Source organism: Herbidospora yilanensis (genome assembly GCF_001570565.1).
In the GTDB taxonomy this organism is placed as follows: Bacteria; Actinomycetota; Actinomycetes; order Streptosporangiales; family Streptosporangiaceae; genus Herbidospora; species Herbidospora yilanensis.
Map to the genome: position 1 here is coordinate 285135 of NZ_BBXE01000014.1, position 56722 is coordinate 341856.

Here is a 56722-nt window from a genome sequence, read left to right on the forward strand (position 1 = left end):
ACCTTGACCTCGGTGAAGTTGGTCCCGGTCGCGTTCACGGAGGCCTCGGTGAAGATCTCCGGTTCCGGAGCCGTCTCGGGCTGCGGGAAGTTGGCCAGCGGGGTGCCGCCGTACTCGCCGTAGAGGCGGGCCAGGGCGCTGGTGAAGCCGGCGTTGTAGTCGGTCGCGACCTCGTTCATCACGTAGTCGTCGCGCTTGTCGGTGTAGGCGTCGTTCGGGTCCGGGGGACCGCCGACCAGGGCGCCGTACAGGACGTGGCGGGTCTCGACCGGGTTGGTCATCTGGTCGGTCCACGAGCCGTGGGCCGTGCGGTGGTGCGGGTTCTTCGGGGGGTTCGCGCCGAAGCCGATCACGTACGAGGAGTTGCGCGGGTTGTCGCCGAGCGCGTAGTCGATCTGGCGCTTCGCGAAGTCGTGGTAGCGGGCCTTGCGCGTGGCGTCGGTGATCGAGTCGCTGTGGACGAGCGCCGCGAAGGAGGTGTTGGCGGCGTACCGGAGAGAACCCCAGCGGTCGAGGACGGCCTGGCCGCCCGGCGAGTAGGCCACCCGCTGGCCGTTGACCCCGACGGTCCAGTAGTCGAGCCAGCGGTTGGCGTCGTCGAGGTACTGCTGCTTGCCGGTCAGCTTCGCCAGCAGCACGTAGGCGCCGTAGGACTTGTCGTCCCAGGCGATCGTCCACTTGTAGGACTTGGTCGTCGACTGCGGCTCGGTGCCCAGGTTCGCGTACGCGGCCTCGGCCTTGGCCAGGTAGGAGGCCTCACCGGTGGCCCGGTGCAGCCAGATGGCGCCCCACACGAGCTCGTCGTTGAAGCCGCTCCACGAGCGGTAGTAGCCGGCCGCGTCGGTGATGCAGTCGCTGTAGGCGCGCTTCACGTTCTCGGCGAAGGTGTAGAGCTGCCGCGCGTGGGTCACCAGCGTGTTCGCGTACGTCGGGTCGGTCGGCCGGAACACGATCGAGGAGGCCGCCATCGCCGCGGCCGTCTCCCCGGCCAGGTCGGCGCCGCCGCAGCTCGCGTCGATCTTGTACGACGGCCGGTTCATCTGCATCGCCTCGGCCGGCCCCCACCAGGCGTGGTCGAGCCCGCCGTTGCCGACCTGCCCGTAGAGCACGTTGGCCGACGGGTGGGCCTTGATGAAGTAGTCGTTGACGAACCGCAGGTTGTTCATCAGGTGCGTGAGCTGGTTGCCGTACGACGAGCGGTATTCGACCGCCCCCCACGCCAGCATCGTGGTGGCCGCCGCCATCGGCAGGCCGAACTTGACGTGGTCGCCGGCGTCGTACCAGCCGCCGGTCAGGTCGAGCCCGACGTCGGAACCGTCGGTCAGCCCGGAGGGGCCGCGCCACGAGACACGGTTCCAGGAGGGCAGCGGGCCCGACTGCTGGGCCTCGTAGAACAGGATCGACTTCTGCAGCGCCTCGCCGTAGTTGAACACGGCTGCGGAGGCCTGTTGCGGTTGGAGGGTGACGGCGGCGACCAGTGCCACGGCCGCGATGCGGAGCGTACGGCGCATAGGAGCGTCCTTACGGAGGGGGGTGTCGGGGGCGCGGCAGCGGGTCAGGCGCTGTCGCGCCCCTCGCCATCTGGGGCGTGGGAGCGCTCCCAAAGCGAATTTCGTGGACGACGGTTGAGATGTCAATCAAGCGCCCCCAACCAGCCCGCTGACCTGCGCATTCGTGGTCTGAATGTTTCACTTCGGGGGTTCGCGCAAAAGGAAGGAGCCCCCCGAAGGGGGCTCCTCGTGGTCGTTCAGTAGGGGCGTGACGGCGGGTCCGGCACCGCCACGCCCCCGTCTTCGGGGATCAGCCGTTCGGGAAGAGGCGGCCGAACTCGCCCATGGCGACGGCTACGTCGACCTGGGCCCAGAAGCGGTGGTAGTTGAAGGTCGGGGCCGGGCCGGTCCCGTCCAGGTAGGCCTTGACCTTGGGCCAGTCGGGGTCGTCCTCGTAGAAGGAGCGGATCGACAGGAAGGTCGAGTTGGAGTTGATCGGGTCGCCGTTCGGCATGGTGCCGGTCCAGCCCGGGGGCACGTAGACCGGGTCGTCGATGCGGTTGTAGTCGGCCTTGGTCTCCGGCACCGAGACGCCCTTGGCGTCCTGGTTGAGCCAGACGCCGTCCAGCAGCGCCTTGGCCATGTTCTTCGCGCCCGTGTGGTTCGCGCGGGCGGCGTAGTACATGAGGACCTTCGCGTATGAGCCCGCCACGCCGACGTCGGTCGTGTGGTCGGCCACGGTCACGTGCAGGCCGGGGTTGGCCGGGGGCATGCCGGTGGTGGAGCTCCAGTTACCGACGGGGGCGCCCGACCAGCGGAGGGTCGACGGGATCTGGTAGGTCCCGTTGGCGTTGATGGTGGTGTTGGCCATCGCCCAGGCGACCCACTTGTCGAGGATCGTCTTGGCGTCGGCGTTGCCGCTGGCGTAGTAGAGCGAGGCCACGCGCTCCATCGACCACGCCTGGAAGCCGAACCACTGGTTCGACGGCGGGTCGTGGTAGACGGGCTGCCAGTCGTAGGTCATGCCGTGGAATTTGGGCAGGTTCGACGGCGGGCTGGCGTAGTGACCCTGCCACGAGTTGGTCGCGCCGCCGGCGATGGCGCCCTCGTCCGACTGGAGCCACTTGTAGAACTGGAGCTGGCGGGTGAGCGACGTCGCCCAGTCCGCGGCGCCCGTCGAGCTGCGCGGGCGCAGGTCCGTCTGGGTCGACAGGGCCCAGGCCGCGAGCGGGTTCTGGTAGCCGCCGTGGTTGTGCGACGAACCGATGCGCCAGGCCCAGCCGGCGGAGGAGTCGGTCGCGCCGCCCCACGCGTAGTACCAGCTCAGCAGGTAGGTGGCGCTGTTCTTGCCGTTTCCGGCCGGGCACGACGTGCTGGTGCAGCCGGGCTGCTTGAAGTACTTGTCGTACATCGCGTAGCGCAGGTAGTCGCCCATCTTCGCGGCCTTGGCCACGGTCGAGGCGATCTGCGACTGCTTGCCCTGGGCCTTGGCCCACTCGTTGGCGTAGTAGGCCACCTGCACGGCGCGGGCGTCGGCGTCGGGGGCGTTGGTGTACTTCCACTGGCGGGCGTAGTTGCTGTCCTTGATGAACAGGTCGAGGAAGCCGTTGCGGCCACCGTGCGCGAAGGTGTCGCACGACGGCTGCGGGATGGTCTCGAAGACCGACTCCTCGGGGCCGCGCTGGTAGGTGTTGATGTAGGCGGGCTTGGTCGTGCCGTCGCCGCACCGGCCGAAGCCGTAGGTGTTGTCGACGTCCAGCAGCCAGTGCATGCCGTAGATGTCGCTGGTGTTGTACGCCGTGCGCAGCTCGGCCGCGATCGGGTCGGTGCCCACGGAGACGCCCGAGTTGATCTGCGACGGGTAGGAGCTGATGTCGTCGAACTCACCGGCGTAGGTGGCCGGGGAGCTGGCGTTGTAGAACGAGTTGGTCGGCTGGTCCTGCGTGGAGGGGATGATGTACCTCTCCATCGACGCCCACGCGTTGTTGAACTTGGTCCAGTCGCCGGTCACCTGGCCGTAGACCGCTTCCAGCCACAGGTAGTAGCTGTAGGCCTCCGACGTGGTCTCGTGCCCGTGGTCGGGCGCCTCGACCATGAAGGTCTCGACCGAGTGGTAGGGCACGCCCTCGGGCGAGAAGTAGCCGTTCGCCGGGTCGTGGATCTTGTTGTAGAGGCTGGTGAACCGCTGGATGTACTCGTTGCCCGGCGTGGTGCCGTCGTCGTCGGCCTCGGTGGCGTCCAGGGTCGAGGAGAAGTAGAAGACCCCGCCCCCGCTCGTCGACAGGTTGAACCGCGCGGTGCCGCCGGTCGTGTCGGCGTCCTGCGCCGCGCTCACCGTGACGTTCTGCGTGACGTTCCAGTTGGCCGGCGTGAAGGTCAGCGTCGTGGGCGCCGCGGTCAGGTCGGCGTCACCGCCGCTCTGCTTCGACACGGTGACCGTGACGTTCGAGGTCGGCTGCAGCGACAACGACACCGCCGCCGTGGCCGAGCCGCCCTCGGGAACCAGCACCGACGTCGGCGCGACGCGGACGAACCCGTCCGGCTGCGGCGACGGGCTCGGCGACGGGCTCGGCGACGGGCTCGGCGAAGGAGACGGCGACGGAGACGGCGACGGGCTGGGCGAGGGCGACGGAGAGGGCGACGGGCTGCCGCCGCAGACCACGTTGTTCACCCGGAAGCTCGTCGGCTTGGGGTTGCTCCCGCTCCAGGTCCCGTTGAAGCCCAGGGAGAGGGTCGCGCCGCTCGCCAGGGAGCCGTTCCACGGCATGTTGGTGGCCGTGACGTTGGCGCCCGACTGGGTCCAGTTCGCCGACCAGCCCTGCTGGACGCGCTGGCCGGAGTTGGGGAAGGTGAAGCCCAGGTTCCAGCTGCTCAGGGCGTCGCCGGTGTTCCGCACCGTGATGTTCGCGGTGAAGCCGCCGTTGCCGGGGCTGGTCGTCCAGTCGTTCGTCGTGTAGGTCACATCGCACGTCACGGCGGCGGACGCCGGTTGCGCGACCAAGGTCACGGCGGCCGTGCAGACGGCCAGCGCGGCCGCCCACAGGGCGCGTTTGCGATAAGCGCGTATCGCCATTGTCGGGGGGTCTCCAAGCTCTCAGGGACACAGGGGGGATGGGAGCGCTCCCACCATTAGCATGCCCGGATCGCCCGAATCCCTGTCAATCGACGTCCGGATTCGCCGCCCTTTCACCTGCGCGAAGGTGAAACTTTCACCTCTTCGCACACCACGTGTGAGGCCGTCACCTGCGGGTAGTCGCGCGCCCATGGCCAACGACAGAGTGAACGAGATGACCGACGCCGCGAAGACGGCCGCCGCCAAGATCGAGGGCGCGTTCCACGAGACCGCCGCCAAGGTCGCCGCGACCGTGGAGGACAGGATGCCCGAGGTCCGCGACGCCGCCCAGAAAGCGGTGGCCACCGTTGAACAGCACATCCCCGACACCGTGAAGGACAAGGTCAGGGGCGCCACCGAGACCGTGTCGGCCAAGGCGGCCGAGGTCACGCCCACCCAGCTCAAGGACGCCACCGACCGGCTGAGCGCCGAAGCGAGGAAGCGCCCGATGCTGGCGGTCGCCGCCGGGGTCGCCGCGCTGCTCGTCTTCCGCCGGATGCTGCGCCGCAAGAGGTGATCAGGGTCCCGTGTTCGCCGGGCGCAGCACCCTGGTGCCGCCCGCGATGAGCGCGGTGGCCAGGATCCAGCCCGATGCGATGAGCGCGTTGGCCACCCAGATCGTCCAGCCGGTGGGCTCCCAGGCGGCCCGCTGCTCGAACAGGCTCACCGGCACCAGATGGTCGAGGGTGTAGACGAAGGGGTTGAAGTGGCGGGGACGTTCGTCCAGTCCGATCTGGACCGGGGGGACCAGGGAGAAGACGACCGTCCCCGCCGTGAGCACGGCCGACAACCAGGCCGCGGCCAGCCAGGGGCGGAAGCCGTAGCCGACGACGGCGTCCAGTAACACGCCCCAGGCCTGTCCGGCCACGGTCAGGGTGCGCCGCCGGGCGCGCTGTTTGGCCAGCAGGACCCGCCGGGAGTCGTGTTCGTGCCCGATCCGGCGGTAGTAGGCGGCCAGTTGCTCGTAGGGTTGCGGGCGGTAGCCGTCGGGGTGCCTGGTCAGCCACGACAGGCGGTCGCGCAGCGTCGCGGGGCTGCGGAGGGATTCGTACACGAGCCCGTCGAGCCGCGCCGCGCCCGGGTAGCTCTCCGGACGGTCGGCGAGCAGCCCGACCCGGGTGTATCCGAGGTCGACCCCGCCCTCGATCGACTCGGGGGTGAGCAGGAGCTCGCCGACGTCGAGGTGGCGGGTGTGCACCGCCAGCTTCCCGGATTTCAGCCTCGCGCCGTCGAACGAGAGGGTGCCGCTGATCCGGGCGCCGCGCACACTGATCTCACCCTCGGCGCAGAACCCCGCACCCATGTTCACGACCGTCGCCTGCAGGTAGTCGCCGTGGACGGCGTAACGGCCCGTCGCCGTGATCGTGGTGTGCTGCAACCACAACCCGCCGTTGAACCGGGCGCCGTGCAGCCGCAGCCCGCCGGTCACCGTCATCCCGCGCAGGAACGCGCCGCCCTCCACCACCAGGCCGCCCGCCCACAACGCGGTGTGCTGCTGCTCCTGCTCGCGGGCGTCGCCGGTGTAGCGGGCGCCGGCCCACCCGGCCTCCTTCAGCGTCCAGTGGGCGGGGCTGCCGATCTCGCAGCCCGACATCCGCAACTGCCCGCTGACGTGGGCGTTGTCGAGCCGGATGCCGTCGTGGACGACGCAGCCGCCGATGTCGAGCACCCCGTCGACCCGCACCCGCCCGGCCCGTAATCGCAGCAGGTCGCAGTCGCGGAACCGCAGCGCCCTGGTCTGCGCCTCGACCAGGTCGATCACCCCGCCGACCTGGCAGTCGATCAGGTGGAGCGTCGTGGTCAGCTCGGCCCCCGCGAGGTCGAGATCACCCACCACCCGGGCGCCGATGAGCCGGATCGCGGCCACCTGGCCGGGCAGCCCCGGCCGCGCGCCCAGCAGCAGCGCCCGGATCACCTCGGCCCGGACGACCCGATCGCGATCGGCCGGGCCGTTCCGGTTCACGTAGGCCCAGGCGTCCCGGACCCGGTTGGCCGGCCTCTCGTCGTCTCGATCGGCCGAGCCGGTCTGGTTCAACCGGGCCCACGCGTCTCGGACCCGGTTGGGCGGCCTTTCGTGGTCCCGATTGGCCGAGCCGGTCTGGTTCAACCGGGCCCACGCGTCTCGGACCCGGTTGGCCGGCCTCTCGTCGTCTCGATCGGCCGGGCCGTTCCGGACCCGGTGGACAGGCCTTTCCTCGTCCCGATCGGCTGAGCCGGTCTGGTTCGACCCCGCCCAGGCGCTCCGGACCCGGTCGGCCCGCCCGGTCGGGGGCTGGTCGTCGTCGGGCGGGGCAGAGCCTTCCGGGCGGGTGGTGCGGTCGCCCTCGGGGCGGACGTCGACCCATTCCCCCGTCGGATAGGCGGCGACGAGTCGCTTCTCCGCCGGAGTGAGGCGCCGGAAGGGGAGTGATCTTCGCATGCCCCGACTGTAGTCACCGCTTCATCGCGCCGTCGGCGATGGCGTCGGCGGCCTCGCCGATCGCGGTGCCCACGATCTCCAGGCGGCGGACCAGCTCGCGTTCGCGCAGCGCCTCGGCGGTGATGTCGGAGGAGAGGATGCGGGCGATCTCGTACTGGTACATCCGCCGGATCGTGCCGCCGGCCTTCTTGGCCTCCAGGGCGTCGTGGCCGACCGCCGAGGAGCGGGCGGCCAGGTCGCGGACCGACTTCTCCAGCGCGTCGACGCCCACGATGACCTGGTCGAGCATGGGGGCGAACCGCTGGCGTCCGCGCACCCGGTAGAGGTGGGACTCGCGGACGAAGTCGCGCAGCGAGTCGAGGATGTCGTCGATCGACCGCGACAGCCGGAACAGGTCCTCCCGGTCGATCGGGGTGACCAGGGCGCCGGCCAGTTCGGCGACCAGGCGGGCCCGGCAGGTGTCGCCGCGGTGCTCGATCTCGCGCATCGCCTGGTGGGCCTTGGTGCGGCCGATCTCGCCGCCGCTCATCGCGATGGCCAGCCACGCGCCCTCCCGGGTCGCGTCGAGCTGGCCGATGAGCGCGTCGGCCAGGGTGGTGTCCATGCGGCCCCGCATCATGCCGAACATCCGCCGGAGCCGTCTCACCCGCCCACCTCCTTGATCATCAGCCCGGCCGCCAGTCCCAGCAGGCCGCTGACCGGGAGGGTCAGCGTCCAGGCGAGCACGATCTTGGACGTCGCGGCCCACCGCACCCGCCGCACGCTGTCGGCCACCCCCGCGCCGACGAAGCCGCCCGCGATGGCCTGCGTCATGCTCACCGGCGCCCCGGCCGCCGCGCAGCCGATCACCGACAGGCCGCTGCCGAGCCCGGCGGCCACGGCGTGCAGCGGACGGGCGGCCAGCAACTGCCGGCTGAGGGTCCGCCCGGCGCGCGGCAACCCGTAGACGGCCCCGACCGCGAACAGCGCCGCGACCAGCAGGCAGACCAGGGGAGGGGCGCCGCCCACCCCGAGCCCGACGAGGAAGACGGCCAGCATCTTCTGGCCGTCGTTGGCGGCGTACGCGAGACACTGCACCGCGAACCCGCCCCAGTGCAGCCGCGGCAGCGACTGCGCCCGGCTCAGCCCCGACACCACGCGGCTGGCCAGCACCGCCACCGTGGCCCCGACGAAGGGGGCGGCGATGCCCGCGACCAGGACCAGGCCCACTCCGCCCGCCGAGACGGGCAGCCCGAGCCCGGCGGCCGCGCCGGTCAGGCCTCCCACGATGGCCAGGGTCAGGCTGGTCGGCCACCCCCGGCTGCTCAGGGCCAGCACGACGACGAGCGCGCAGACCACCGCGACGGTCATCGCGACCTGCCCCGCGGAGCCCGGCAGCGACGCCAGCCGGGTCGTGAAGGTCGCGGCCACCCGCGACGTCACCATCGGGACCGCCGCGACGGCGGCGACCAGGACGAACAGCGCCAGCAGCGGGCGCACCCCCGGGACCCGGAGCCCGGCGCCGAGCAGGGCGCCTCCGTCGTTGACCCCCGAGACCACCGCGAACACTCCGGCGAGAACAGCCAGTGAGGCGGACAACAATCTCCCTTCGTTTGCCTTTTGTTCACCATTTGTTTACCGAGACATTCCCGGCCGGCGGGGTGATCACTCCGGAGGCGATCTGGGGACGATAGGGGAGTGACCGTACACGCAGCCCATCTCGGCCGTTACTACGAGGATTTCGTCGTCGGCGACGTCTTCCAGCACCCCCTCGGCCGCACGATTTCCGAGGCGGACAACACCTGGTTCACCCTGCTGACGATGAACACCAACCAGAACCACTTCAACGCCCACTTCGCCGCGCGGGCCCCGGTCGGGAGGATCATCGTGAACTCGGGGTTGTCGGTCGCGATCGTGCTCGGCCTGTCGGTCGTCGACGTCAGCCAGAACGCCTCGATGAACCTCGGCTGGGACGAGATCCGGCTCACCCATCCGGTCTTCATCGGCGACACCCTCTACGCCGAGTCGCTGGTCGAGGCCGTGCGCGAGTCGAGGTCGCGCCCCTACGCCGGCATCGTCACCTGCCGCACCCGCGGCCTGAACCAGGACGGCGACGAGGTCATGTCGTGGCGGCGCTCCGTCATGGTCTACAAACGCGACGCCCCCCACGACAAGGGCTTCTTCCCCGTCGCGAAGAACGGCCCGCTGGCATGAACTTCGACCTCACCGACGACCAGCGGCTGTTCCAGCAGACGCTGCGCGCGTTCGTCGACGCCGAGATCGTCCCGGTCGCGGCCGAATGGGAACGCTCGGGCCGCTACCCGGCCGAGATCGTCGACGCGTTCGCGTCGCTGGGCCTGTTCGGCATGACGGTTCCGGAGGTGTACGGGGGTCTCGACCTCGACCGGGTGTCCTTCGCCCTCGTCTTCGAGGAGATCGCGCGGGGCTGGATGGGCGTGGCCGGCATCCTCGGCTCCCATTCGCTCGCGACCTGGATGGTGGCCCAGTATGGGACCGCCGCCCAGAAGGAGGAGTTCCTGCCGGGGTGGGCGTCGGGTGAGCGGCGTACCGGCATCGCCCTGACCGAACCCGGAGCCGGGACCGACCTCCAGGGCATCGCCACCCGCGCCGTCAGGGACGGCGATCACTACGTGGTCACCGGCACCAAGACGTGGATCACCAACGCCCGGCACGCCGATCCGCTGCCCGTGCTGGTGAAGACGTCGGTGCGGACCCCGGCGCACCGGGGCATGTCGGTCCTGCTGATCGACCAGGACGATCTGCAGGTCAGCCGCGACCTGCCGAAACTCGGCTACAAGGGGACCGAGACGTGCGAGGTCGTCCTCGACGCGGTGCGGGTTCCGGCCGATCGGCTGCTCGGCGGGGTCGAGGGCCGGGGCATGCAGCAGGTGCTCGCGGCGCTCGAACTCGGGCGCGTCAACATCGCGGCCCGCGCGGTCGGCGTGGCCCAGTGCGCCTACGACGCCGCCCTGGCCTACTCCAGGGAGCGCACGGCCTTCGGGCAGCCCATCTCCGACTTCCAGGCGATCCAGCTCAAGCTCGCCGACATGGCGACCGAGATCCAGGCCGCCCGGCTGATGACCTACTGGGCGGCGACCCGGTCGGAGCGGGGCGCGGTGACCGGGGAGGCGGCCATGGCGAAGTACTTCGCCTCCGAGATGGCGCTGACCACGACGATGGAGGCCATGCGGGTGCACGGCGGCTACGGGTATTCGCAGGAGTTCGTGCTCGAACGGCTCTACCGCGACGCGCCGCTGATGGCGATCGGCGAGGGCACGAACGACGTCCAGCGAATGGTCATCGCCCGTGCCCTCCTCAAGGGTGCGCTGAAGGTCGGCTGGTAGCCGCGGTCAGGCGATCCGGAAGCTCCGCGCGTCGAACCTGACGAAGCTGTGGATGTCGTTGGCGGGGAAGTAGAGGGCGGAGCCGGTGCAGTCGGCGGTGGCGTAGACCTGGATGGCGACGTCGGAGTCGTTCCACTCCGCGTGGGCGACCGAGGGCAGGGCGTGGCAGCCCGTGCCCAGGGTGGCGGCGTCGTAGGCCGCGATCTGGGTGGTGAACCACGCGTCGGCGTAGAAGTTCACCGTGCCCGACGGCCCGGTCGCGGCGGAGGCCGGAGCCGCCGCCGTGGCCACCGCCGCCGCCGCGAACGCCGCGGCGGCCAGGCGTGTTACGGATTGCTTCGTGAACGTGAGCATCTTCTGCCTTCCGGTTCAACAAGATCTCCGAGTGACCGGATCATAAGCCAAAGATGATTGAATCTTCAATGGAAAGTTGTCGGCCGATCCTGACCGCCGGTCAACTAGGGTCGCGAAGGTGAGTGACTGCCTGTTCTGCGCGATGGTGGCCGGCCAGACCGACACCCTCGGGGTCTTCGAGGACGACGTCGTGTTCGCCTTCCTCGACCACCGGCCCGTCTTCAAGGGCCACGTCCTGGTCGTGCCGAAGACCCACGTCGTCACCCTGCTCGATCTCGCCGACGTCGGGCCCTACTTCGAGCGGGTCCAGGCCCTCACCCGGGCCGTCATGACGGGGCTCGGCGCGAAGGGCAGCTTCGTGGCCCTCAACAACGTCGTCTCGCAGTCGGTCGCCCACCTCCACACCCACGTCGTGCCGCGCAACCCGAAGGACGGGCTGCGGGGCTTCTTCTGGCCGCGCACCAAATACGCCTCCGACGAGGAGGCGCGCGACTACGCCGCGAAGATCCGCGCTCAGATGAGCTGATAGACCAGCTCGGGCCGGCCGATCCCGCCGTACTGGGGGAGACGGCGGGTGACCCCGCTGTCGGTCAGGTGCTCCAGATAGCGGCGGGCGGTCACCCGGGAGACCCCGACCGAGGCCGCGACCGCCGTCGCCGACAGGCCCTCGGACGCGCCCCGCAGCTCGGCCACCACGGCCTCCAGCGTCGGCTGGGTCAGGCCCTTCGGCAGGTGGGAGCGGGCCGGGCCGCGCAGGGCGGCGAGCATGTCGTCGACCTCGCCCTGGCCGCTGGCCTCGCCGGGGGCGTCGACCGTCGAGCGGAACTTCGCGTACTGCCGCAGCTTCTCGTTCAGCGCGGCGAAGGTGAACGGCTTCAGGACGTACTGGGCCACGCCCGCCGACACCGCCGACCGGACCATCGACAGGTCGCGGGCCGAGGTGATGACGATGACGTCGCACAGGATGCCCGCGCCCCTAATCGCCCGGCACACCTCCAGGCCGTGCATGTCGGGCAGGTAGAGGTCGAGCAGCACCAGGTCGACGCTCCGCCGCCGCAGGAAGCGCAGCGCCTCGCCACCCGACCGGACGACCCCGGCGACCTCGAACCCGGGGACGCGGTCGACGTAGACGCGGTTGGCCTCGGCGGTGATCTCCTCGTCTTCGACCACGAGCACCGAGATCACGACATCGTCCTCTCGGGCAGGGGCAGGCGGACCGTGAACACCGCGCCCGCGCCGGTGGAGACGTCGATCGTGCCGCCCAGCCGCCGCACCGCCTGCACCGCCAGCGGCAGGCCCAGCCCCCGGCCGTCGCCCTTGGTCGTCCAGCCGCGCTGGTAGGCCTCCGCCACGCGGGCCGGGTCGAGGCCGGGGCCGCTGTCGGCGACGCGGATCTCGCACGAGTCGCCGGACGTCCCCACGTGCACCTCCACCCGGGCCGGCGGCACGCCCGACATGGCGGCGTCGACGGCGTTGTCGATCAGGTTCCCGAGGACGGCCACCAGGTCGTGGGGGTCGAGGCCGATGTCGTCGAGGTCGCTCTCCTGACTGATCGACAGTTCCACGCCGCGCTCGGCGGCCTGGGCCGACTTGCCCAGCAGCAGCGCCGCCAGGACCGGTTCGCGGACCGCCGCCACCACGCGGTCGGTGAGCTCCTGCGCGGCGCGGAGCTCCTCGGTCGCGAAGGCCACCGCCTGTTCCGGGCGGCCCAGCTCCACCAGGGAGATCACCGTGTGGAGGCGGTTGGCCGACTCGTGCGCGGCCGAGCGGAGGGCGTCGGCGAAGCCGCGTTCGGCGTCGAGCTGGCCCGTCACGTCCTGGAGCTCGGTGTGGTCGCGCAGCGTGACGACCGTGCCGAGGGAGCGGGCGCCCGAGCGTACGGCGGCGACGCTGACCAGCAGGACCCGGTCGCCGGTCAGGTGGATCTCGTCGGTCCGGTCTCCGCCGGAGGACAGCAGCTCGGTGAGGGAGGGCGGCAGGCCCAGCTCGGTGATGCCCAGGCCTTCGGCGTCGAGGGGCAGGCCGAGCAGCTCGCGGGCGCCGTCGTTGCACAGCGTGAGGACGCCGCGGCCGTCGACCAGCAGCAGGCCCTCGCGGACGGCGTGCAGGATCGCCTCGTGGTACTCGTACATGCGGGTCAGTTCGTGGGTTCCGAGATCGTGGGTGTGGCGGCGGAGGCGGCGGCCGGCCAGGTAGGTGCCCGCGGTGCCGGCGGCCAGGCCGAGCAGGCCCGCGAGCACGCCGGCCTCCACCTGCTCCCGCAGCCGCCCGCCGATGTTCTCCACCGTTATACCGGCGCTCACCAGCGCCCTGACCCGCCCCGAGGCGTCCTCGACGGGGGTGATGGTACGGATCGAGGGGCCCAGCGTCCCGGTGTAGGTCTCGCTGTAGGGCCGGCCGGCCAGGGCGGGGGCGATGCTGCCCAGGTAGGGCTTGCCTATCTCCTCGCGGGTCGGATGGGTGTGGCGGATGCCCGTCGGCGTCATGATCGTGATGAAGTTGACCCCGGTCTCGGCCCGCACCTTCTCGGCGTAGGGCTGGAGCAGGGCCGTCGGGTCGGGCTCGTCCAGCGCCGCCAGCACCGACGGCGCCGACGCCACGCTCACCGCGACCGCGCGGGTCACCGCCGTCGCGTCCTCCGCGACCAGCTCACGGGTCTGGAGCACGGCCATCACGGTGCCCGCCGCCACGGTCGCCACCACGACGACGATCTGCAGCGCGAGCATCTGCCGCGCGAGGCTCCACCGCCGCATCGGCCTCACCTCTTCTGACTCGTTCTAACTCGGTCCGGTGAACGAAATGTACGCAATAGTGACCCAGGTCACTCCCTGGGCAGATAGTCGCCCCACCGACACCCCCCAGGGAGAGTGAACTCAATGTCCGAACCCCAGGTGAGGCGCGACAAGACCCGCTACCTCTACCTCGCCGTCATCGTCGCGGCCGTCGCCGGTGTCGCCGTCGGCTTCCTCGCCCCCGGCCTCGGGGTGGCGCTGAAGCCGCTGGGCACCGCCTTCGTGGCGCTGATCAAGATGATGATCAGCCCGATCATCTTCTGCACCATCGTGCTCGGCATCGGCTCGGTGGCCAAGGCGGCCAAGGTCGGCCGGGTCGGCGGGCTCGCCCTCGGTTACTTCCTGGTCATGTCGACCGTGGCGCTCGCGATCGGCCTGGTCGTGGGGAACCTGGTCGACCCCGGTCAGGGGCTGCAGCTCACCGACTCCGCGCGGGAGGCCGCCGCGGCCGAGGCCGCCAAGGGCGGGGAGAGCGACACCACGGCGTTCCTGCTCGGCATCATCCCGGCCACGCTCGTCTCGGCGTTCACCGAGGGCTCGGTGCTCCAGACGCTGCTGGTCGCGCTGCTCGCCGGGTTCGCCCTGCAGGCGATGGGGCCGCGCGCCACGCCCATCCTCACCGGCGTCGAGCACATCCAGCGGCTCGTCTTCCGCATCCTCGCCATGATCATGTGGGCCGCGCCGGTCGGCGCGTTCGGCGCGATGGCGGCGGTGGTCGGCGCCACCGGCGTCGACGCCCTCACCAGCCTCGGCGTCATCATGCTCAGCTTCTACGCGACCTGCCTGCTGTTCGTGTTCGTCATCCTCGGCCCGCTGCTGCACGTGGTGGCCCGCGTCAACGTGCTCTCGCTGTTCTCCTACCTGCGGCGCGAGTTCCTGCTGATCCTGTCGACCTCGTCGTCGGAGTCGGCGCTGCCGCGGCTGATCGCCAAGATGGAGCACCTCGGCGTGAGCCGCCCGGTCGTCGGCATCACCGTGCCGACCGGCTACTCGTTCAACCTCGACGGGACCGCGATCTACCTCACGATGGCGACCCTCTTCGTGGCCAGCGCGACCGGGGCCCCGTTGTCGTTCGGCGAGCAGGTGTCGCTGCTGGTCTTCATGATGATCGCGTCCAAGGGCGCGGCCGGGGTCACCGGCGCCGGTCTGGCCACCCTCGCCTCCGGCCTCCAGTCGCACCGGCCCGAGCTCGTCGACGGCGTCGGCCTCATCGTCGGCATCGACCGCTTCATGTCCGAGGCCCGCGCGCTGACCAACTTCGCCGGCAACGCGGTGGCGACCGTCGTCATCGGGAGCTGGACCGGCGAGTTCGACCGGGAGCGCGCCCAGGAGGTGCTGTCGGGCCGCGACCCGTTCGACGAGACCACGCTGCTGGACGAGGAGCACGAAAGCGCATCGGAGGCCGCATCGAAGGACGCTGTTCCCGAATCGGTCCGGTAGGCTCCGCGACGTGGAGCCCCTGGTCGCCGTCCTGGTGGTCGCAGCCCTGGTCGGCGTACCGGCGGTGGTGTTGTGGCGTGTGCTGAGCGGACGCCGCGAACTCGGCAGCGGCCCGGCCGAACGGGCCACGTTCGAGACCCTGCACACCGCCAGCCTCGCCGCGCCCCCGCTCCGCGCCGGGCTCACCCAGGCGGGCGTCCTGAAGGCCTCACGTCACCTGCGGCAACTCCTCGGCTCACCGGCGATAGCGATCACCAACGCCGAGGAGTTGCTCGTCTACGACGGGACCGGCGACCACCACGCCCGCGAGGCCTTCGACCACGCGAGGAGCACCCTCAAGGACGGCCGCATCCAGGTCCTCCAGCTCTCCTGCACGCTGCCGGAATGCCCGATCAGGCACGCCGTCGTCGTCCCGCTCACCACCGACGACCGGGTGGTCGGCTCGCTGGCCGCCTACGGCGACCACACCTCCGCCGGTCTGGTGCGGGCCGTGCAGGAGGTCGCGCGGTGGGTCGACTCCCAGCTCGAACTCGCCGAACTCGACCGGTCGCGCACCCTGCTCATGGAGGCGGAGGTACGGGCCCTGCGGGCGCAGATCTCCCCCCACTTCATCTACAACTCCCTCACGACGATCGCCTCGTTCGTGCGGACCGACCCCGAACGGGCCAGGGAGCTCCTCATCGACTTCGCCGACTTCACCCGCTACTCCTTCCGGCGGCACGGCGACTACACGACCCTGGCCGAGGAACTGCGCTCGATCGACCGCTACCTCACCCTGGAGCGGGCCCGGTTCGGCGACCAGCTCCAGGTCACCCTGCGTATCGCACCCGAAGTGCTGGCCGTGGCCGTGCCGTTCCTGTGCATCCAGCCGCTCGTCGAGAACGCGGTCAGGCACGGGCTGGAGAGCAAACCCGGCGTGGGCCGGATCTCGATCGTCGCCGAGGACGCCGGGTCGGAGTGCTCGATCACCGTCGAGGACGACGGGCTCGGGATGGACCCCGAGCACCTCCGGCGGGTGCTCGCGGGGGAGGAGCGCGCGACCGGAGTGGGCCTGGCCAACGTCGACGAGCGGCTCCGCCAGGTCTACGGCGACGAGTTCGGGCTGGTCGTCGAGACCGGCAAGGGGGCGGGGACGAAGGTCAGCATGCGGATGCCCAAGTACCGGCCGGGGGTGACGGTCCGGTGAGCGGGCCGGCCGCCCGGCACGGCCACACCTGCTCGTGGCCGGGCGAGCGGGCGCGGCCGGTCGGCGCCGGGTGCGGTGCGGGCCACGGGCGGCGGTCGGCGCCGGGGTGGGCGGAGCCGTAACGGAAGAGCTTCGTAGTTAACGATTCCGAACGAGCGTTGACTTCCAAATGGCGATTTATCACGCTCTAGGGACTCATCCAGAGAAGGGGTAGGACGTGAGCGGGTTGCGGGTGCTGGCTGTGGACGACGAACAGCCCGCGCTCGAAGACCTCGCCTATCTTCTGCGTGCCGACCCCCGCATCGGCGAGGTGCAGACCGCCCGCGACGGCGCCGCCGCGCTGAAGCTGCTCGACCGGGCCATGGCCGACGGGCGGCCCATCGACGCCGTCTTCCTCGACATCCGCATGCGCGGCCTCGACGGGGTCGTGCTCGGGCGGCTGCTCACCCAGTTCTCGCGCCCGCCGAAGGTCGTCTTCGTCACCGCCTACGAGGACCACGCCGTCGACGCCTTCGAGCTGAAGGCCGAGGACTACCTGCTCAAGCCGGTCCGCCCCGACCGCCTGGCCGAGGCGATCCGCCGGGTCTGCGCCGGCAGCGAGTCCTACACCGAGCCCGAGACCAGCGACACCATCCCGGTCGAACTCGGCGGCGTCACCCGGTTCGTCGCCTCGACCGAGGTGCGTTACGTGGAGGCCCGCGGCGACTACGCCCGCCTCCACACCGCGACCGGCAGCCACCTGGTCCGCATCCCGCTCGCCGCCCTGGAGGAGCGCTGGGCCTCGGCGGGCTTCCTGCGGGTGCACCGCAGCCACCTGGTCGCGGTCAAGCACATCGACGAGCTGCACATCGACTCGGGCCGCTGCGTCGTGCGCATCGGCGACACCGAGATCCCGGTCAGCCGCCGCCACACGCGTGAACTCCGTGACCTGCTGGTCCGCCGCGCCCGCAGAGCCAAACCGGACCAATGACCGGCCCGACATGACCAAGCCCCGTCGCGAGACCGTCACCAGTCCCCGGGCCGCCGCCGCGCGCCGTCCCCGGTATCCCGTCACGCGGGAGATCGACGAGCAGACGCGGCTCGGCGAGGTCTACATGCGGTCGCTGATCCGCACCCAGCTCCGCCTGGCCCTGTTCGTCTGCACGCTGCTGGCCTGCGTGATAGGCGGGCTGCCCTTACTGTTCATGCTGGTCCCGTCGATGCGTGAGGTGGTCGTCCTCGGGTTGCCGCTGCCGTGGCTGGTGCTCGCCGGGCTCATCTATCCGGCGTTCGTCGTCGGGGCCTGGCTCTACGTCCGGGCGGCCGAGCGCAACGAACGGCGGTTCGCCGAACTGGTGGAGGGCGATTGAGCTCGCTCGTCGCGATCGTGCTGGTGGTGCTCGCGGCGGTCCTCATCGGGGCGTTCGGGGTGCGGGTGTCGCGGACCACCTCCGACTTCTACGTCGCCTCGCGCACCGTCACCCCGCTGTGGAACGCCTCGGCGATCGGCGGGGAGTACCTGTCGGCGGCCTCGTTCCTGGGCATCGCCGGGCTCATCCTCACCTACGGCGCCGACATGTTGTGGCTGCCCGTCGGGTGGACCGGCGGCTACCTCGTGCTGCTGGTGCTGGTGTCGGCGCCGCTGCGCAGGTCGGGGGCGTACACGCTGCCCGACTTCGCCGAGGCGCGGCTGGAGTCGATGGTCGTGCGGCGGGTGTCGAGCGTGCTCGTCGTGCTCATCGGGTGGCTCTACCTGATGCCGCAGTTCCAGAGCGCGGGCATGGTGTTCCGGGCGATCACCGGGGCGCCCGCGTGGGCGGGCGGGCTGCTGGTCGCCGGGGTCGTGGCGGTGAACGTGTTGTCGGGCGGGATGAAGTCGATCACGTTCGTGCAGGCGTTCCAGTACTGGCTGAAGCTGACCGCGCTGGCCGTGCCGCTGGTGTTCATGCTGCTGGCCTGGCGGGCCGACGGCGCTCCCGGCCTCCAGGCCGGCGACCCGTGGGCGCTGCCGCTGCACGGGCGCGAGCATCCGGTCTACGCGACGTACTCGCTGATCCTGGCCACGTTCCTGGGCACCATGGGGCTGCCGCACGTGCTCGTGCGGTTCTACACCAACCCCGACGGGCGGGCCGCGCGGCGCACCACCCTGGTCGTGTTGTCGCTGCTGGGCGCCTTCTACCTGCTGCCGTCGATCTACGGCTACCTCGGCCGGGTCTACTCGTTGTCGCTGGACGGGCCCGACTCGGTCGTGCTGGCCCTGCCGGGGCACCTCGTCGGCGGGATCGCCGGGGAGCTGCTGACCGCGCTGGTCACCGGCGGGGCGTTCGCGGCGTTCCTGTCGACGTCGTCGGGGCTGGCGGTGTCGGTGGCGGGCGTGCTCGGGCAGGACATCCTGCGCTTCACCGACGGCGTGCGGTCGTTCCGGGTCGCCACGGTGATCGGGGTGGCGGTGCCGTTCGGGCTGGCCGTCGTCGCGCGGGCGCTGCCGGTCGCCGACGTCGTCGGGCTGGCGTTCGCCGTCGCCGCCTCGTCGTTCTGCCCGCTGCTCGTGCTGGGTATCTGGTGGCGGCGGCTCACCACGTCGGGGGCCATCGCCGGGCTGCTCGCCGGTGGCGGCCTCGCCGCCGTGGCCGGGCTGGTCACCGTCGTCGGCGGGCCGCACGGCGGCTGGGCCGGGGCGCTGCTGGCCCAGCCGGCCGCCTGGACGGTGCCGATCTCCTTCTCCGTCATGGTCGTGGTCTCGCTGCTCACCCCCGGCCGGACGCCGCCGAACGTGGCGCGCACGATGGTACGTCTCCACACACCCGAGACACTTGACGTGGACCGGGGCGATTGGCGTCCACGGTCGTCATAACGGACGGTTGAGGTCGGCCGAAAAGGGTGCCGTTCGTCGTGGATAGCGGACCATTCGGCGCAAGCCGTACAACACTGAGCGCCTTTGCCCGTCTGCTCGGCGAAGGACGGGTCTCCGTATCTCCTCCCGGGGTAGCGTCCACTCCTACCGTGTGGGTGATCCAGATCACAGCGTGGGAGGTCTCGTGACGACGGAGCAACATGACTCGTCGGTATATGAGCAGATAAGAGCGACGGACCGGTTCCAGGAGCTGCGCCGCCGCTACCGCTCGTGGGCGTTCCCGATGACGGTCGCCTTCTTGGTCTGGTACCTCCTGTACGTCGTGTTGTCGGCCTTCGCGCGCGACTTCATGGCCATCAAGGTGCTGGGCAACATCAACGTCGCGTTGATCTTCGGACTGCTCCAGTTCGTGTCCACTTTCTACATTTCGTGGGCCTACTCGCGGCACTCGGCGGCCAAGCTCGACCCCCTGGCCGACGAGCTGCGCGGTGAGATCGAGAAGGTGGACAAGTAAATGAGCCACACGACACTCGCCACCGTCCTGTTCCTGCTGTTCGTCGTCGGGACGCTGGCGATCACCTTCTGGGCCAGCCGGCAGAACAAGACCGCCGCCGACTACTACGCCGGCGGCCGCGCCTTCAGCGCGGCGCAGAACGGCCTGGCCATCGGCGGCGACTACATGTCGGCCGCCTCGTTCCTGGGCATCGCCGGCCTCATCGCCCTCTACGGCTACGACGGCTTCCTCTACTCCATCGGCTTCCTGGTGGCGTGGCTGGTCGCGCTGCTGCTGGTCGCCGAGCTGATGCGGAACTCCGGCAAGTACACGATGGCCGACGTGCTCGCCTTCCGGATGAGCCCGCGCCCGGTCCGCACCGCGGCCGGCGTCTCGACGATCGTGGTCTCGATCTTCTACCTGCTGGCGCAGATGGTCGGCGCGGGCGCGCTGGTCGGCCTGCTGCTCGGCATCACCTCCGACTCGGGCAAGGCGCTCACCATCGTCGGGGTCGGCATCCTGATGATCGTGTACGTCGTGGTCGGCGGCATGAAGGGCACCACCTGGGTCCAGATCGTCAAGGCCGTGCTGCTGATGGGCGGCGCGACCCTGGTGACGCTGCTGGTCCTCGGCAAGTACGGCTTCAACCTCTCGGGCCTGATGGGCGAGGCGGCCGCGCAGAGCGGTAAGGGTGACGCCTTCAACCAGCCGGGTCTGCGCTACGGCACCGAGGCCCAGGGCATCTGGGGCAAGTTCGACCTGATCAGCCTGGGCCTGGCCCTGGTTCTGGGCACCGCCGGTCTGCCGCACATCCTGATCCGGTTCTACACCGTGCCCACCGCCAAGGACGCCCGCAAGTCGGTCCTGTGGGGCATCGGCATCATCGGCACCTTCTACCTGCTCACCCTGGTCCTGGGCTTCGGCGCGGCGGCCATGGTCGGCAGCGAGGCGATCCGGACCGAGAACGCGGCCGGCAACACGGCGGCGCCGCAACTCGCGCTGGCCATCGGCGAGGCCATCTTCGGCGAGGTCGGCGGCACGATCCTGCTGGCCGTCATCGCGGCCGTCGCCTTCGCCACGATCCTCGCGGTCGTCGCCGGTCTGACCCTGGCCAGTTCCTCCAGCTTCGCCCACGACCTCTACGCGCACGTCTTCAAGCGCGGCAACGTCACGGAGAAGCAGGAGATCCTGGTCGCCCGCGTCTCGGCCTTCGTCATCGGCGCGGTCGCGATCGGGCTGGGCATCCTGGCCCAGGCGCAGAACGTGGCGTTCCTGGTCGCCCTGGCCTTCGCCATCGCGGCCTCGGGCAACCTGCCCGCGATCCTCTACAGCCTGTTCTGGAAGAGGTTCAACACGGCCGGCGCGGTCGCCTCGATCTACGGCGGTCTGATCTCCGCCCTGGTCCTGGTGATCTTCTCACCGGTCGTGTCGGGCCGCCCGACCTCGCTGATCAAGGACATGGACTTCCACTGGTTCCCGATGGAGAACCCGGGCCTGTTCTCGATCCCGATCGGCTTCCTGTGCGGCTACCTGGCCACGCGGATGAGCAAGGAGTACAACGAGTCGAAGTACGCCGAGATGGAGGTCCGCTCCCTCACCGGCGTCGGCGCCGAGAAGGCGTCCACTCACTAGAAGCGCCACCCAGTAACCCCTCCAGGAGAGAAGCCCCCGGGACCCGCCCCCGGGGGCTTCTCGCCTGTAAGGCTGGTGTGCCTTTTCCGGCATGTCGGGCCGGTGTGGACAGCGGTTATGGTCGGCGCGTGGACAGCCCATCGGACGCCCGCAGCCGGATCCTCGACGCCGCCGAGGAACTGTTCGCGGGCGGCGGCTACGACGCCACCCCGACCGCGCGCATCGCCGCCGTCGCCGGCGTCCCCAAGGGGCTCGTGTTCCACTACTTCCCCCGCAAGATCGACGTGCTGGTGTCCCTGGTCGACGAACGCACCCTCGTGACCGAGGAGGATCCCGAGCCCGCGCCCGGCGACGCGGCCCGCGCCCTGTCGAAGCTGGCGCGGCGGTTGCCGCTGACGGCCTCGCCGTCGATGCGGCGCATCCTGTTCCGCGAGGCCGACACGCACCGGTCGGTGAAAGACCGCATCCACGGGCTCAACTCCGAGATCATCCGCCGGGCGCGGTTCGCCCTGGAACTCGCGCTGCCGGGCGGGCGCGGCGACGCGGCACGGCTGGAGGCGGCGGCGGCCACCTTCGCGGCGGTGCTGCTCTACCAGGAGAGCATCGCCCATCTGACCGGGCACACGATCGACGCCGACGTGGTGGCCGACCTGATGGCGACGGCCTTGCGGCAGTTCGGGTGAAATGAGCATTCGGCCGTGCACTTCGCCTGCGGCGCGGTCGGCTTCCCCGCCGTCACGGTCGCGGCCCTCGTCGTGGCCAGGCGGTGCCACGCCGAGGGCTCGACCGGATGGGCGGCCGGCTCGGCCCTCAGCGGGGTCTTCTTCTTCGCGAGCTTCGCCGCGATGGCCTCGTCCGGCGGAGCGGCCTGGGGCCTGCTGCTCTTCACCGCCGGGGTCGTCGTGATCTCGGCCTGGTTCAGCGTGCTCTGCCTGCGGCTCCTGAGATCAGCGGCCGCCGGCCGGCACGCGCGCCCGCGAATCCGGCTCTCGTAGAGCCCGCTCAGTCGGCGTCGACCGCGTCGGCCAGTTTCACCAGTTCCGCCATCGCCTCGCGCAGATGGTCCATGATCCGCCAGACGTCCGGCACCCTGGCCGGGCACGCGACGACGCCGAAGTCGAGGCTGCCGTCGTAGGAGAGGCAGGTGATGGACAGGCCGCCCGTCAGGTCGCTGAGCACCGACATCGGGTAGTAGGCCAGCAGCCGGGCCCCGCACAGGTAGAGCGGCAACTGCGGGCCCGGGACGTTCGACACGATCAGGTTCACCCCGGGCGTCACCTTGCCGGCCAGGCGGAACAGGTGGGGCGTCGCGAGGTTGGCGATCGGGGCGGGCAACACCGAGCAGAGGTCGTTCAGCCAGTTCGTGCGCGAGACCGCGAAGCGGCGTTTGGCGGTGGCCATCAGGCCCCTGACCGCCGACAGGCGCTGCTCGGGGTCGGCGACGTCGGTGGCCAGCGGGGTGATCATCGCCGAGATCTGGTTGCCGATGGTCTCGTGCCCCTTGGTCGTGCGCACCGCCACCGGCACCGCCGCCACCAGCGGCTGGCCCGGCAGCGCGGCGTGCTCCTCCAGCCACGACCGCAGCGCGCCCGACACGACCGTCATCACGACGTCGTTGACGCTCATGCCGAACGACCGGCCGACGTGCTTCACGTCGCCGAGCGCGATCGACCCGTAGGCGAAGGTGCGCATGCGGGTGATCGGGCCGTTGAACGGGGTGCGCGGCGCGGCCAGCGAGGGCAGCGGCGGGAGCGGCTTCTCGCCGAGCAGGCGGCGGGCGGCGCTGGCCACCCGGTGGGCGCCGGGCAGGCCGCCGGAGACCGGCATCGCGTCGAGGTCGGCGACCGCGCGCGTCAGCGACCGCACCGCGTCGCCGGGCTGGGCCAGCATCCGGCCGAACGCTCCGGCGAGCATCTCGGCCGGGTTGGGCGCCTTGGCGCGCGGCATGTCGGCCGACGGCGGGTCGACCTGCCGCTGCTCGGGCGTGAGGTCGAGGAAGGCGCCGAGGATCTCCGAGCCCGACACGCCGTCGATGGCGGCGTGGTGGACCTTGGTGTAGACGGCGACGCGGCCCTCGCCGAGGCCGTGGATCAGGTGCATCTCCCAGAGCGGGCGGCTCCGGTCGAGCTTGCGGGCGTGCAGGCGGGCGACGTGGACGGCGAGTTCGTCTTCGTGGCGCAGGGTCGACTCGTGGACGTGGTCGTCGACGTCGAAGTCGTCGTCTTCGGTCCAGTAGGGCCGGTCGAGCCCGAAGGGCACGTCGGCGAGGCGCATCCGCAGCGGCGGCGCGAGATGGACCCGGTCGCGCAACAGCGCGACCAGGCGTTCCCGGGTGACGCTGCCGTCAAGGACGGCGACGCCGGCGACGTGGGTGACCGTCGTGTCGGACTCGGTGCTGAGGAACTGCGCGTCGAGTGCCGTGAGCTGGCCCATGGGCAACCTCCCCCTGTCGTTCTCCGCCGGGTTCCGCCCCCATCCTCCTGAGGAGCGGTTACCGGGGCGTTACCAAGACGTCTCCAAGGAGCGATTCTGACAGCGCGGAATCGTCTCCCCGTACTTCCCCCATAGGCGGCCAGCCCCCCGCGAACCCCCGCGAGCTGCACGAAAACCAGCGAACCTTCCGCAAAGGTAACACTTCGCTACTCGATGATCACCGGTTGCGGCACGATGGCGTGGAACAAATACCCCATCTTGTCGTAAGCAGTGATTTCCGGCTGCCTGTACCCATTGTGATCTACCGCTCGCGCGAGCGGCACGCCGGGGCCCTCTTCCTGCGAGTCCGGCACGCAGGCCGCACCTGCCCGTGACGGTGGGGACCGGGAGCGGTGCGGGGCGCCGGGTGCGGTGCGGGCCGGGGGCGGTGGGCGGTGCCGGCCGGGCGGGAGCCGTAACGGAGGAAGGGGAACTAACGGCCGAGGAACCGGAGGAGCCGGTCGAGCGGCCAGGTGTTGATCACGTCGTCGGGGGTCAGCCAGCCGCGCTGGGCGATGCCGACGCCGAACTTCTGGTTGTCGAGGTGGGGGATGGCGTGGGAGTCGCTGTCGATGGAGAACTTGACGCCGTGGTGACGGGCCAGGCGGACCAGGTCGGAGGGCAGGTCGGCGCGGTCGGGGTAGGCGTCGATCTCCAGCGCGGTGCCGGTGCGGGCGGCGGCGCGGAAGACCGCGTCCCAGTCGGCGTCGACGCCCGGACGCCTGCCGATCTTGCGGGTGGTGGGATGGCCGATGATGTCGACCTCCGGGTTCTCGCACGCGGCGATGAAACGGCGGGTCATCTCGTCGCGCGACTGGTTGAAGTGGGAGTGGACGCTGGCCACGCAGACGTCGAAGCCCGCGAGGATCTCCTCGGGCCAGTCGACGCTCCCGTCGGGCCCGATGTTGAGCTCGCTGCCGTGCAGCAGCCGCATGTCCGGGTAGCTCTTCTGGAGCTCGTCGAGCCGGGCCCGCTGCGCGAGGGCCTTCTCCAGCGTCATACGCTGCATGACCAGGTCGGGGGCGTGGTCGGTGACGGCGTAGTAGGCGTAGCCGCGCCCGGCGGCGGCGGCCAGCATGTCCTCCAGCGTGGCGATGCCGTCGGTCAGGTCGGTGTGGGTGTGCAGGTCGCCCTTCAGGTCGTCGAGGGTGACCAGCCGGGGCAGCTCGTGCCGGAGCGCGGCCTGGATCTCGCCGCCGTCTTCGCGCAGCGTCGGGGGGATCCACTCCATCCCGAGCGCGGCGTAGATGTCCTCTTCGGTCGCGGCGGCGATGACGTTGTCGTCGGCGTCGAACAACCCGTATTCGGAGAGCTTCCACCCCTTCTTCACGCACATCTCGCGAAGGTGGACGTTGTGCTCCTTCGACCCGGTGAAGTAGATGAGCGCGGCCCCCCACGACTCCTGCGGCACCAGCCGCAGGTCGACCTGGAGCCCCCGGTCGGTGCGAACCGACGTCTTCTTGTCGCCCCGCGCGATGACCTCGGTGACATAGGGCTGCCCGGCGAACCGCTCCATCAGCTCCGGCGAGCCCACGGCCAGGATGTCGATGTCGCCGACCGTGTCGCGCATGCGCCGGAGCGACCCGGCGAAGGTCATCTGCTCGGCGTCGAGCGAGGCCATGACCCGGTCGGCCAGCTCGGCCGCGACGCCCAGGTGCACGCGGGTCTCGGCCATCTGCGCGATGCCCTTGAGGATGTTCTCCTCGGTCTTCGGCCCGAACCCCTTCAGCCCCTTGAGCCGCCCCTCGCCGATCGCCGCCGCCAGGGCGTCGGGGGAGTCGATCCCGAGCTCCTGGAACAGGAACAGCGCCTTCTTCGGCCCGAGGGTCGGGATCCTCGTCAGTCTCCGCACGCCGTCGGGCACCTTCGACCGCAGGTCGTCGAGCTGGCGGAAGCTGCCCCGTTCGAGGAACTCCTCCATCTTCTTCGCGATCGCCTCGCCGACGCCCGGGATCTGGCGGACCGGGATCTCGCGCAGGTCGTCGGGGTAACCGGCGATCGACTTGGCCGCCTTCTGGTAGCTGCGCACGCGGAAGGCGTCGCCGCCGTTCAGCGCGAACAGTTCGGCGTACTCTTCCAGGGCCGCAGCGGCCTCGTCATTCGCCCGTGCCATGTCGATCAGCGTACATAGCGGTGCTTCACGCCGGGCGGGAAGTCTCCGGGGTCGGCGTAGGGCCGCAGCGTGATCAGCGGGAGCTGCTTCCGCTCCGGCACGTAATGGGTGAACTCGCTGTTCAGCCGCCTGAGATGGGTGACGATCCGGGCCGCGACCTCCTCGGCCAGGTCGTCGGACGGATCCTGGCCGGGAGCCAGTTCGACGGTGACGTGCAGCCCGTCGGCGCCCTCCGGGGCCGCCAGCACGAACTTGCCCGTCACCGCCCGGTTGACCTCGGGCTGCTCCAGGCCCACCGAGATGTTCTCGGCGTAGACGTTGGCGCCGTAGAAGGACACGGCGAAGCGGCTGCGGCCGAAGACGTAGACGAACGGCAACTCCGGCCCCTGCTGCGCCGGCTCGAAGCCGATCCGGTCGAGCATCTCGCGATAGGGGATCAGGCCGCCCTCGTCGGCGATGTGGTAGCGGATCAGCGGGATGCCGTTGTCGCCGCTGAACAGCAGGGTGCCGCCCGACTCCTCGAAGTAGCGGACAGCCGGGTCGTACTGGACGAGGGTCGGCAGCCGGTCGGCCCCGAAGATCTCCCTGGCCTTGTCGGGCCGGGCCGCCAGATGCCGCCTGATCTCGATGGACAGCGGCGTCTCGTTGCCCAGGACGCCGGCGTCGGCGGTGCCGTACAGGGACGCGAACGACCGGACCGGGTCGGCGATCCCGGCCCGCTCGGCGACCAGCGTGCGCCACTCCTCGGAGAAGACCTCACCCGCGGTCACGATCTTGATGTGGTACGACGCCCAGGGCAGGTCGAGGGTGTCGATGACGTCCTTGACGAAGGGCGGATAGCCGAACAGGACCGTCTGCTCGGCCAGCGGGGCGAGTTGCGGCAGGACCCGGGCGATCTCCGCCGGGTTGTTGCCCGGGGCGACGACGGTGATCGGATAGCCGCGGTCCTGGAGGTGCCTGACGCAGGCGAGGGTGAACAGCCCGCCCACCCAGGTGCCGAGGGAGAAACAGACGACCGCCAGCGTCGGCCTGCGGCCGAAACCATCCATGACCTGGGCGAACCGGTCGGCGATGACCTTCTCGTCGTCGGCGGTCCGCGCCCAGAACGACGGCTCGCCGGTCGACCCGGAGGAGACGGCGATCATGCCTCTCAGGACGCCGTCGCGGCAGAGGTCGTTGAGCGGATGGCGCCGGGTGTAGTTGTCCTTCGTCGTGAAGGGCAGCGTCGCGAAGTCCGCCTCGGTCCTGATGGAGGCGGCGTCGACGCCGTGCTCCCGGAGGAACGCGGCATAGGCCGGGACGGTGGCCGCGACACGCTGGAACAACTCGATGGGCGCCATGGCCGCGACTGTATCGTCCGGATATGGGGGTTCGAGGGGTCGTACGGGAGTGGCACGCCGACGAGGGCTGGGGAGTCGTCGACTCCCCGGAGACCCCCGGCGGCTGCTGGACCCACTTCAGCCACATCCAGGCCGAGGGCTACCGCGTGCTGACCGCCGGCCAGCCGGTGGACCTGGAATGGGAGGCGCCCGGCCAGGACGGCTATCCGTACCGCGCGGTGTCCGTGACGGCCTGACCCCGCTTCAGAAGTGGGCGGACCTGGGCTGGTAGGGCTCCTGAAGGGCGGCCAGCTCCTTGTCCGACAGGTCGAGCCCGACGGCGGCCAGGGCGTCGCCGATGTGCCCGTCCTTGGTCGCGCCGATGATGGGCGCGACCATGCCGGGCTGGTGGAGCAGCCAGGCCTCCGGCGGTAGGTAGAGCACGTCTCCCGCGAGCGGCCGAACGCAAGAGCCGAGCAATCGACTGGCCAGTAAGTCGAGCGAATGGAACAGACGTTTGCAATGATGGCCGAGACGGATCGGCTCAGGGGAGGTGAAGCAGGTGTCTTACAGCCCGAAGCTAGCGGCGGCGTTGTCAGGTGCCACGCTTCAGCAACTCGCTCACTGGCGTAGGGCCACCAGCAGGGGCGCCGTGCTGGTGCCGGAGATCTCCGCCATCAGGCCGGTTCTCTACTCGTTCCGCGATCTGGTCGCTCTGCGAGCCTGTGTAAAACTCCGGAACGACACGTCCCTCCAGAAGATCCGGCGTGCACTGGACACGCTGCGGGACGATCTAGGGGAACGCGAACATCTGTCGGCGTACCAGTTCGTGGCCGATGAATCGACGATCTACCTAGTAGAACCGGAGCGGGCCACCGATTTGGTTCGCAACAAGACCAATCTTGTCATTTATCAGATGGTGGACGTCCTAAAGCCGTTCTACCGGGATGGGCGGCACATCCCCGACCTCCTCCGTCCGCGTGAACATGTGGCCGTCGATCCGGCGGTCAGAGGCGGAATCCCCGTGATCGAGGGCACTCGCGTCCCCTACGACGATGTCGCTGCCTTGCTGCGAGACGGTGTGTCGGCCGAGGGGATTTCCGACTACTACCCCAGCGTTTCGGCGACGGCCGCGCGAGACGCAGGAGACTTCGCTGATTACGTAGACAGCTACGAACCACTCAAGGAGCAGCGTGAGGCTGCTGCTGGATGAGAATGTCCCCCGTCCTCTGCACCGGGTACTGACCACCTTCATCCAGGGGCACGAAATTGTGCACCTGCTAGATATGCTCGGCTGGTCGGGAACTCGGGATGAGATGCTCTATCTCCGTGCTGCGGCAGAGGGGTTCCACGTCATACTCACCAATGACGGCCGGCAGATGGAGCGTCCGCGTGAGGTGGCCGCCATCGCCGCATCGCGACTCCACCGGATCGAGTACCCCCACAAACATTCCGGTCTCATCGGCATGGGCATTGCGATCGCCACGGTAGCCGCAGCCCTCCCCGCCGCCTTGGCGCTACTCGAAACCGTGGACCGCCAGCAGTTGATCACCTTGAGAGCTGTCGATCCGACCGCATCGGCTCGTTTACGGGTGGTCGATCCATCGAGTGTTCCGCCGAAGCATTGGCCGGACGCATCGCAGCCCTCAGCGGACTGCTGATGCGTCGGCAGCGTCGCTGATTCCCGACGAAGCTGGTTAGAGGGAGATTTCGCGCGGCTGATAGGGCTTGGTCAGCGCCTTCAACTCCTCCTTCGACAACTCAAGGTCCACCGCTGCAACCGCGTCGGGGACGTGGCCGTCCTTGGTCGCGCCGATGATGGGCGCGACCATGCCGGGCTGGTGGAGCAGCCAGGCCAGTGCGAGCGTCGCGGGGGCGACACCTCTTTCGCCGGCGAGTTCGGCCACCTTCGCCAGGACGTCTCCGTCTCCCGGTCCGCCGTACAGGAAGCGCTGGCGGTCGCCGTCGCCCTCTTGGCGGGTGGTGTGCTGCTCCTGCCCGGCACGGGCCAGCAGGCCCCTCGCCAGCGGGGACCACGGGATGAGGCCCACGCCCTGGTCGGCGCAGAGCGGGATCATCTCGCGCTCCTCCTCGCGGTAGAGGAGGTTGTAGTTGTGCAACTCATGCATGATGAGACGTATGCAGAAGCTTCCGGTAGCGCTGACCAGCGGGACGATCCCCGTCGTGTCCTACGCTCGCGCCTCCGCCGACCTTCGGCGGGATGAGCACAGCGTGGAGGACCAGCACCGCATTAACCACGAGACGGCCAGGCGGAACGGCTGGGTAGTGGTGGCGGAGTTCACCGACAACGACAAGTCGGCCGCCAAGATGGACGTGGTCCGCGATGACTTCGAGCTTCTGTTGAAGGTCCTCAAGGCCGGCAGGCTCTCGGACGGCACGACGGTTTCCGGCCTGGTCGTCGTTGCCGATGACCGACTAGTGCGGCGTCCCGGTGACTATGAACGGGTTGTGGACGCCTTCACGCACCGCGACGGACGGGTGTACGCCGACAAGCGGCAGATCAAGGACCTGTACAGCGAAGACGTGGAGAGCATGGGCCTGTTCGGGGCGGTGATCTCCAAGATGGAGGTCCGCAAGATGCAGCGCCGGATGCGGACGTCTCACCAGTCGCGGGCACAGCGCGGCGTACCGAGTGGCGGGCCTCGACCGTTCGGGTGGAAGGACGACCGGCGCACTCTCGACCCGGCTGAGGCCGACCTGGTGCGCAAGGCGGCACGGGACTTCATCGGTGGCCGGTCTGTGTATTCGATCGTCATGGAGTGGCAGCGCCTCGGCGTGAAGACCAGCCTCGGCAACGACTGGATCTCGCGGTCCCTCAAGGTGGTGCTGACCAACCCGCGTCTGTGCGGGTGGCGGGAGATCGGCGGGGAACTCGTCCGTGGTCCTGATGGCAACCCGGTGGAAGGCGTCTGGGAGACGATCATCTCTCCGGAGGAGTGGCAGACCATTCGCGACATGTTCGACGGGCGAAAGGGGCACTTCGTCCGCCGGAACGGCGAACTTGGACCGGCTCACTCGCCGGACTATCGGGACGCGCGTTATCTGCTGGTCGGCATTCTGCGGTGCGGGAAGACGGGGCCGGACGGCGTTCTGTGTAACACCAAGCTGCGGGTGACCGGGCAGACGGACGTCAGGCAGCATGCGTACGCCTGCCCGTCCAAGTCGGAGGGCGGCTGCGGGGGTGTCTCGCGGCGGGGCGACCTCGTGGACGAGTTCATCTCTGAGGCGCTCCTGGCGAGTCTGGAAGACAAGGAGATGGCTCGGCGACAGGGAGTCCGGCCTCAGGAGTGGGCAGGCGCGAAAGAACTGAACGACGCGCAAGAGCGTCTGAAGGCGCTCTCTGTTCAGTGGAATTCCGGCGGCATGTCCAATGACCTGTTCTTCCAATTGGCCGGGGACCTGGAGAAGACGATCGCGCGTCTTCGTGGCGAGTCGAAGAAGCACACGGCGACGGTGGAGAGGGATGCGGCCCGGCAGGTCATCGACGTGGAGGACTTCCGTCGACGCTGGTATCTGCCGGAGGAGGAAGGCGGTATGCCGCTGTCCACGAAGCGTGCCTATCTGCGCGAGGCGTTTCGAGCGGTGATCGTTTATCCGGGAATCAAGGGGAGCAAGGTGTTCAATCCTGACCTACTGGACCCCATTTGGTCTGAAGGCTGAATCACATTCGGGAACTGTCGGTGTGGCCTGGTAGTTGTAGATGGCACGGAGACACGCGAGTGGCTCTCAGGCAACACGAGTCGCATGCCAGGGTGGCGCCTGGCGCGGGGTAGCTCCCCAGCGGTTTGTTCGACCGCGAATCGCTGACCTAAGCCAACAAACAAAAATAAAAGATGAGGCTGGGGTGGGCTCTCGGCCGCCGGGTGGCGCCAGTGGAGAACGTTTCCACGTCAAATAGCCAATACATGATTGCCTCCAAATAACTCTCGATGAAGCGACTCGTCGGGGCTTGTCGTCAGCGCGGGCACTGCTGCGCGCGGCGACGGCTCCACCTGTGAGCTTGCTTTCTGGCGTGCCTCCACTCCTTCGAGAGTTAGGAGGTCACCGCTTGACTTTGCGCCCTGCAACCTCAGCTCGTGAGTGGGGCAGGAAGAAAGCCGCCGAACGCCCCCGGTGGTCAGATCAGAAGTGGCAGCGAATCGGCTGCATCCTCGGTGTCGAGATCAGTGGCGACGTTGACGAACCTGCATCCCCGTCTGCCGGCGGGGAGGCGATGGCCTCATGACCAGTCCGTTCACTGCCGACATGTACGCCGTTGCCGAACGGGCGGCGCTGCCGGACTTTCCGCGCTGGCGGCAGATGGTCAAGGCCACTGGTGGGTGTGCCCAACCGATCCGGCTGCATGGTGAGCGGTACGTGGCCGACGCGCGTACCGGTGAGATCGTCGAGACGTATCGGACGGCTGACGAGCCCACCGGCTACCTGCTGACCGCGTGTGGGAACCGGCGGGCCTCCCGGTGTCCGGCCTGCTCAGAGGTGTACCGGGATGACACCTTCCACCTGATCATCTCCGGGTTGCAGGGAGGCAAGGGCGTACCGGAGGAAGTCAGCGGGCATCCCCGCGTGTTCGCCACCTTCACCGCTCCGTCCTTCGGGCCGGTGCACTCCCGACGTGATCGGGCGGGCAAGGCTATGTCGTGCCGTCCTCGGCGCGGCGATCCCCTTTGTGTGCACGGGCGGCCAGAAGGGTGCCGAGTGCGTCACAGCGAGGATGACACTCGGCTGGGGCAGCCCATCTGCCCGGACTGCTTCGACTACTCGGGCGCGGTCCTGTGGAACGCCCATGCCGGGGAACTGTGGCGGTGTTTCACGCGGGACGTGCTGACCACGCTTGCGCATCAGCGCGGAGTTTCCCGAGCCGAACTGCGGCGGAACCTACGGGTGTCCTACGCCAAGGTTGCCGAATACCAGACGCGCGGCCTGGTGCACTTCCATGCCGTGATCCGGGTCGACGGCCCGGATGGTCCCGGTGATCCTCCACCGACCTGGGCGACCGTTCCACTGCTGGATGAGGCGATCAGGCGAACTGCCGAACGGGTGAAGGTGACCGCCTCGACAGGAGTACGGGGAGACGAGGGGCGTCGTGTCGTCCTCCGCTGGGGTCGGCAACTCGACGTGCAGCCTGTCTACCTCGGTGCGGAGCTGGGCGGCATGACAGACGGTCGGGTGGCGGCCTACATCGCCAAGTACGCGACCAAAGGCGCAGAGTCTGCCGGGACCGTCGATCGCCGGGTGAGGCGGCCCGAACAGATCGAGAACCTCAAGGTGAGTGAGCACGCTCGGAGGATGATCTACACCTGCTGGGCGCTATCGATGATGCCGGGTTTCGAGCACCTGCAACTCAAACAGTGGGCGCACATGCTCGGCTTCCGGGGCCACTTCTCGACCAAGTCACGCCAGTACTCGACGACCCTGGGTGCTCTTCGCCAGGTCCGCGCCGACTACCGGGCGTCGATGGCTCGGGCGTCCTTGGGGCTGGTGGATGACGACCGGGAGACGGTGACCATGTCTCAGTGGCGGTACGCGGGAAGCGGTCACGGCAAGGGCGAACACTTCTGGGCTGAGATCGCTCGGCAACAGGTGTCGACGGCTCGACGCATCAAGCGAGAGAACGAACGGCGGGAGTGGCGGGCCGGCGAAGCCCCCTATCCTGGCCAAACTTCTTCCCACTGACACATGGATCACCGGTAAAATACCCCATGCGCTTTCAAATTGAAGTCGACTACGACATCGTTCTAATGTTTGAGCCGACCGCGCGGGAGTATTCACTCCGCGCTGGCGAGATAATCACGGTTGAATGGTTCGACGGGACCGAACAAGGTATGGTTCGACTGACTGAAGGAGTTATAGAAGTCAGCGCCACGGTGGGCGGATATACGCGCGCTTGGGATTCGCAAGGAGTCGAAATATACGTCGGGCCGGAGTCGGGAGATGAGTCCCGTATTTAGCTGACAGAGCCGGCGCACCACGGTCCTACCGGGAGACAGACCACGCTCGGGCGCGGCAGATCTCCTCCGACAGATCGAGCAGGCTCCCTGATGGCCCCCCTTGAGGACTTGCCGAGAAGACGAGCCTGACGGCCGTCTTCAACATCACCTCACTGCGAGCCGACACCACTTCGCGGGTGAACTCGGTGACGGTCGCGGCGATCGGTTCGGCATCCGACCACGCCTTGGCCATCGCCAGCGCCAGGAAGAGATGAATCAGGTCGTTGTACGCCGCGCGGCCCCATTCCTCGCCGTGCGCTGTGATGCTCGTGCCATTCGCCGGGGCGTAGGGGTCGCGGCGTATCCGGCCGTGCGCGGCGTCGTTGAGGTGGGGCATCGCCGCCGAGTATTCGCCCAACTCCAGATAGAGCAGGCCTCTTTGCACGGCCATTTCTGAGGAGTCCAGCCACCACGTCCAGTGAGGATCACGCGGATGCACCGAGTCGAGCAACGCGCTCTCGGCCTGGGCGAGAGTTTCGAGTGATCGGCGTCGGTCTCCCGATTGGGCCAGCGCGCGTGCTGCGCGGATCTTGAAGAGAGCTCCCAGTCGGGGGGCGACAACTCCGGGATCCATGACGCTCTCGGCGATGCGCAAGGCTTCGCGAGAGTGTCGCTGATGCAGGTCGACCAGGGCCAGATGGGAGAGCGAGAAGAGTTCCATCGCCCGGTCACCCGCGAGCCTGGACATGAACATCGCCTCGTGGGTGACGGCGCGTGACTCGTCCAGCCGGTCTCCGTCGTACAGGCACCATGCGGCGATCTCGCCGGTCTCGCCTGCGGCGGCCTGGAGGTCGGTCTCGTTGGCGTTGTGTGCCCCGGTCGCGATCGTGCGCCTGGCGGAACGGAACGCCTGAAGCGCGACGTCCGCGATTCCGGTTCCTCCGTACCGTGAGTCGAGGGCGATCAGGTGGAGGTTCGTGTCTCGGATCTCTGAGACGTAGTCGGCCGTTCGCGGCGGCTCTGCGGGCACTTGGTAATGCGGTGCAGCGGAGAGCGATCGGGAGAAGAGTGAGAGTAACTCGCCGTTGGCGGAAAGCGCCTTGTCGAGAGCTGCGGCTACTTGAGCGCTGGGAGCGCGCCGGCCGGTCTCCAAATCAGAAATGTGGCTCTTGGACACGGTGGCGCGGCGGGCGAGTTCGCGAGTTGTGAAATCACCACGCAGACGGCGTAATGCTGCGCCGAATGTCTCCAAGATCGGCTCCTCGATCAGTGGTGGATTTGTTTGTCCGCAGTGTGCGGACGCCATGCGGACAAGAACCCGTGGTCATCCAACTACGAGTCTAGACATGCTTGCCGCAGATCCCGAGGAAGTGGCAGACGATCATTGCCGCCGCAATTGCCGGAAAAGTCGGACCCGCCCAAGTGCGAGCACACAAGGGCGGATCCTTGATCGCACATCTGGAGGTGCGCGACCCGTGCAACATGCTAGAGGCGTACGGTACCGGGACATAAACGGTCCACCGGGAGTAGCGACAGATCTCGGGGAACCCGACTGGGATGCGGCGATGAGGGCGACGGCTGCGGGTCTCGACCTCGTCGAACCGGCCTGGGTGGTCTTCTATGGCGTCGCCAGTCGCCGGTTCTGGGCGTTCGCGGCCTGGCCCGCCGCATGCCCTGTGATCGTCGACTCGGTCAACGTCGATGATCTCCGTAACCGGATGCGCGCGGCCGAAATGGCTGGAGGCAACCTCACGGGCGGCTCGGTGGTGGGTCGGTGAACGCCCACGCTGCTGGAGAGCGCCTCGTTGCTGAGCTGGCCAGACGTAACGTGCCCAGTTACCTCGTCGAACTCAACGGCGGCTTGGTGGCGGTGTGCATCTGGCATGGCCTGATCGCGCGTTCCGATGGGGCGATGATCTGGTGGCAGGCTCCTCGCCTCAGCCGTCGAGGTCACCTGCTTGCCACTTATGCGCACAGTGTCACTGGGGCCGCTCATCGTCTCAGCGACCAGTACGTCAAGGCACGTGAGAGCCACACCGTTCCGCCGATCTATGGGGACTCCCGTGCGTTCTGGGGGCCGCTGAACACGGCTACCGATCAGGCCAACACCGGATGATCGTCGGCGATCGTCTCGGTTATCCCGATGGCAAGTGGACCCGTACCGCAGGGAGCGCAAGCGACTGAGGAACGGAAGCCGCGCGGCAGCCAATCTCCAATGACTCCTCCGGATCGGCACGGCTCCTCGTGGTGCGGACGGGGAGCGCCGGGTGATAGCCCCCGCTTGCTCGGTCCGATTCGGAGGTTCAGAGGGTGGGTCGCATTGAGCACTGGTCCGGTAAGTGTTGTCCGGCCCACCCTCGACTCAGAGCGGCAGTGCTCCGGGGTGCGGCGGGTGCGCGCGGTGTGGCGGCCGGCCGGTGCGGCGAAGCGGCCCAGAGCTGCCGCCGCCGGGACCGGCCCCCAGGCCGCAGCCCGGCGAGTGGCAGAGCGGAGGGCCGCCTTACGGCGGCGCGGAGCACTGCCGCTACCCGGGCTGAATCGTCAGTGCCCGACAAGCTTCATATGAGCTTCGGAATATCGGTCACCGGCCACGCCTACTCGGGCGGCCAATGTGTCGAGGTCAGCTCGTTCGTCGGCGGACAGACCGACCTCGGTTGCGCCTGCATTCTCCTTGAGCCGGGACAACGAGCGGGTTCCGGGGATCGGGACGATCCATGGCGCCTGGGCCAGGAGCCAGGCCAGAGCGACTTGGGCCGCAGTGACGTTCTTGGCTTCGGCCAGGGCGCGGATGTGGTTGACGAGTGCCTGGTTGGCCGACATGTTATCGGCCTCAAAACGCGGGATCGTGGCTCGCATGTCGCCCTGCGGGAAGGACACGCTCGGGTCGATAGTCCCAGTAAGGAAGCCGCGGCCGAGGGGACTGAACGGGACGAAGCCGATGCCCAGTTCCGCGCAGGTGGGCAGGATCTCGGGCTCGGGGTCTCGCGTCCACAGTGAGTATTCCGACTGCACTGCGGTGACGGGGTAGATCGCGTGTGCCTTGCGGAGAGTGTCGGCTCTCACCTCAGACAGACCGAAGTGCTTGACCTTGCCCGCCTGAACCAACTCACCGATCGTTCCGGCGACATCTTCGATCGGGACGTTGGGGTCAATCCGATGCTGATAGAACAGGTCGATCGTCTCGACTCCCAGACGCTGCAAGCACGCGTCGGCGACCTTTTTGATGTGGTCCGGGCGTGAGTTCAGACCGACAGACTTGCCGCCCCGGATATCCCAGCCGAACTTCGTTGCCAACTGGACCCGATCACGGATAGGGGCGATGGCCTCGCCGACGAGTTCTTCGTTGACAAAGGGACCGTAGACCTCAGCAGTGTCAAGGAACGTCACACCGACGTCCACGGCGGCCCGGATCATATCCACCATGTCCCTGCGGGAGCCAGGGTTTGGGCCGTAGCCCTGCGACATGCCCATACAGCCCAGGCCGATGGCTGAGACCCGCATGTCCTGTCCGAGACTCCTGATGTGCACCGCTACCTCCATGCTCTGTGAGTGACGCTGACCAGAGTCGGAAGAGGATGGCTCTATTCCATCCGACCTCATCATTCTTTCACAAGCATGATCTCATCACTCAGTTGGGTGCCCGGCCGAGGGGTAGTTTGGATCCTATTCGTTCATCTCTATTCTCGCATTGCCACTAAAAGCCCATCTTGCTCTCGATGTATTTCTGAAGCAGGCTCAAGGAAGCGTCGCCGATCTTATCGCCGAACTTGAAGAGAAAACCCTTTAGCTTCTGTGCTGCGGTCAAGCGATCTTCTTCTTCTGCGTCTGAATCTTCGATCTCATGAACGGCGGATTCTAGAAGCATGGAATCTGCTTCTGCGTGTTTGGCAACCAACTCCAAGAGCTTGACGGCATCGGGCGAGAGATTCGCATTGCCGCTGACCTCTTGGGCGACGATGCCTTGTACGGAATTGAAGAATTGCTGATTAACTACAATGCTGGGCCCTGTAGCAGGCTGAGTGGTCTTGGAAAGCTCGAGTGCTAGAGGGGCGGTGAATCGAGATGGCAGCGGAATTAATTGATCGACAATATTCGAGTCTGGGGCGCCTGAACCGCACTCTTCAAGTTCAGACTCCAGCCGATGTCGTATGGCAAGGACTCTCGTTTCTCGTTCATGGCGTAGGTCTCTGTTAAGTCGCCTAGCTTCTCGAGCGTAGCGCGCTATGATTCCTGCGACTGTTGCGCGTTGTACATTATTCTCTTCGAGAAGCTGCTCAGCCTTTTCTGGGTTCTCTATACACATCTCAAGAAAGTCCGAGAAATTTCGAAGTTCTTCGGCTAGGCCTTCTCCTCGAAGAGAGTCGTCTCCATAGAACTCGTGAACTTCTCCGTTGCTGGTCGTATATCCGCCAAGGCGAACTCGCTGTCCCTTTATTTGGGCAAGCCAGTTGCGGAAGAGTTCGAGTAGCTTGCTCGCTTCTCCTGCCCATAGTCTTCCTGACGGAATATAGATACGGAACAGCAGTCGTTTATCGTGTTGTTCAACAAACTTGGCTACTAGAACGGAAAGCTCAGCATTTGTTTTGTATGGAACTATGGTGAGGTCATACTCGCGGAGCAGGGACCGAACCTTTTCTCTCACATCGGCCGATACGGCGCGGAGGACTTGTTCATCCTGCCAGAGTATTATTCTCTCCTCCTCCCCAAAGATGTTTGTTATATTGTGTGGAACTCCCAATCTTGTCGTGATGTTAGACTCGTCCGAGAATACCCCGTCATGAATGTAGATGGCATGGCTTATGGTTTGCAGAGATCTTAGTATTTTCAGTGCAGGGATGGAGTAGTTCTCGCGCACGAGTAGTTCGCATGTGGATGCCGTGAGCTTTACGAGCGCGCCAAGGAGTCCGGGCTTTGTGAGCTGCTCATCAATTGTTAGCCAGTTTTCTGGGCTTGACTCGAGCATCTTCTTTACGTACTTAACTCCGGTACTTTTTAGCTTCCCGGTCGCAGATTCTCGGTCAACATTTCCAATAAATATGAAAAATGGATCGACGTCGGAATGTTCAGTAGTCATTCAAGTGCTCCTTTATTTGAGTGAATTACGGTACCGGGAAGTGGTGAATGGGAGTTCGTTCTCATCACTCGACGGGTCGGCCTGGATGGGAATTATAAGGGATAAGGGTCGGCCGTGCTCTAGATGTGGACATATCGCACACTTTCGCGAATATAAAGATGCATATGAGTGCTTTAGTCTTCAGATTGACTTTGGTCCCGTTTGTCAAGGTGCTGTTTAGTATGGCTCGCTGATAGTCCGGTCCAGGACCGGCTATAACTGCGTAGCCCCCACGGGTCGAAGCTCCAGGAGCCTGTCTTTGACCGCCCTGCGGCACGCCGTAGGCGGGCCGCCTTGACCTTGTAGAGAAACTCGTCGCCGATCGGGCTTGCCCGAAGATCTTTAGGCTTGCGAACCTGGCCTCAGGCGGTGTGGCTGGGAGCATTGCAGCAGCTCAACCGGCCTTCGTCGTCTCGTCGAGGCGATCAGGGCGATGCTAAGGTGACGTTCATCTTCCCGCGCGAGATGAAATACTTGTTGTAGTGGTTCTGCATCGAGACGAACTTCGTCCAGCCGTTGACCTCGGCGACGTGCTGGGCCTTGGCGAACTGCCAGGCCCGCATGCTGGAGGCGCCGATGTACCGCGCTTTGCCTGACTTCACCACGTCGTGCAGCGCTTCCATCGTCTCTTCGATGGGGGTTTCGTCGTCCCAGCGGTGGATCTGGTAGAGGTCGACGAAGTCGGTGCCCAATCGGGTGAGGGAGTCGTCGACGGCGGCCATGATGTGCTTGCGGGACAGGCCCTTGTCGTTGTGGCCCTGGTGGACGGGGAAGAAGACCTTCGTCGCCAGGACGTAGTCGTCTCGGCGGTCGAAGAACTTCCTGAGCAGGTTGCCGGTGACGACTTCGGAGGCGCCGGCCGAGTAGACGTCGGCGGTGTCGAAGAAGGTGATGCCTGCTTCGACGGCCTGGCGGACGAGGGGTTCTGACTGGGGTTCAGGGAGGATCCAGCTCGCGGCCTCACTGGGTTGGCCGTAGCTCATCATGCCGAGGCAGATCCGGCTGACCTTGAGTCCTGTTCGTCCCAAACGTACGTATTCCATAAGTTCGACCCTAGATCGTGGTCAGCGCCGCGATGCAGGGGCCCATGGCCTCATCTCCGGGTTGCCCGGAGATCGCCAGATCTTGGTCGACGAACGCCGCGGCGACCGCGGGCGAGGTCCCTGGACCTGTGCATGCCGCAAGGACAGACATTCATCCGCCGGACGGTGCAACTCGACGGCAGGCCGCTGGAAATACCGACCATCGAGAAGACGGCAACGACTTCTACGCCCGCCACGCCCATCCTCCTCGCATTCAGGGATCGGGCGTGCGGTGTGGCTCAGGGCTGGCCGAAGGATTTCGCTTGGACGGGCCCATCAGCTGCGCCGAGATGATCACTGCGTCGCCTTGCGCCACGTCTCCGCGACCTCCGAAGGGTTCTGCTGATAGAGGTCGCAAAAAGACTTTATTGTCACGCGGGAGATCCCGCTGCACAGCGATCCGGAGACCTTCCATAATCAATGCAAGGCCCTTCGGATTTACTTGGAAATCGGCCATTGAAAACGCGGCTGGTGCGGCATGGGCAAGCGTGCGCCTGAACACAGCCTGCCGGTGACCCGGGCTCGTGCTCGACGTGCGGCGCAGGTCTGACTCCCCCTGCGACAAGCGGCGTAACCATTCGTCGCGGTACCCCGCGACCGTCCACGGTCCACGCCGGTGTCGAGACGAACCGTCGATTCGACATTCTCGAATGCCCGGGGAAAGTCCATGAATCGAAACCCTTGACAAGGTGTCTCATATTTATCGAGGCTGTGGTCAGGTAGAAAATCGAAGAGGATTCGAGTTATTCGAATGGTGACGACAGGAATGCCGGCGACGAGGAGGTCGTCGAATACGATTAGGGTGTTCGAGCTGCTGGAAACGGTGGCGTCCGCCGGCACGGCGGGTGCGGGCCCGTACGATCCGGCAGCCGTCTCCCATGTCGCCGTCAGCGCGGCCCACCGCTCCGCCGCATCCCTGCTCGAGTCCGGCGTCCTGGAGAAGGACACGATCGACCATCCCGACCGAGCTACAAGTACTGGACCTCCACCACGCCCGGGTGACGCGTACGTCTCGCCCGAACTCCCGGCACCTGCTCACCGATGGTGGCGGGAAGGAGTTACCGCGCGCGAGCGCGACCGACGAGTGAACCGAACCAGCGCACATCGGCGCCCGTGACGAGGGCCGCACCGCACGCGCGGTCCCGAGGCCCGGAGCGGCATGAACGGACGCCTTGTTCAACGGAAAAGGAAGCGCATTGAAAGCAACAACTCGCAATCGTGGACGTCGCTCCGCCGTGGCGGCCCTGAGCGTGGTCACCCTGGGGGCGTCTCTGCTCCTCAACGCGACGCCGACCGCCGCGACGTCGGCCGCCGCGGAGGGGCCCATCGCCTCGATCGTCTTAGGCGAGGTCAACGAGGAGAGCGGTCTCCGCCAGATCGAGCAGGGCGACGGCACGACCGCGCCCGTGACGGTCGGCGGGCGGAGCGCACGCAGGACCGTGCAGACGTCGGCGCCGGCGCAGCACATGTATTTCCAGGTCGACGACGCGGTCGCCTTCGACGGCGCGTACGTCGCGTGCCTGCAGGTCGAGTACTTCGACGAGGGCGGGGCCACGTTCCGCGTCCAGTACGACTCGACCGGCAGCGCTTACGGCTCGACGGGTTCGGTGAACCGCACCGGGTCGAACACGTGGAAGACGGCGGGCTTCGAGCTGATGGACGCCCGGTTCGCCAACCGCGAGAACGGCGGCGCCGACTTCCGCGTCGAGGCGGGCACGACCGGGGTGACCTTGCACAACGTGAAGTTGACGATCATCCAGGACGACGACGGCGTGACCCCGCCGTGCGCGGCCGCCGATCCCGAGCCGGAACCCACGCCCACGCGCTGGAAGCTCAAGTATGACGAGCGGTTCGAGAAGAAGATCCGCACTGAGGCCAGCCCCTGGGTGCTCGACGACTACAGCGAGCCGGTCGACGACTTCAACGACGACAACGGCGACCTCTACCGCCTTCAGCTCGGTCCCGAGTTCGACGCGTCGATGGCGACCATGCGGACCTACCGGCAGGAGACCGAGTTCGGCAAGGACGGCTGGCTCACGGCGTCCCTCTCCGCGCGTGAGAGCGGCGGCCGGGTCGACGACAGCTACACCGACACTGCCGAGCGTCCGTCGATCAAGACGGAGAAGCTGGAGACCGCAGGCGCCGTCGCCAAGATCACCGTGCCTCACTACACAGGTGGCGCGATCATCCGCAACACCGAGCCGCTGCCGAAGTACTACCGGATCGAGTACGACCTCAAGACGCTCGACTTCGGCGGTTTGCGTAACGGCTCGCTGTTCTACGACGGCAAGTACAACGGGTACACCCTCGGGGAGTGCAAGACGTTCTACCCCTGGGTCGGCGACCCGAACGACATCGACCCGGCCGACCCCTGCGCCACCCGCTCCGTGCGGGAGGACAGCAACGAGGCGTACAACGCCTTCCACTTCATGTCGATCCTGGACTTCCCGGCGATGCCCCGGAACCTGGCGATGTACCACTGGCACCGCAAGGTGCTCATGGACCAGTTCAGCCCGGCCCCGTCCCGGAACACGAACGGCTACGACGTCTGCAACTCGCTGACCGGTGAGAAGTACCCCTGGGACCAGAGCAACCGCACCACGGTGAACATGCTCTACTTCACGGGTTCGCTCGGTCAGTCGCAGACGTTCGTGACGAGCTGCGACCGTCGGCCGGTTTCCGGCGTGCAGAAGTCGGCCGTGGAACTGCAGCCCGAGCTGATGCCCCACAAGGACTACACGTTCGCCATCGAGCGCACCGAGGCGGGTTACACGCTCGAGGTGAGCGGCGTCTTCAAGAACGTCGGCAAGCAGACCTACCGGTTCACCCGGGGCTTCATCGACGACGACGCCGGCGTGGTCGGGGCGAACGTCCCGATCTTCCACTACAACGTGGACGCCGAGGAGTACGACGGCCAGTTCAACACGTCGCACACCGCGCGGGGCGCGTTCGGCTCCAAGACGTGGGACGACCAGTGGCCGGCCGGCTCGGCCTACCCCGACTACTTCGTCATCGGTGAGCCGTACACGAACGTCGGTGAGGGCCAGGCCCGCATCGACAACATCCGGCTGTACGTGCCGAAGAAGTAGGCACGGGAGAACCGACGCGGCCGCGCCCCGCACCCGGGGGCGCGGCCCGCGCTCGGACTTCACGCGATCCTTTCAAGCGGCCATGACGTGCTCGCGCGACAGGCCCTTGTCGTTCTGGTCCTGCCGGACTAGGGCACAAGAAGTCTCCGGATCATGCTGTCCGCGCCCGCCGTGACGGCCTCCTCCGAGGCGCGTGGCCGCCACCCCAGAACCCGGCGCGCCTTCTCGCTGGAGACCTTCTTGGCCTGCTCGGGCGGGGCGGCGTCGGGCGGGAACACGGCGGCGATCCGGGCGGCCAGGTCGGGAGCGCACTTTTCCAGGTGGGCGCTCAGCAGGGCGCCGATCCGCCGCACCGTGATGGCCGGGCCGCTGGACAGGAGGAACCGGTGGCCCGCGGCGGCCCCTTCCGTCATGGCCAGCACATGGGCCTCGGCGACGTCGCGCACGTCGACGATCGGGATCTGCATGCCGGGGGAGCCGGGCAGCCGCCCGTCCAGGAGGAGCCGGACGAGGTGGTTGGCGCCGGAGATCTCGCCGCCCATGATCGGTCCCATCACCGCGACCGGCAGGAGGGTGACCAGTTCCGTCGACGCCTCTGCCGCGAAGTCCCAGGCGGCCCGCTCGGCGAGCGTTTTGGCCCGGCCGTAGGCGTCCATGCCGGGGCCGTCGAGGACGGACCAGTCGTCCTCGGTGAAGGTGTGGTCGGTGGGCGGGTGGCCGAAGCCGGCGGCGTGGAAGGCCGAGGTGAGCACGACCCGCCTGACCCCGGCGTCACGGGCGGCGCGCAACACGCGCAGCGTGCCCTCGCGGGCGGGGGCGATCACGGTGTTCTCGTCGTCCACGTTCCCGAGGTGCACCGGGGAGGCCACGTGGAGAACGAAGTCGACGCCGGCGACGGCGGCGGCCCAGCCGTCGTCGGACAGCAGGTCGGCCTCGACGAAGGTGAGATCGTCGTTGTCGGTGAGCACCGCGCGTACGGCGCCTTCCTTGGTCGTCGACCGCACGGTGGTGCGGACGGAGTAGCCCCGGTCGAGAAGCTGGAGGATGCAGTGTCCGGCGATGAAGCCGGATCCGCCGGTCACGAGAACACGTTGGCGAGTCATGGCCGCATCGTCCGCCGCCCGGCTCCGGCGCAGCCAGGTCCCTCCCGGCACTGGTAGTGACAGGGACAGGCAGGCATCCGGCCACCCCGAATACCGTGGAGGCATGACCGTCGAGCCGAATCTGCTGGGCGAATACCTCCGGGCCCGGCGCGAACTCGTGACCCCGGAGCAGGCGGGCATCCCCTCACTGGGCACGCGGCGGGTGCCGGGCCTGCGGCGCGAGGAGGTCGCGATGCTCGCGGGGATCAGCGCCGAGTACTACCTGCGGCTGGAGCAGGGCCGCGACCGCCATCCCTCGGCGCAGGTGCTGCGGTCGATCGCCCGGGTGCTGCGGCTCGACGACGACTCCTACCTCCTCGGGCTCGCCGAGGAGAAGTCCCGCCGGGCCCGGCGGCGGCCCCGGAAGGAGGTCGTGCCGGCCAGTACCGCGCGGCTGGTGACCTCACTTCCCTATCCCGCGTTCGTCGAGGGCCGTTACCTCGACGTGCTCGCCGCCAACACGCTCGCCACGGCGTTGTCACCGAGGCTGAGGACAGGCGGGAACCGGCTGCGCGACGTCTTCCTCGATCCGGCCGAGCAGGCGCTGTTCCCCGACTGGGAGCGGGCTTCCGCGGTGCTGCTCGCGGGGTTCCGCCGGTCGGTCGGCGCCGACATCGACGATCCCCGGTCCATCGAGCTCGTGGGGGAGCTCTCCCTGGCCAGTGAGCACTTCCGCCGGTTGTGGGGACGCCACGACGTCGCCGGGCGGCTCGGCGCCACCCTTACCTTCCACCATCCCCAGGTGGGGGAGCTGCGGCTCGACCGGGAGAAGCTGGCCATCAGCGGGACGGACGGCCTGATGCTCGTGATCTACCATCCCGAGCCGGGCACCGACGGCGCGGAGAAACTCGCCCTGCTGGCCTCCGCCACGGTGACGCCGATCAGATCGTCGGCTCCAGGATGTCGTACTGGCGGTACGGAAGCGGAGTGATCACCGTCAGCGACCCCTTCTCCTTGTGCTTGGCCGCCTTCCACAACGCCCCGAACGTCGCCTTCAGATCACGCAGCGGCTCGGGGTCGAGTCCGTTGGCGATCGCCAGCCGGTGGCACACCACCACGAAGGTGTGGATGAACCGCCAGTCGGGCAGCACGTCGCGCCGCCCCGACAGGTAGTCGGACAGGGTCGAGTCGGGTAACCGCACCCAGCCCGCGTGGTCTTCCTCCGCGCACAGGGCCGCGGCGGCCTTCTCGACCTCTTTGAGTGACGGGTTGCCGGCGTCGACCCGCAGGCCGACCGACGTGTCGCGGAGCAGGTCTCGGGAGGCCTTGCCGGCGAGCTCATCACGCATTGGGGGGATCCGTTTCTGGACGCGGTGATAACCGTGGCAATTGTGAGAGTAATACCTGTCGTGATGGCATGCACCATTGATTACTGATTTTCAATCGGTGAGCCGATGTGCGGATATGGCGAGGAAATTCCGGCGATATCCGTGGCCGTCCGGGGTCATCCGGTGGCGTCCGGGCGTGCGGAAAATCCCAGGTCCGACGGTATCCGGCGGAGGGTGTGTATAAGTGGAGCCGGAAGGGCGTCCGCCTGGGAAAGGGGAAGCCGACTGTGCGAAGCATCGTGCCGATCGCGGTGGTATGTCTGCTGGGAGCCGCGAGTCCGGCGTACGCCGACCACACCACCGACATCCGCGTCTACAACCGGATGGACGGCAGCCGCCTCGCGGTGGCCGACAACGGCACCGCCGAAGGCGCCCGGGTGATCAGCCTGCGGTCGCCGGCCTGGCAGTACACCACCGCGCGCTGGACGGTCGACGAGCGGTCCGACGGCTACACCGTCTTCAAGAACGAACTGGCCAACAAGTGCCTGCAGCCGGGCACGGCGAACCCGGTGGCCGGCGACCCCCTCGTCATCCGCACCTGCGACGGGTCGAAGTTGCAGGACTGGTCGCGGCGGGCCGAGGAGACCTACGCCGACACGCCGACCGGGTGGGGGAGCTTCCGGCCCCGGCTGAACCCGGGCCTGGCGATCACGATCGCGACGTGGGAGGCCGGGGGGAGCCGTGACTCGCTCTACCTCGACGCCGACCAGAACTCCACCGACCGGCTCTGGCGGCTGGCCAGAGGCAACAACACCTGGTGGTAGGCCGGTTCCGGCGTGGAACGTGCCGTTTCACGCCGGAACATCCCAGGAGTAACGTTCGCCAGATGCGTCTCCTGCTCCCCGCCGTCCTGCTCGCCTCCGTGCTCCCGGCGGCTCCGGCCCAGGCGGCGGCCGTCCAGGTCGTCGGCAAGGGAACCCCCGCGAGCTGCACCTCCCAGGCGGTCGTGAACGCCGTGGCGAAGGGCGGCACCATCCGCTTCGACTGCGGCCCGAAGCCGGTCACGATCAAGATGACCGCCACCGCGAAGGTCCGCAACACCAGCCGCGACGTCGTCATCGACGGCGGCGGCAAGGTCACCCTCAGCGGCATGGGCAAACGCCGCATCCTCTACATGAACACCTGCGACCGGGCCCAGATCTGGACCACCTCCCACTGCCAGGACCAGGCCACCCCCCGGCTGACGATCAAGAACATCGGCTTCGCCGACGGCAACTCGACCGGCCGGCGCGCCGAGGGCGGCGGCGGTGGCGCGGTCTTCGTCCGGGGCGGGCGCCTGTCGGTCAGCAACGCCGCCTTCACCCGCAACCGCTGCGAGGCGAGCGGCCCCGACCTGGGCGGCGCGGCCATCCGCGTGCTCGACCAGTACAAGGACCTGCCCGTCACGGTCAGGAAGAGCCGCTTCACCAACGGCGCCTGCGCCAACGGCGGCGCGCTGAGCAGCATCGGCGTCTCGTGGGTGGTCGTCGACAGCGTCTTCACCGGCAACCGCGCGACCGGCTCGGGCGCGAACCCGGCCCGCAGCGGCAAACCGGGCGGCGGCAGCGGCGGCGCGCTCTACATGGACGGCAACCGCTTCACCGTCAAGATCAGCGGCTCGACCATCCAGAACAACCGCGCCAACGAGGGCGGCGGCGCCATCTTCTTCGTCAGCAACGACAACACCGGCACCCTGCACATCACGAGGTCCAGGCTCCGCGACAACCCGAGCCTCGGCTTCGAGACCGCCGGCTTCCCCGGCATCTTCTTCAAGGGCAACGGCAAACCGCACGTAACACCCTGATTCTCCGTTACGGCTCCCGCCCACCCCGGCACCGCCCGCCGCCCCGGCCTCCCGCCGCATCCGGAGCCAACCGGCCGCGCGGGGAGCGGCGGTCGACGAGTAGCTCCGGAAGGCCCGGCCATGAGCAGCCGAGACGACCGACCGGGACACGAAGATGGCCGGACCCCCCGAGGTCCGGCCACCCCTTCACTCCCCTGCAGATGGCTATGCGTTCCACTTCTGGTTGGCCGCGCCCGTGCAGGTCCAGATCTGCAGCCTGGTCCCGTCGGCGCTGGAGTTGCCCGTCGCGTCGACGCACTTGCCGGACACCGGGTTCACCAGGTCCCGGCCCGACGTGTACGTCCACTGCTGGTTGGCCGTCCCGCCGCACGTCCACAACTGGAGCTGGGCGCCGTTGGCGGTGCTCTGGCCGGTCACGTCGAGGCACTTGCCGAAGGCGCGGATGGTGCCGTCGCCGGGGCGGGTCCACTGCTGGGCGGCGGTGCCGTTGCAGGTGTAGAGCTGCACGGCCGCGCCGTTGGCCGTGCTGGCCCCGGCGACGTCGACGCATTTGCCGCCCAGGCCGGTGATCTGGCCGGTGGTGCCGCCTCCGCCGCCGCTCTGGACGCCGGTCCACGTGAAGGTCGCGGTGGTCCGGGCCGGGAGGGTGTAGGTGAAGGCCTGGTCGCCCCAGTTGACGCGCACCGACTGCGACGAGGTGGTGCCGTTGTGCGCGATCAGGGCCTTGGTGCCGTCGGTGTTCTTCCAGGCGACGTTCTGGACGGTGCCGTTGGCGGTCGAGTCGATGCGGGCGGCGCCGGGCTTGACGAACTTGGTCAGGTGGCCGGTCGTGTAGTACTCGATCGTGTTGTCGACCTGGCCGGCGCGGGCGCCGCCCTCCTGGACGGTGACCAGGCCGGTGCAGACGTCGCAGCCGCCGTTGTGCGGGCCCATCGACTGGTTGAGGGCGAGCGACCACTTCACGATGCTCTTCGACCAGTTACGGGTGTAGTTCACGATGTCCGACATGTCTTCGTTGTGCTGGTTGCCGATCCAGGTGCCGCCCGAGTGCTCGGTCGAGAACTGGTTCACGTTCGGGTACTGGTTGTGCACCTGGGTGCCGACGTTCGGGTCGCCGAAGTAGCCGTGCCAGGCGATGCCGGCGAACAGCGGGTCGTTGCGCACCGCCGGGTCGGCCAGCAGGCCGGCGCCGATCTGGTTGTAGTCGCCGTAGTTCCAGTCGTGCACCATCACCTTGGTGGTGATGCCGGCCGCGCGGAACGCCGGGTAGATGTGGTTCTTGGTCAGTTCGACCAGGCCGGAGGAGTTCCAGCTCATGCCGGGGTAGTTCATCGCGGTCGGGTTGCCCGCCTGGCAGCAGTTCGGCTCGTTCTGGACCGAGACGTAGTCGACCGGCACGCCGATGGCCTGGTAGCTCTGGATGTACTTGACGAAGTACTGGGCGTACATCGAGTAGTACTCCGAGCGCAGCCAGCCCATCTGGTCCATCCGGCCGTTGTCCTTCATCCAGCCGGGGGCGCTCCACGGCACTCCCTTCACCCGCAGTTGCGGGTTGAGCTGCTTGGCCTCCTGGGTGAGCAGGCGCACGTTGGTGTCGTAGCCGTTGGCGCCGAAGTCGTTGAGGTTGCAGCAGGTGTCGTCGAGGGAGACGTTGCCCGGCCGGGACAGGTCAGAGGCCCCGATCGGGTTGCGCACGAACGACAGGCCGATGCCGTCGACGGGGTGGAACAGGCGGCGCATCACCGCGTCGCGGGTGGCCGCGCTGATCGCGCCGCCGCGGAACAGGTGGGCGGTGGTGTCGGTGATCGACGCGCCGCCGCCCTCGAAGGTCTGGTAGGTCGTGTTCTCGTTCACCGTGATCGTGTGGGTGGCCCCACCGGCGGTGGTGCTGAAGTTGACGGGCGACTGCTGCTGGAGGCCGCGCGTGACGTTCCGGCCGCCGCCGTCGGAGGTGGTGGTGAGCCAGACGTTGACGGTCTCGTTGGCGGCGTACGCGGCGGGAGTGGCCGTCATCAGGGCCGCGGTGGTCACGAGGGCGGCGCCGATCGCGACGGCCCGGCGAAGGGGAGGTAACACCGTGATTCCTTTCGCGGTCCGCGGGACGCCGGCTGACGGACCATGTAACAAATGAAACAGGAAAGAAACCTTGCTGTGCGCCACAGCACAACACGCACGGGAAAACCTGTCAAGGTCAGTGTGAAACAAGTGGAACAGGCGGGACCGGTCCAGTGGATCCCCGCACGACCAGCTCGGCCCCCAGCGACACGTGCAGCGCCTCGACGGCCTGCCGGCCGAGGATCCGCATGAGCAGGGTGACCGCCGTCCGGCCCATCTCCTGCAGCGGCTGACGCACGGTGGTCAGGGCCGGGGTCGTCGCGCGGCTGACGTCGATGTCGTCGAAACCGGCGATCGACAGGTCGCCCGGGATCGACAGGCCGCGCTCGGCGGCGGCCCACATCGCGCCGACGGCCATCTTGTCGTTGAACGCCACCAGCGCCGTCGGCCGCTCGGGCAGGTCGAGCAGTTCGGCCGCCGCGCGGTGGCCGTTGCGGGTGTTGGGCTCGACGACCGCCCGGATCAGCTCCGGAGCCGGCAGCACGCCCGCGCCCGCCAGCGCGGCGGTGTAACCGGCCAGGCGGGCCTCGGCGGCCAGCCACTCGACCGGGCCGCCGATGATGCCGACCCGGCGGTGGCCCAGGCCCACCAGGTGGGCCATCACGGCCCGGCCCCCGGCGAAGTGGGCGGCCGACACGGCGGCCATGTCCTTGGCGGGCGGGGTGCGGGGGTCGACGACGACGAAGGGGAAGGCGCGGTCGCGAAGCCGTACCAGAACGGAAGGCTCTTCCGGAGGCAGGATCAGGATCGCGCCCGCGATCCCTGAGCGGCCCGGCAGGGCGCCGAGCGTCTCGGCCGGCTGGGCGGCCTCGCCCGCGTTCAGGATCATCTGGCGGCCGTGCAGGTCGATGGTCTCGGCGACCGACGACACGATGAGGCCGAAGTAGTCGGTCAGCAGATAGGGGCAGCGCACGAACACCGCCCCGGCCGCCTGCTCGGCGCGCGGCCGGGGCGCCTGGTCGCCGAGGCGGCCGACGGCGGCGAGCACCAGCTCACGCGTGTGCGGCGCCACGTTGGCCTGCCCGTTGAGCACCCGGGAGACGGTGGCGATGGACAACCCGGTCGCCGCCGCGACGTCGCGGACCGTCGCCCTGTCTCTGGCCATACCGTCTCCAATGAATCCACAAGCCGCCGACAAGCGGGCAATCCTATAAAAGAGCCATGGAACTCACGCGGCCCAAACCGGCGGACGCCCAGGCGATCCACGACCTGATCGCCGAACTCGACACGATCGTGGTCGGGCGGCCCGACTCCACCCTCGACGACATCGCCGACCTGCTCGCCGACCCCGACTTCGACCCGGCGACCGACGGCTGGCTCTGCTTCGAGGACGGCCGCCTGACCGGCTTCGGCCAGGCGATGCGCAAGGGCCGCAGCGACGAGGTCATGCTCGACGTCCGCGCCCGGACCACCACCGCGGCCGAGGCGTTGTGGGAGCGGGTCCTGGGCCGCTTCAGCGGGGTCACCGCCGAGATCGGGGTGTACGCCCAGGACACCGCCCAGCGGCAGGCCGTCGAGTCGCGCGGCTTCACCTACGCGACGACCTTCCACCGCATGCGCGTCGACCACCACGAGCAGCCCGAAGTGCTGTTCCTGCCCGGCGTGACCGTCGAGGCCGGGGCCCCGGACAAGGAGAGCGTGCTCCGCGACGTCCACCACGTGCTGGAAGTCGGCTTCGCCGAGCACTTCGGCGCCTACGAGCGCACCTACGACGAGTGGTACGAGTCGCGCCGGGCCGCCGGCTCCACCGACTGGGGCCAGATGCTGCTGGCCCGCGTGCACGGCAAGCCGGCCGCGGCCCTCATGGGGACCGACAACTTCGTGCCCGACGAGAACTGCGGCTACGTCCAGCGGCTGGCGGTGCTGCCCGCCCACCGCGGCAGGGGCCTCGGCAAACTGCTGCTCAGCCGGGCCTTCGCCGCCGACTTCCGGCGCGGGCGGGTCGGCACCATCCTCGACGTCGACACCAACAACGTGACGCCAGCCCTGGGCCTGTACACGTCGATGGGCATGCGGCCCTACATGGCCCTCGACATCTGGCGGGCCCGGCTCTAGCGGGTGGCGCTCGGGCTGGTCGCGCTGGCCGCGACGGCGGACGCGAACGCGGTCGCGGCCAGGCACACCATCGTGATCGAGATCGACCCGCTGCTCAGGAACAACGTCCCGAACGCGGCGACCCCCACGACCTGTCCCAGTTGCAACATCATGGCGAGCAGGCCGCTCGCGTCCGGCGCGTCGGCGGGCGCCACCCGGGCGAGCGCGACCGTCATGAGCGGGCTGAACGCCCCCGCCATCCCGGCCCCGATCACCGCCAGCACGATCAGCAGGTACGGCAGCCCGTGCCCGCCGCCGGAGAACACCGCGGCCAGCGCGACCAGTCCGAGCGCCACGACCACCGAGGACGAGACGATCAGGCGCCGGTGCAGCCGGGCGGGGACCCGCTTCCAGTTGAGGCTCACCAGCGCGAACGCCGCCGCCATCGGGACGAAGGTCAGCCCCGCCCGGATCGGGGAGTCGCGGAGGTCGTTCTGCAGGTGCAGGGCGTTGGAGAACAGGAATCCGCCGTACACGGCCATCACCCCGAAGATCGCGACCCCCGCCGCCACGAGCCCGGGAACCCTGAGCAGGTGACCGGGGATGAGCGGATGCGCGACCCTGCGCTGGATCACCACGAACCCGGCGAAGACGAGCCCGCCCGCGATCATGACCGCCCAGCCGCGTTCGAGCACGAGCGGGACCACGACCAGGCTCGTCGCCAGAGACAGGGTGAGCAGCCCCGGCAGGTCGAGCCCCCGGCCCGGCCGGGGCTCGTCGGCGGGCAGGTTCCTGGCCCCGAGCCAGAGCAGCACCAGCCCGATGGGCACGTTGACCAGGAAGATCGGCCGCCACGAGGTGCCGAACAGGTCGAGCGTGACGAGCAGGCCGCCGAGGATCTGCCCGCCGACCGCCGCGAGGGAGATGACGGCGGCGTAGATCCCCAGCGCGCGGGCGCGCCCCGCCTGCGGAACGGCGACCTGGATGAGACTGAGCACCTGCGGCACCATCAGGGCGGCTCCCGCGCCCTGAAGCAGCCGGAAGGCGACGAGGGCGGCCGCCCCGGGCGCGATCCCGCACAGCAGCGACGCCACGGTGAACACGGCGAGCCCGGCGAGGAACCACCGGCGGTACCCCGACCGCCCGCCGAGCCGGGCGCCGGTGACGAGCAGCATCGCGTACGCGATCGTGTATCCCGCGACGATCAACTGGAGCTCGGCTCCGGACGCCGCGAGATCGGCCTGGATGGTGGGGGCGGCGACATTCACGATCGACACGTCGAGGATCGCCATGAACTGACCGGTCAGGATGAGCCCCAGCAGGGGACGCGACCGGGTTTCGACGAGGGACATGCCCTGTATGGTGGCGTTGCGCTTATCCAGTTACTAAGAGCCTGCTTATCCTGGTATTGGGGCTACCACCATGGTCCGCCACGAACTCGCCGCCTTCCTGAAGAACCGCCGCTCCCGCATCTCCCCGGCCGACGTCGGCCTCCCGCCCGGCACCCGCCGCCGCACCCCCGGCCTGCGCCGCGAAGAGGTGGCGCAACTGGCCGGAGTCGGCGTGACCTGGTACACGTGGCTCGAACAGGGCCGCCCGATCAACGTCTCGGGCCAGGTCCTCGACGCGGTCGCCCGCACCCTCCACCTCGACGCGACCGAACGCGAACACCTCTACCGCCTGGCCGACGTGCCCGGGGGAGCGGCCGGCGACCCCGACGTGGCCGACCTCGACCCGGCGGTCCGCGACATCCTCGACGGCCTCGCCCCTCTTCCCGCCGCGGTCTACAACGCGCGCTACGACCTGCTGGCCTGGAACGAGGCCTACGCGGCGCTGTTCTGCCGGCTGGTCACGGTGCCCCGGTGCGAGCGGAACGCGTTGTGGCAGATGCTGAACGGGCCGGGCTGCTGCGCGGTGATGATGAACCGCGAGGAGGAACTGCCGCAGATGGTGGCCACCTTCCGCGCGGCGTACGGACGGCACCTGCGCGAACCGGCGTGGACGACCTTCATCGACCGGCTGACGGTGGAGAGCGCGGAGTTCGCCCGGATGTGGGCGGCGCACGACGTGGCACGGTCGTGGACGCGGACCAAAATCATGAAGCATCCCGCCGTGGGGCTGCTGAACCTGATCAGCACGAGCCTGGCGCTGGGGGCGCCGGCGGAGTCGCGGATCGTGGTGTACACGCCGGCCGACGAGGAGAGCCGGAGGCACGTGGAATGGCTCTATGAGCACAAGCCGGGCCTCGACCACGACCACTGATCACGGAGCGGGCTTCTCCGGACGTACCGCGAAAGCGACCCACGCGACGTCGGCGCCTTGAGCTTCCAGCACCCACCTGTAGACGCCGCCCGGCTGGAGCGGGAGCGGTGGAATCGCAATGGAAAATGCGAAATTCAGCGGAATCTGCTTAGCCGTCGAGTCGGCGGGCTCGTCATCTGGCAGGGTGAAGGTGCCTTTGAAATGAAGCGGCCGGTCGTTGTCGGCGAACGGCCGCACACTTTCTCCTGCGCCGTCGAACAGGCGCAGAGTGAAACTGATGTCATCACGGGCTTCGTCCCAGGCCACCCGTAGAAAACCTGTGATGGCGGCTGCTTGAGGTGCGGGCCCGGTTATCGACCATCCGGCCCCCAGCATGTTGACCTTGCTTGACGACGTGTCGCTGTTCGCGGCATCGGCGAGAAGGAGAAACGCCTCCATCAGCTCACCATTCGCAACTCAAGGGAGGCGCTCTGGCCGGCGGTGGGATTCACCGGGATCTCAGTGGTTGATTCCCATAGGACGCGTGCCGGCGTCTCCGTTCTCACGCAGGGCGTGAGCGCATCCGAATACAGCGGTCGTGGAGCGCGAACCCGCCAGTCGGGAACGGCAGGTCTGACCTCACGCTGTTCGAGTGCGGCCTGGCGCGGTTCGCCGGCCGGTGTCAGTCGGACGTCCAGTTCGAAGCCCATCGCGTGGAGATAATCCGCAATGGTGTTGACGCGGAGATTTCCATCGCCGCGGAATACCTGATTGACCGCCGACCGGCGGATGCCGAGTTTCTCCGCGACGTCGGTCTGTGCCAGCCCTGACAGGTAAAGTGCCTGATGAAGGGCGCTCAGAACTTCATGGCGGAGCCGTGCCGCCGCCAGTGCGTGTGCGCCGCGCACCGTCCCGGCGAACCGCTCGTAGAGGCTCATGACGCCAAATCCTCCGTTCTGACCCAGATCGCTTCGTCTATGTACTTTCGTGGCGCCCGCCAGGACTGCTTGATGAATCCACTGGTGAGCCGGACGGCGTCGGCGGCCGATCCCGGTACTTCGAAGAAGGGTAAGCGAACGTCGCCTGCTTTGATCTCACGAATGCCGTCACGCAGATTGTTGAGTTCCCTTGGCACGGCCAAAGAGCCGGTCACGGCATACCGTTCCATGCGGATGAGAACGTCCGCGAGCCGGGCGGCGTCCTTGGGCTGCCGCGACTCCTCCAAGCGCCTGAGGAAGTCGTCCGCCCGGCACTCGCCGGCCCTGGTTCTGGCGGCCTCGATCATCCGGGCGGGGCCTCTCTCGTAGTAGATGCGTCCACAGTCAGGGCAGGGCAACAGTCTGTAGCGGCACAGAGAGTATCCGTATTGACACACTCTGGAGGGCGGATCCCGGATTCCTCCGAAGGGCGTGGAAACGAAAGGGCGGCCCCTGGGGAGAGGGGCCGCCCGGTTCTCGGTTCAGCGGATGGCTACCGGCCGACGGCCAGGCAGGTCGCCGTGGCGGTCTTCGTCGGGTCGCTCTCCGACGTCGCGGTCAGCTTGACCGTGCCCAGCAGGCTGCCGCCCTTGGCGCGGATCGCGTGGACCGGCACCGTCACCTTCTTGCCGAACTCGGCCGAGGTCAGGAAGTTCGGCACGTTGACCGACCAGCCCTTGCCGTCGACCGTGGTCGAGAGGCGGTACACGTCGCTCTTGGTGTAGGCCGAGACGTCCTCGGGGTGCGCGGCGGTCGAGGCCGCCGTCTTGCCCGTGTTCATCAGCTGGAACTTGCAGGTCGCCATGCCGTCGCCCAGGGTGACCCCGGCGGCGGGGAGCACGCGGACGCCGCGCTTCTGCGGGCCCGAGCCGTCGAGCGAGCGCACGGCCACCTTGTACGACAGGGTGCCGTCCTTGGCGCGCTTGAGGTCCAGGACGTAGAAGTGCAGGCGGTTGGCCTCGTCCTTGAACTCGTACTCCGAGCCCGAGTCGGCGCCGGCCTTGAACAGGGCGTCCGAGAGCTGGCGGTAGTCGCCGATCGTGATCGGGACGGCGGTGCCGTCGGGCAGGACGTAGTCGGTCATGCCGATGTCCTGCGGGTTGGCGTCGACGACCCACTCGAACGGCGCGGAGTCCTGGTCCTTGGTCTTGGCCAGCAGGACGCCCGAGTCGGGGGTGAACGAGTCGGCGCCCATGCGGTCGACGACCTCGACGGTGTAGTTGTTGTAGTTGCCGCCGTCGCACAGCGGGTTGGTCTGCCACTGGCAGGCGGGCGACTTGTCGCCGGTCTGGAAGGCGATGTTGATGCCCGACAGGCCCTGCGGGCCCGGCTGGACGACGCGCGCGGTCACGTCGGCGACGACCAGGCCCGACTCGTCGAGCTGATCGCGGTTGAGGCGCAGCACGTTCTGCTCGTCGACCATGTTCAGCTTGATCTTGTTGCGCAGCATGTGCTGGGCGCCCATCGAGCCGCCGCCGGTCGGGGGGATCAGCCAGCGGCTGTGCGGGCCGCCGGGGCCGTTGAAGCTGCCCCGGCTGAGCATCTCCCAGATGCCGGTGTACGCCCGGCGTACCGGAACCCCGTAGGGGTTGTTGTAGTTGTCGGCGATGCCGAAGATGTGCGACAGCTCGTGGGCGTACACGCCCATGCCCGAACTCTCGGCCTGGACCGAGTCGACGCCGAAGCGGGCGTTCGGCCAGAAGGTCGAGCCGGCCTGCCAGGAGGTCCAGTCGACGTAGCGGGTGGCCGACCAGTTGGGCAGGGCGGGGTCTTCGGGACCGAACTCGTCGGTCACGTCCTCCTTGGTCGGGAACTTCATCATCCCGAACTCCTGCCAGGTCGACGACTCGTCCTGACCGGCGCTCAGGTAGAAGACGAAGTCGAACTGGTCGGCGACCTCCGGGCCGACGGCGTTGAGCCACGCGGTGTTGCCGTCGGTGCGCAGGTTCTTGTTGCAGGTGTCGCCGGCCGGGCAGGCGTTGCGCTGGTACTCCAGCGCGTACTCGTGGTCCTTGCCCGGCATCAGGTAGGGGCCGAAGCCGGTGAGCTCGACGCCGATGCGGCCGCCCGAGTCCTCCATCCAGTACTCGTGGATGGTGTGGCCCTTGTTCAGGTCGTTCGGGGTGTTCAGGAAGTCCTGGTAGAACTTGGCGACCTGCTCACGCGGGACGTCGTGGGCCTGCGCCGACGGGTTCTTGAACACCGTCGAGCCCTGCGGCTGCGTCACGACGAACGGCTGGTTCGGGTAGTCGAGCAGGACCAGGGCGCCCTTGAAGGTGCGGTCGCTGCCCTTCACGCTGGGGTCGTTCCAGTTGGTGCCCGGGGGCTTCTTGTAGTCCGACCACGTCATGTGGTCGGGGTTCTCCCAGTTCTGCGGGTCGATCGGCTTCGGCATCTCCGAGAGACCGCCGAGCTTCCGCGCCATGGCGACAGGCTCGTCCTGCTGCCAGGGCTGGGTCTGGGGCCAGTGGTCGTACCGCCACGGGGTCTCCGTGTCGGGGAGGGGTTCAGCGGCGAACGCTTGGGTGGCGTTCGTTAAGGCGAGGGGTGCGAGCAGCGCTGCCGCGACCAGCAGCCTGAGGGGGCGTTTCATAAAATGTCACGTTATATAAGCCCGTTTGGGGGATCAACCGTCACTCTGTTACTACTCGTGTCATCTCACGCCTCCCCGGGAACTCCCAGCCGATCTTCTCCGGACTGTGATCGCGGAGTCATGGAATCTGCACACAACGGGCCTCGAATACGGGCCGCGACCCTCCGCATGGTCCGCGAGGTGCACCGGTCGCCCGTCATTCCGGGCCGGGACGCGGCGCTGGCCTTCACCCCCGGGGAGGGCCCGTTCGGGGAACGCGCCGCCGACCTGCTCGCGAG

At 68.3% G+C, this 56722-nt stretch carries 54 protein-coding genes (2 of these 54 only partly in view); 27 read left to right on the top strand and 27 right to left on the bottom strand.

Annotated elements, in window-relative coordinates:
- A protein-coding gene (locus tag AW273_RS05620; RefSeq protein ID WP_062345873.1) for a glycoside hydrolase family 9 protein crosses the window boundary here: on the bottom strand, window positions 1-1511 show its 5' portion. It extends 832 nt beyond the left edge of the window; the window shows 1511 of its 2343 coding nt (coding positions 1-1511); its start codon is at window positions 1509-1511; its stop codon lies beyond the left edge, outside the window.
- A gap of 289 nt (window positions 1512-1800) precedes the next feature.
- The gene (locus tag AW273_RS05625; protein ID WP_083949522.1) at window positions 1801-4563 is read right to left on the bottom strand and encodes a glycoside hydrolase family 48 protein; all 2763 of its coding nucleotides are present in this window, start codon (window positions 4561-4563) and stop codon (window positions 1801-1803) included.
- Between the two features lie 190 nt (window positions 4564-4753).
- On the opposite strand from AW273_RS05625, the gene AW273_RS05630 reads away from it, so the two are divergent.
- The gene (locus AW273_RS05630) at window positions 4754-5119 is read left to right on the top strand and encodes a hypothetical protein (RefSeq protein WP_062345875.1); all 366 of its coding nucleotides are present in this window, start codon (window positions 4754-4756) and stop codon (window positions 5117-5119) included.
- On the opposite strand, the gene AW273_RS05635 is transcribed toward AW273_RS05630, so the two are convergent.
- Genes AW273_RS05635 through AW273_RS05645 form a run of 3 tightly spaced genes read right to left on the bottom strand, consistent with a single transcriptional unit; the run spans window position 5120 to window position 8599 of the window.
- Window positions 5120-7021, bottom strand: coding sequence for a hypothetical protein (locus tag AW273_RS05635; RefSeq protein ID WP_062345877.1), 1902 nt, complete (start codon window positions 7019-7021; stop codon window positions 5120-5122).
- Window positions 7022-7034: 13 nt separating this feature from the next.
- A complete protein-coding gene (locus AW273_RS05640; protein WP_062345880.1) occupies window positions 7035-7667 on the bottom strand; it encodes a DUF47 domain-containing protein in 633 nt (210 codons plus the stop codon).
- Window positions 7664-8599 (bottom strand): inorganic phosphate transporter, encoded by a 936-nt coding sequence (locus AW273_RS05645; protein WP_232327090.1) that lies wholly within the window; start codon window positions 8597-8599, stop codon window positions 7664-7666. Before AW273_RS05645 ends, AW273_RS05640 begins: the two co-directional genes overlap by 4 nt.
- A gap of 99 nt (window positions 8600-8698) precedes the next feature.
- Here AW273_RS05645 and AW273_RS05650 point away from each other — a divergent pair, with 99 nt between their 5' ends.
- Window positions 8699-9214, top strand: a complete 516-nt coding sequence (locus AW273_RS05650) for a MaoC family dehydratase (RefSeq protein ID WP_062345884.1) — start codon at window positions 8699-8701, stop codon at window positions 9212-9214.
- On the top strand, window positions 9211-10365 hold the full coding sequence (locus AW273_RS05655; RefSeq protein ID WP_062345886.1) for an acyl-CoA dehydrogenase family protein: 1155 nt from the start codon (window positions 9211-9213) through the stop codon (window positions 10363-10365). The genes AW273_RS05650 and AW273_RS05655 overlap by 4 nt, the downstream gene beginning before the upstream one ends.
- 6 nt (window positions 10366-10371) lie before the next feature.
- Here the strand turns inward: AW273_RS05655 and AW273_RS05660 are convergent, their stop codons facing one another.
- The gene (locus AW273_RS05660) at window positions 10372-10719 is read right to left on the bottom strand and encodes a hypothetical protein (RefSeq protein ID WP_062345888.1); all 348 of its coding nucleotides are present in this window, start codon (window positions 10717-10719) and stop codon (window positions 10372-10374) included.
- A 76-nt stretch (window positions 10720-10795) separates the two neighbouring features.
- Here AW273_RS05660 and AW273_RS05665 point away from each other — a divergent pair, with 76 nt between their 5' ends.
- On the top strand, window positions 10796-11245 hold the full coding sequence (locus tag AW273_RS05665) for an HIT family protein (RefSeq protein ID WP_269750215.1): 450 nt from the start codon (window positions 10796-10798) through the stop codon (window positions 11243-11245).
- Here the strand turns inward: AW273_RS05665 and AW273_RS05670 are convergent.
- Both AW273_RS05670 and AW273_RS05675 read right to left on the bottom strand, forming a co-directional pair.
- Complete coding sequence (locus tag AW273_RS05670) at window positions 11233-11904, bottom strand: response regulator (protein WP_062345893.1); 672 nt, start codon at window positions 11902-11904, stop codon at window positions 11233-11235. The two genes, AW273_RS05665 and AW273_RS05670, sit on opposite strands and share 13 nt — an antisense overlap.
- Window positions 11901-13472 (bottom strand): sensor histidine kinase, encoded by a 1572-nt coding sequence (locus tag AW273_RS05675; protein ID WP_062345896.1) that lies wholly within the window; start codon window positions 13470-13472, stop codon window positions 11901-11903. The genes AW273_RS05670 and AW273_RS05675 overlap by 4 nt, the downstream gene beginning before the upstream one ends.
- A gap of 123 nt (window positions 13473-13595) precedes the next feature.
- On the opposite strand from AW273_RS05675, the gene AW273_RS05680 reads away from it, so the two are divergent.
- From AW273_RS05680 to AW273_RS05720, 9 genes are all read left to right on the top strand, one after another.
- Window positions 13596-14951, top strand: a complete 1356-nt coding sequence (locus AW273_RS05680) for a cation:dicarboxylate symporter family transporter (RefSeq protein WP_062345898.1) — start codon at window positions 13596-13598, stop codon at window positions 14949-14951.
- Between the two features lie 10 nt (window positions 14952-14961).
- Window positions 14962-16137: a sensor histidine kinase gene (locus AW273_RS05685; protein ID WP_062345900.1), complete on the top strand. Its 1176-nt coding sequence runs from the start codon at window positions 14962-14964 to the stop codon at window positions 16135-16137.
- Window positions 16138-16354: 217 nt separating this feature from the next.
- Window positions 16355-17107, top strand: coding sequence for a LytR/AlgR family response regulator transcription factor (locus tag AW273_RS05690; protein ID WP_062345902.1), 753 nt, complete (start codon window positions 16355-16357; stop codon window positions 17105-17107).
- Window positions 17108-17117: 10 nt separating this feature from the next.
- On the top strand, window positions 17118-17486 hold the full coding sequence (locus tag AW273_RS05695; RefSeq protein WP_062345904.1) for a hypothetical protein: 369 nt from the start codon (window positions 17118-17120) through the stop codon (window positions 17484-17486).
- The gene (locus tag AW273_RS05700) at window positions 17483-18970 is read left to right on the top strand and encodes a sodium/solute symporter (protein ID WP_062345906.1); all 1488 of its coding nucleotides are present in this window, start codon (window positions 17483-17485) and stop codon (window positions 18968-18970) included. The genes AW273_RS05695 and AW273_RS05700 overlap by 4 nt, the downstream gene beginning before the upstream one ends.
- Before the next feature lie 184 nt (window positions 18971-19154).
- Window positions 19155-19484 carry a DUF485 domain-containing protein gene (locus AW273_RS05705; RefSeq protein ID WP_062345908.1) on the top strand — a complete coding sequence of 110 codons (330 nt, stop codon included), beginning with the start codon at window positions 19155-19157 and terminating at the stop codon, window positions 19482-19484.
- Window positions 19485-21095: a monocarboxylic acid transporter gene (locus AW273_RS05710; protein WP_062345911.1), complete on the top strand. Its 1611-nt coding sequence runs from the start codon at window positions 19485-19487 to the stop codon at window positions 21093-21095.
- A gap of 128 nt (window positions 21096-21223) precedes the next feature.
- Window positions 21224-21778, top strand: a complete 555-nt coding sequence (locus tag AW273_RS05715) for a TetR/AcrR family transcriptional regulator (protein WP_232327092.1) — start codon at window positions 21224-21226, stop codon at window positions 21776-21778.
- A gap of 15 nt (window positions 21779-21793) precedes the next feature.
- Window positions 21794-22090, top strand: a complete 297-nt coding sequence (locus AW273_RS05720) for a hypothetical protein (protein WP_062345915.1) — start codon at window positions 21794-21796, stop codon at window positions 22088-22090.
- Between the two features lie 7 nt (window positions 22091-22097).
- Here AW273_RS05720 and AW273_RS05725 read toward each other — a convergent pair whose 3' ends face one another.
- From AW273_RS05725 to AW273_RS05735, 4 genes are all read right to left on the bottom strand, one after another.
- On the bottom strand, window positions 22098-23528 hold the full coding sequence (locus tag AW273_RS05725; RefSeq protein WP_062345917.1) for a WS/DGAT/MGAT family O-acyltransferase: 1431 nt from the start codon (window positions 23526-23528) through the stop codon (window positions 22098-22100).
- Between the two features lie 206 nt (window positions 23529-23734).
- A complete protein-coding gene (locus AW273_RS36980) occupies window positions 23735-23881 on the bottom strand; it encodes a hypothetical protein (RefSeq protein WP_157555584.1) in 147 nt (48 codons plus the stop codon).
- Window positions 23882-24000: 119 nt separating this feature from the next.
- Window positions 24001-25680 carry a DNA polymerase/3'-5' exonuclease PolX gene (gene polX / locus AW273_RS05730; RefSeq protein ID WP_062345919.1) on the bottom strand — a complete coding sequence of 560 codons (1680 nt, stop codon included), beginning with the start codon at window positions 25678-25680 and terminating at the stop codon, window positions 24001-24003.
- A gap of 5 nt (window positions 25681-25685) precedes the next feature.
- A complete protein-coding gene (locus tag AW273_RS05735; RefSeq protein ID WP_062345921.1) occupies window positions 25686-27020 on the bottom strand; it encodes a phenylacetate--CoA ligase family protein in 1335 nt (444 codons plus the stop codon).
- A 23-nt stretch (window positions 27021-27043) separates the two neighbouring features.
- Between AW273_RS05735 and AW273_RS05740 the strand changes: the two genes are divergently transcribed.
- The gene (locus AW273_RS05740) at window positions 27044-27256 is read left to right on the top strand and encodes a S1 domain-containing protein (RefSeq protein WP_062345922.1); all 213 of its coding nucleotides are present in this window, start codon (window positions 27044-27046) and stop codon (window positions 27254-27256) included.
- Between the two features lie 7 nt (window positions 27257-27263).
- Here AW273_RS05740 and AW273_RS05745 read toward each other — a convergent pair whose 3' ends face one another.
- Complete coding sequence (locus tag AW273_RS05745) at window positions 27264-27443, bottom strand: aldo/keto reductase (protein ID WP_062345925.1); 180 nt, start codon at window positions 27441-27443, stop codon at window positions 27264-27266.
- A 208-nt stretch (window positions 27444-27651) separates the two neighbouring features.
- Here AW273_RS05745 and AW273_RS05750 point away from each other — a divergent pair, with 208 nt between their 5' ends.
- Entirely contained in the window at window positions 27652-28212 is a 561-nt protein-coding gene (locus AW273_RS05750) for a DUF433 domain-containing protein (RefSeq protein ID WP_232327094.1), read from the top strand.
- A complete protein-coding gene (locus AW273_RS05755; protein WP_062345927.1) occupies window positions 28193-28660 on the top strand; it encodes a PIN-like domain-containing protein in 468 nt (155 codons plus the stop codon). Before AW273_RS05750 ends, AW273_RS05755 begins: the two co-directional genes overlap by 20 nt.
- Before the next feature lie 36 nt (window positions 28661-28696).
- Here AW273_RS05755 and AW273_RS05760 read toward each other — a convergent pair whose 3' ends face one another.
- Window positions 28697-29128 (bottom strand): aldo/keto reductase, encoded by a 432-nt coding sequence (locus tag AW273_RS05760; RefSeq protein WP_062345929.1) that lies wholly within the window; start codon window positions 29126-29128, stop codon window positions 28697-28699.
- A 10-nt stretch (window positions 29129-29138) separates the two neighbouring features.
- Between AW273_RS05760 and AW273_RS05765 the strand changes: the two genes are divergently transcribed.
- Both AW273_RS05765 and AW273_RS05770 read left to right on the top strand, forming a co-directional pair.
- Complete coding sequence (locus tag AW273_RS05765; protein WP_062345931.1) at window positions 29139-30680, top strand: recombinase family protein; 1542 nt, start codon at window positions 29139-29141, stop codon at window positions 30678-30680.
- Between the two features lie 561 nt (window positions 30681-31241).
- A complete protein-coding gene (locus tag AW273_RS05770) occupies window positions 31242-32693 on the top strand; it encodes a replication initiator (protein ID WP_063909846.1) in 1452 nt (483 codons plus the stop codon).
- Between the two features lie 300 nt (window positions 32694-32993).
- On the opposite strand, the gene AW273_RS05775 is transcribed toward AW273_RS05770, so the two are convergent.
- Window positions 32994-34199, bottom strand: coding sequence for a helix-turn-helix domain-containing protein (locus tag AW273_RS05775; protein ID WP_198168016.1), 1206 nt, complete (start codon window positions 34197-34199; stop codon window positions 32994-32996).
- A 313-nt stretch (window positions 34200-34512) separates the two neighbouring features.
- Between AW273_RS05775 and AW273_RS05780 the strand changes: the two genes are divergently transcribed.
- Both AW273_RS05780 and AW273_RS36985 read left to right on the top strand, forming a co-directional pair.
- Window positions 34513-34725, top strand: coding sequence for a hypothetical protein (locus tag AW273_RS05780; RefSeq protein WP_062345935.1), 213 nt, complete (start codon window positions 34513-34515; stop codon window positions 34723-34725).
- Entirely contained in the window at window positions 34722-35063 is a 342-nt protein-coding gene (locus tag AW273_RS36985; protein WP_157555585.1) for a hypothetical protein, read from the top strand. The genes AW273_RS05780 and AW273_RS36985 overlap by 4 nt, the downstream gene beginning before the upstream one ends.
- Window positions 35064-35488: 425 nt before the next feature.
- Here the strand turns inward: AW273_RS36985 and AW273_RS05785 are convergent, their stop codons facing one another.
- From AW273_RS05785 to AW273_RS05790, 3 genes are all read right to left on the bottom strand, one after another.
- Window positions 35489-36487 (bottom strand): aldo/keto reductase, encoded by a 999-nt coding sequence (locus AW273_RS05785; RefSeq protein ID WP_232327096.1) that lies wholly within the window; start codon window positions 36485-36487, stop codon window positions 35489-35491.
- 154 nt (window positions 36488-36641) lie between these two features.
- Window positions 36642-38021: a hypothetical protein gene (locus tag AW273_RS36990; RefSeq protein ID WP_157555586.1), complete on the bottom strand. Its 1380-nt coding sequence runs from the start codon at window positions 38019-38021 to the stop codon at window positions 36642-36644.
- Window positions 38022-38485: 464 nt separating this feature from the next.
- A complete protein-coding gene (locus AW273_RS05790; RefSeq protein WP_369409027.1) occupies window positions 38486-39088 on the bottom strand; it encodes an aldo/keto reductase in 603 nt (200 codons plus the stop codon).
- Window positions 39089-40377: 1289 nt separating this feature from the next.
- On the opposite strand from AW273_RS05790, the gene AW273_RS05795 reads away from it, so the two are divergent.
- Window positions 40378-42231: a hypothetical protein gene (locus AW273_RS05795; protein ID WP_062345939.1), complete on the top strand. Its 1854-nt coding sequence runs from the start codon at window positions 40378-40380 to the stop codon at window positions 42229-42231.
- Between the two features lie 128 nt (window positions 42232-42359).
- On the opposite strand, the gene AW273_RS05800 is transcribed toward AW273_RS05795, so the two are convergent.
- Window positions 42360-43514 carry an SDR family oxidoreductase gene (locus AW273_RS05800; RefSeq protein ID WP_439648616.1) on the bottom strand — a complete coding sequence of 385 codons (1155 nt, stop codon included), beginning with the start codon at window positions 43512-43514 and terminating at the stop codon, window positions 42360-42362.
- Between AW273_RS05800 and AW273_RS05805 the strand changes: the two genes are divergently transcribed.
- Window positions 43438-44304 carry a helix-turn-helix domain-containing protein gene (locus AW273_RS05805; RefSeq protein WP_062345943.1) on the top strand — a complete coding sequence of 289 codons (867 nt, stop codon included), beginning with the start codon at window positions 43438-43440 and terminating at the stop codon, window positions 44302-44304. The genes AW273_RS05800 and AW273_RS05805 overlap by 77 nt on opposite strands.
- Here AW273_RS05805 and AW273_RS05810 read toward each other — a convergent pair.
- Window positions 44255-44662, bottom strand: a complete 408-nt coding sequence (locus tag AW273_RS05810; RefSeq protein WP_062345945.1) for a hypothetical protein — start codon at window positions 44660-44662, stop codon at window positions 44255-44257. The two genes, AW273_RS05805 and AW273_RS05810, sit on opposite strands and share 50 nt — an antisense overlap.
- Before the next feature lie 266 nt (window positions 44663-44928).
- Between AW273_RS05810 and AW273_RS05815 the strand changes: the two genes are divergently transcribed.
- Window positions 44929-45465, top strand: coding sequence for an RICIN domain-containing protein (locus tag AW273_RS05815; RefSeq protein WP_062345947.1), 537 nt, complete (start codon window positions 44929-44931; stop codon window positions 45463-45465).
- A 62-nt stretch (window positions 45466-45527) separates the two neighbouring features.
- Window positions 45528-46484, top strand: coding sequence for a hypothetical protein (locus tag AW273_RS05820; RefSeq protein ID WP_062345949.1), 957 nt, complete (start codon window positions 45528-45530; stop codon window positions 46482-46484).
- A gap of 204 nt (window positions 46485-46688) precedes the next feature.
- On the opposite strand, the gene AW273_RS05825 is transcribed toward AW273_RS05820, so the two are convergent.
- The gene (locus AW273_RS05825; protein ID WP_198168018.1) at window positions 46689-48560 is read right to left on the bottom strand and encodes a ricin-type beta-trefoil lectin domain protein; all 1872 of its coding nucleotides are present in this window, start codon (window positions 48558-48560) and stop codon (window positions 46689-46691) included.
- A gap of 115 nt (window positions 48561-48675) precedes the next feature.
- Complete coding sequence (locus AW273_RS05830) at window positions 48676-49704, bottom strand: LacI family DNA-binding transcriptional regulator (RefSeq protein WP_062345951.1); 1029 nt, start codon at window positions 49702-49704, stop codon at window positions 48676-48678.
- A 56-nt stretch (window positions 49705-49760) separates the two neighbouring features.
- On the opposite strand from AW273_RS05830, the gene AW273_RS05835 reads away from it, so the two are divergent.
- Window positions 49761-50654 (top strand): GNAT family N-acetyltransferase, encoded by an 894-nt coding sequence (locus tag AW273_RS05835; protein WP_062345953.1) that lies wholly within the window; start codon window positions 49761-49763, stop codon window positions 50652-50654.
- Here the strand turns inward: AW273_RS05835 and AW273_RS05840 are convergent.
- On the bottom strand, window positions 50651-51985 hold the full coding sequence (locus AW273_RS05840; protein WP_083949528.1) for an MFS transporter: 1335 nt from the start codon (window positions 51983-51985) through the stop codon (window positions 50651-50653). The two genes, AW273_RS05835 and AW273_RS05840, sit on opposite strands and share 4 nt — an antisense overlap.
- 70 nt (window positions 51986-52055) lie before the next feature.
- Here AW273_RS05840 and AW273_RS05845 point away from each other — a divergent pair, with 70 nt between their 5' ends.
- Window positions 52056-52895: a helix-turn-helix transcriptional regulator gene (locus AW273_RS05845; protein WP_062345955.1), complete on the top strand. Its 840-nt coding sequence runs from the start codon at window positions 52056-52058 to the stop codon at window positions 52893-52895.
- Here AW273_RS05845 and AW273_RS05850 read toward each other — a convergent pair whose 3' ends face one another.
- From AW273_RS05850 to AW273_RS05860, 4 genes are all read right to left on the bottom strand, one after another.
- The gene (locus AW273_RS05850; RefSeq protein ID WP_062345957.1) at window positions 52896-53333 is read right to left on the bottom strand and encodes a hypothetical protein; all 438 of its coding nucleotides are present in this window, start codon (window positions 53331-53333) and stop codon (window positions 52896-52898) included.
- Entirely contained in the window at window positions 53333-53812 is a 480-nt protein-coding gene (locus AW273_RS36015) for a helix-turn-helix domain-containing protein (protein WP_083949529.1), read from the bottom strand. Before AW273_RS36015 ends, AW273_RS05850 begins: the two co-directional genes overlap by 1 nt.
- Entirely contained in the window at window positions 53809-54159 is a 351-nt protein-coding gene (locus tag AW273_RS05855) for a hypothetical protein (RefSeq protein WP_062345959.1), read from the bottom strand. The genes AW273_RS36015 and AW273_RS05855 overlap by 4 nt, the downstream gene beginning before the upstream one ends.
- 185 nt (window positions 54160-54344) lie before the next feature.
- A complete protein-coding gene (locus AW273_RS05860; RefSeq protein WP_062345961.1) occupies window positions 54345-56444 on the bottom strand; it encodes a M6 family metalloprotease domain-containing protein in 2100 nt (699 codons plus the stop codon).
- A 120-nt stretch (window positions 56445-56564) separates the two neighbouring features.
- On the opposite strand from AW273_RS05860, the gene AW273_RS05865 reads away from it, so the two are divergent.
- Window positions 56565-56722 carry the 5' portion of a phosphotransferase family protein gene (locus AW273_RS05865; protein ID WP_232327098.1) on the top strand. The gene runs 325 nt beyond the window's last position, so the window shows 158 of its 483 coding nt (coding positions 1-158); its start codon is at window positions 56565-56567; its stop codon lies off the right edge, out of view.

Coding starts and splice junctions, on each gene's coding strand:
- AW273_RS05625 (WP_083949522.1), bottom strand. CDS start 4,563: ATGGCGATACGCGCTTATCGCAAACGCGCCCTGTGGGCGGCCGCGCTG.
- AW273_RS05630 (WP_062345875.1), top strand. CDS start 4,754: ATGGCCAACGACAGAGTGAACGAGATGACCGACGCCGCGAAGACGGCC.
- AW273_RS05635 (WP_062345877.1), bottom strand. CDS start 7,021: ATGCGAAGATCACTCCCCTTCCGGCGCCTCACTCCGGCGGAGAAGCGA.
- AW273_RS05655 (WP_062345886.1), top strand. CDS start 9,211: ATGAACTTCGACCTCACCGACGACCAGCGGCTGTTCCAGCAGACGCTG.
- AW273_RS05660 (WP_062345888.1), bottom strand. CDS start 10,719: ATGCTCACGTTCACGAAGCAATCCGTAACACGCCTGGCCGCCGCGGCG.
- AW273_RS05675 (WP_062345896.1), bottom strand. CDS start 13,472: ATGCGGCGGTGGAGCCTCGCGCGGCAGATGCTCGCGCTGCAGATCGTC.
- AW273_RS05680 (WP_062345898.1), top strand. CDS start 13,596: ATGTCCGAACCCCAGGTGAGGCGCGACAAGACCCGCTACCTCTACCTC.
- AW273_RS05695 (WP_062345904.1), top strand. CDS start 17,118: ATGACCAAGCCCCGTCGCGAGACCGTCACCAGTCCCCGGGCCGCCGCC.
- AW273_RS05710 (WP_062345911.1), top strand. CDS start 19,485: ATGAGCCACACGACACTCGCCACCGTCCTGTTCCTGCTGTTCGTCGTC.
- AW273_RS05725 (WP_062345917.1), bottom strand. CDS start 23,528: ATGGGCCAGCTCACGGCACTCGACGCGCAGTTCCTCAGCACCGAGTCC.
- polX (WP_062345919.1), bottom strand. CDS start 25,680: ATGGCACGGGCGAATGACGAGGCCGCTGCGGCCCTGGAAGAGTACGCC.
- AW273_RS05735 (WP_062345921.1), bottom strand. CDS start 27,020: ATGGCGCCCATCGAGTTGTTCCAGCGTGTCGCGGCCACCGTCCCGGCC.
- AW273_RS05740 (WP_062345922.1), top strand. CDS start 27,044: ATGGGGGTTCGAGGGGTCGTACGGGAGTGGCACGCCGACGAGGGCTGG.
- AW273_RS05760 (WP_062345929.1), bottom strand. CDS start 29,128: ATGCATGAGTTGCACAACTACAACCTCCTCTACCGCGAGGAGGAGCGC.
- AW273_RS05765 (WP_062345931.1), top strand. CDS start 29,139: ATGCAGAAGCTTCCGGTAGCGCTGACCAGCGGGACGATCCCCGTCGTG.
- AW273_RS05770 (WP_063909846.1), top strand. CDS start 31,242: ATGACCAGTCCGTTCACTGCCGACATGTACGCCGTTGCCGAACGGGCG.
- AW273_RS05780 (WP_062345935.1), top strand. CDS start 34,513: ATGAGGGCGACGGCTGCGGGTCTCGACCTCGTCGAACCGGCCTGGGTG.
- AW273_RS05785 (WP_232327096.1), bottom strand. CDS start 36,487: ATGGAGGTAGCGGTGCACATCAGGAGTCTCGGACAGGACATGCGGGTC.
- AW273_RS36990 (WP_157555586.1), bottom strand. CDS start 38,021: ATGACTACTGAACATTCCGACGTCGATCCATTTTTCATATTTATTGGA.
- AW273_RS05805 (WP_062345943.1), top strand. CDS start 43,438: ATGACCGTCGAGCCGAATCTGCTGGGCGAATACCTCCGGGCCCGGCGC.
- AW273_RS05800 (WP_439648616.1), bottom strand. CDS start 43,514: ATGCCCGCCTGCTCCGGGGTCACGAGTTCGCGCCGGGCCCGGAGGTAT.
- AW273_RS05810 (WP_062345945.1), bottom strand. CDS start 44,662: ATGCGTGATGAGCTCGCCGGCAAGGCCTCCCGAGACCTGCTCCGCGAC.
- AW273_RS05820 (WP_062345949.1), top strand. CDS start 45,528: ATGCGTCTCCTGCTCCCCGCCGTCCTGCTCGCCTCCGTGCTCCCGGCG.
- AW273_RS05830 (WP_062345951.1), bottom strand. CDS start 49,704: ATGGCCAGAGACAGGGCGACGGTCCGCGACGTCGCGGCGGCGACCGGG.
- AW273_RS05835 (WP_062345953.1), top strand. CDS start 49,761: ATGGAACTCACGCGGCCCAAACCGGCGGACGCCCAGGCGATCCACGAC.
- AW273_RS05840 (WP_083949528.1), bottom strand. CDS start 51,985: ATGTCCCTCGTCGAAACCCGGTCGCGTCCCCTGCTGGGGCTCATCCTG.
- AW273_RS05845 (WP_062345955.1), top strand. CDS start 52,056: ATGGTCCGCCACGAACTCGCCGCCTTCCTGAAGAACCGCCGCTCCCGC.
- AW273_RS05850 (WP_062345957.1), bottom strand. CDS start 53,333: ATGGAGGCGTTTCTCCTTCTCGCCGATGCCGCGAACAGCGACACGTCG.
- AW273_RS36015 (WP_083949529.1), bottom strand. CDS start 53,812: ATGAGCCTCTACGAGCGGTTCGCCGGGACGGTGCGCGGCGCACACGCA.
- AW273_RS05855 (WP_062345959.1), bottom strand. CDS start 54,159: ATGATCGAGGCCGCCAGAACCAGGGCCGGCGAGTGCCGGGCGGACGAC.
- AW273_RS05860 (WP_062345961.1), bottom strand. CDS start 56,444: ATGAAACGCCCCCTCAGGCTGCTGGTCGCGGCAGCGCTGCTCGCACCC.